The sequence below is a fragment of the Frankiales bacterium genome, assembly GCA_016125335.1.
In the GTDB taxonomy this organism is placed as follows: Bacteria; Actinomycetota; Actinomycetes; order S36-B12; family CAIYMF01; genus Longivirga.
This window is the reverse complement of the sequence record WGLY01000006.1, coordinates 1-57,671: the sequence shown is the minus strand read 5'-3', so window position 1 is coordinate 57,671 and position 57,671 is coordinate 1. Positions and strand designations below refer to the sequence as shown.

Genomic DNA, 57,671 nt, shown 5'->3' with positions numbered 1-57,671 from the left:
CCAGGGCCAGGCCTACGTCACCTCGGTCATCAACGCCGCGATGAAGAGCCCGGACTGGCGCTCCACCGCGATCTTCCTCTCGTGGGACGACTGGGGCGGCTTCTACGACCACGTGGTGCCGCCGCAGGTCGACCGCGCCGGCTACGGCCTGCGTGTGCCGAGCATCGTGATCTCGCCGTACGCCCGCCGCGGCTACGTGGACCACCAGGTGCTCTCCAGCGACGCGTACCTCAAGTTCATCGAGGACGACTTCCTCGGCGGCCAGCGGCTCGACCCCGCCACGGACGGGCGGCCGGACCCGCGTCCGGACGTCCGTGAGAACCAGCCGCAGCTGGGCAACCTCGTGAACGACTTCGACTTCTCGCAGCAGCCGCTGCGCCCGCTCCTGCTGGCCACCAACCCGCCCACCGACTCGCCCACCCTCCCTCCGTGGTTCGCCGGGCGCCCGGCCTGCATCGGGTGCACGAGCCCGCCGCCCGCGCTGCGCCTCAACGCGTTCCGGGGCGGGAAGGCCGTGGTGCCGGCCGCGGGGGGCTGACCGCCGTACGGCCGGTCAGTCCCCTGGGGGCACTGGGTGGATCGACCGGCTCTCACGCCGGCGGTTGGCGCCGCGCTGGCCCGGCAGCCAGGTCGTGGGGTGCAGGCGGGGCAGGATCTTCGACACCGACAGCACCACGTACACCAGGGTGTTGACCGCGACGAACGCGGTGAGCGTCGCGTACCAGGTGCTGGTGAGCCACGACGCCGGCAGCACGGAGGCGAGCAGGCTCATGGCGTCACCGACTCACGGTCCGGGGCGGGCAGCGCGCGCTCGTGCCCCCAGCTGGCCCGGCGGGCGAGCGTGATCTGCACGAGTCCGTGCACGTACACCGCGTCGAGGAACAGGTCGTACACGAGCTCGGGCAACAGCAGCGCGGCGAGCAGGCGGCCGCGCGGGTCCGTGCGCCACGCCGTCACCACACGCTCGACGGCGAACACCAGCCCCACGCCGAGCCAGAACGGGAACCACACCCACTCGTCCGAGGCCAGCACGAGGACGGCCATGCACACGAGGTAGGCGAGCAGCGCGATCGTGCCGTAGCCGATGCCGAGCTGCTGGGTCCAGTAGCGCAGCGTCGAGAGGCTCAGGCCGTAGGCGCCGATGTTCTCGACCGCGCCGCGCTGCCAGCGCAGGCGCTGGCGCCACAGGTCGCGCCACGTGGGCATCAGCTCGGTCACCACCCGGCACTGCGACGGCGACACCATCAGCGCGCCGAGCCGCTTGAGCGCGATGGTGATCTCGTTGTCCTCGGTGAGCGCGAGGGTGTCGTAGACGTCGCCCGGCCGGCCGGGCAGCGCGTGCCCGCGGCTGGACGCCACCGTGCGCAGGGCCAGCGGCCGGAACAGGGTCGAGGTGCCGGTGAGGACGTCGACCAGCCCGCGACGGCGGCGCACCGTGCGGGCGTAGCGCGCGTACTCGTTGCGCTGGAACGCCCCGATCAGCCCGTGCCCGGGCTCGCCGGTGAAGACACCGCCGAGCGCCATGAGCGCACGGTCCTCGGTGAACCGGCGGTCCGCCTCCTCGAGGAACCCGTCGCCGAGCACGGTGTCGGCGTCCATCACCATGACGACGTCGTTGTGGCCGGCGCCGGGGAGCAGGTCGCGCAGCGCCTGGTTGAGCGCGCCCGCCTTCTTCTCGGTGTTCCCCGTCGTCGCCATCACCTCGGCGCCGGCGGCGCGGGCGATGCCGGCCGTGTCGTCGGTGCAGTTGTCGGCCACCACGACCACGCGGTCCGGTCGCCGGCTCTGCTGCTCGAGGCTGCTGAGCGTCGCGCCGATGCGGTCGGCCTCGTCGTGCGCCGGCACGAGCACCGTGATGGTGACCGGGCCGTCGTAGCGGCCGTGGGTGGCCCGCATGATCTTGTGCGGTGACAGGGGGTACGTGCTCGGGTCGAGCGAGCTGCGCGAGGTGCGCAGGAACCACAGCGTGAAGGCGGCCGTCGCCGCGACCGCCACGAGGCCGAGCCCGAGCGCCACGAGGACGACCCCGGCGGGCGGTCGGGTGGAGGAGTACAGCAGCGAGAACGGTCCCCAGGTCCACGTGATGTGCTCGCCGCCGACCGGCGCGGGCGCCGACTGCGCGACCGCGAGCCAGAGCAGGGCCGCGGCGCCGATCACCGTCATCGCGATGAGGGCGGCGACGCCGCGGCGCAGCCAGGCGGGGGTGGCGATGCGGTGCAGGCCCGGCTCGGACGCGGGCAGCGCGGCGCGGGGGTGGCGTCGTCCAGGGGCGCGGCCGTCGGTTCCGGGACGCCCGTGGAGTCCGCACTCGTGCGGGGGGTCACGGGGTGTGTATCGACCGCTACAGCCTCGCGCTTGACCGGCGACGACCGGTTCCGACCGACGGCCGCCCCTCGTCCTGACGGTCGGTCCGCGGATCGAGCAGGTCTGGAGAAGCAGCGGGCCCGCGCCCCCGCCTAGCGTGGGCGCGACGGCAGAGAAGCACGGAACACCCGGAGGCACCGATGCCCGCAGCGAGGAAGAGCAGCACGTCACCGTCCGCATCGGCCTCGGGCGGGTTCACCGCCGGCGAGCGCGCCGCGATGAAGGAGCGCGCGGCCGAGCTCAAGGCCGAGAAGCAGGCCCGGACCGCGGCCGAGCAGGAGGCCGAGGTGCTCGAGCGGATCGCCGAGATGGCCGACTCCGACCGTGTGCTCGCCGAGCGGCTGCACGCGCTCGTGCGGGAGGTGGCCCCGCACCTGCAGTCGCGCACCTGGTACGGGATGCCCGCCTACACCCGCGACGGCAAGGTCGTCTGCTTCTTCAAGCCTGCGGTGAAGTTCAAGAGCCGCTACGCCACCCTCGGCTTCGAGGACGCCGCCGCCCTCGACGACGGCGCGATGTGGCCCACCTCCTACGCGCTGCTCGAGATGGACGCCGCCACCGAGCGGACCGTGGCCGACCTGGTGCGCACCGCTGCCGGCTGATGCCCTCGCGTCCGGCGGTGCCGTCGGGTCGGTGGTTCCGGCGTCGATCCGGCCCGCCTGCGGCGAGAATGCCGTCATGGACCGCGAATCCATCCGGGCGCTCCAGGCCCCCGTCCGCGACCGCTACAAGGCCGACCCCGCCTCCGCGTGGACGCCGGTGGGCGCCCGGGCGGACTTCGCCGACGACGGCATCACGTGCACCGTCGCCACCGCCGCCGGGCCCGTGCGGGCCGGGCTCCATCCGGCCACCGGCGGCGACGGCAGCGACGTGTGCTCGGGCGACATGCTCATGGAGGCGCTGCTCGCGTGCGCCGGCGTGACGATGCGCAGCGTGGCCACGGCCATGCAGCTCGACCTCGGCGACGTGCAGCTCAGCGCGCAGAGCCACTTCGACGCGCGCGGCACGCTCGGGATGGACCGCTCGGTCGACGTCGGGGTCGGCCCCGTCACCGTCACGGCGACGGTCACCGGCGACGTGGACGACGTGGCGCTCGAGCGGCTGGCCCGATCCACCGAGCGCTACTGCGTGGTGGGCCAGAGCCTGCGCGAGCCGGCGACCGTGGTGGTCCGCCGCGCCGCCCGCTGAGCCGGGGCCGGGGCCGGGGCCGCGCGGTGCGCGGCCACCGACGGCCGGTCAGCCGCCGATGCGGCCCACGATGATGCTGGTGATCACCACGGAGGTGATGGTCACCGTGCTGAAGCCGGCCACGATCATCTTCGGCAGGATCTGGTGCTCGATCGCGGCGACCTCCTCGGGCGACTCCCCGGCACCGCGCGCGGCCTCCTGCGACAGGATCATCGTGCCCGGGAAGCCGTACAGCGACGTGAGCCCGATCGCGACGGACATGGGCACGCTGTAGCCGAGCAGCTTGCCCACCAGGCCGGCGAACAGGCCGATGCCGAGGATCCCGAACACGAACGCGAGCACGAGCGGCCCCGCGAGCGCCTTCACGTCGGAGGGCAGCACGGTCGCGAGCGGGCCGAACACCAGGATCATGATCGCGATCATCATGAGCCCGAGGGAGTCGATGCCCGCGAGCACCGACGGCTTGAAGATGCCGGTCGTGCGCAGCGCGATGCCGAGGATCAGCGCCACCACGAACGTGTTGAGGATCCCGTTGGTGAGGTTGTTGATGCCGAGGGCCACCAGCACGGCGATGCCGACGACGAACAGCGTCCCGGCGGTGCCGCGGAAGGCGTCCGGCAGGCGCGAGTCGTGCGTGGCCGCCTCGGCCTCGGCCTTCTCGGTGGCCTCGAGGTTGCCGGCGCGGTACTCGGACTTCAGCCGCGCGGCCTCGCGGCGCAGGATGATCGAGGTCAGTGGGAAGCCGATCAGGCCCTGAAGCGCGGCGATGAGCACGGGGAAGATCGCGATGCTCGTGAGTCCGACGCCGAGCGCCGCCTCCTGCACGAGGAGCACCGAGATGGTGCCGCCGCTGAGCGCACCGGTGCCGGCGACGACGAAGTCGAGGGCCGAGGCGTAGCCGTCCTCCGCCGCCCCGCTGATCGACTGGCCGAACACCAGGCTCGCGACGTAGAGCATGACGCCGATGCCCAGCACCGTGGCGACGCCGATGAGGAAGGTGCGCCACTGCTTGATGAAGTCGTCGAGGCTGATCATGGTGCCGAGGTGCACGATGATGAAGCCCACCACGACTCCGGCCAGCGCCAGCAGCGACGACGCGGCGAGCAGGTCGTGCGGGAAGACGTCGGTGAGGAACCCGACCAGGAAGATGATCGAGGCCACGAACAGCGAGGACAGCAGCGACTTCGTCTTCTTGGCGACGAAGTCGCTGACGGTCCAGACCGCCATGACGATCACGAACGCGACGATCGGGTTCATCGGGGCTCCGAGGGGTGTGGGCCGAAGCGGAACGTAGCAGGGTGCGGGGGCCGGTGGGCGCGCAAGCGGCGGGTCGCTGGGGCGGTCAGGTGCTCACAGCGGCCAGACCCGCGGCACGATGAGCAGCGCGAGCACCAGCCAGGCGAGCAGCAGGGGGAGCCCGAGGCGCCAGTAGTCGCCGAACCGGTAGCCGCCGGGGCCGAACACCATCATGTTGGCCGGCGTGGCGACCGGGGTGAGGAACGACGCCGAGCCCGCGACGGCGACGGCCATGAGGATCGGCAGGGGCGAGACGCCCGACTCGTGCGCGGCCGACACCGCGATCGGGATGACGATGAGCACGGTGGCCGTGTTCGAGATGAACTGGCCGAGGGTCGCGGTGAGCACGAACAGGGCCACCAGCACGAGCAGCGGGTGGCCGTCTCCCACCACGGCGAGCAGCTTCTCGGAGATGAGGTCCGCGGCCCCGCTCGTCTCGATGGCCGTCGACAGCGGGATCAGCCCGCCGATCAGCACGACGGTCTGCCACGACACCGCGCGGTAGGCCTGGCCGCTCGACACCACGCGCAGCAGCACCATCGCCACGGCCGCACCGAGCCCGGCGACGGCCGGCGGCACCAGGTCGGCGGCGAGCAGCACGATCATGGCGAGGAGCACCGCGATGGCCGCGCCGGCCTTGGCGCCGAGCGGTCCGGCCTGCCGCCGCACGAGGTCGGGGGAGTTCACCACGAGCACGTCGCGGTGCTCCACCAGCTGCTCGACGGTGGCCCACGACCCGTGCACGAGCAGCGAGTCGCCCTCGTCGATGACGGTCCGCTCCGCGCCCCGCTCGCGACCGCGCCGGCGGATCCCGAGCACGACGAGGTCGCCGCCGCGGACCATCCCGGGGAACATCGTCTCCCCGACGAGCGGCGAGCGCGGCGGCACCACGAGCTCCGCGACGCCGAGGTCGCGGGTCAGCAGCTCGCCGGTCTCGCTGGTGATCGGCCGCATCACGACCATGAGCACGGCGTCGACGACCAGCCGGCTCACCTGGTCGCCGGGGCCGGTCACGACCAGCACGTCGTCGGGCTCGAGCGCGACGCCGTCGTCGAGGGGCTCGAGCCCGCGCTGCACGGCGATGAGGCGCAGCCCGGGGTAGGGCGCGAGGTCCCAGGAGCCGTGCGGCGTGCCCACCATCGGGGAGCCGGCCCGCACGCGCAGCCGGTAGAAGCCGTCGACGAGCTCGTAGTGGTCCGCGAGCGTGGCCGCGTGGCCGCTGAGGTCGGGCGGCTGCTCCAGGGAGGCGCGCCCCGGCAGCAGCCTCGGCCCGAGCACGGACACCAGCGCGATGGTGGCGAGCACGAGCGGCACGCCCATGACCGTGAAGGAGAAGAAGGAGAAGCCGGACGTGCCGGCGTCGTCGGCGGCCCCGGCCACCAGCACGTTCACCGGCGAGGCGGTGAGGAACAGCAGGCCGCCGGCGCTGCCGGCGAAGGCCATGGGCATGAGCATGCGCCCCGGCAGCACGCCGAGCCGCATCGCGATCACCACCACCATGGGGATGAGCGCCGCGGCCGCACCGTTCAGCGTGATGAGCGCCGTCATCACCGACGCCATCGCCATGACCGACAGCAGCGCCACGCGCGGCCGGTCACCCACCACCGAGAGCAGCCACTGGCCGGCCCAGGTGGTGACCCCTGCGGAGTCGATCCCCTCGCTCACCACGAACAGCGCGGCGATGAACACGACCACCGGGTCGCCGAAGCCGGCGAGGGCCTGGTCCACCGGGAGCACGCCGGTCACGTAGAGGGAGAGCGAGGCCAGCACTGCGACGGCCCCGACGGGGAGCCGGTTCCAGACGAACAGCACGATGACCGACGCGAGGACGAGGAGGCTGATCGTGGCGTGGTCCACCGATCGGCCGCCCCTCGTGCTCCGCTGCCGGGCGGGAGGGCCCGACGTCCAGGGGAACCCTAGGGCAGACGCGCCCGCCCGCGAGTCGGACGACCCACGGGACCGCGCTCGCGGGCCCGGCTGCTCAGGGCTGGACGCGCAGCGCCCCGGCGACCTCGGCGCGCACGGACAGGCCGAGGCCGGGTCGGTCGGGGTCCGGGGCGACGACGCCCGCAGCGGGGCGCAGGGCGCCGTCGAACAGCTCGGACTCGAGGCGCACGTGGTCGTGGAACCACTCGAGGTGGCGGACCCCCACGGTCGCGCAGCCGACGTGCGCCGACACCTGGGGGGCGCAGTGCGTCGAGAGCTCGACGCCCCGCCAGTGCGCGAGCGCCGCTGCCTGGACCCAGCCCGTGATGCCGCCGCAGCGCGTGACGTCGAGCTGGAGGCAGTCCACGGCCGCGCCGTCGAGCAGCCTCGCGGCGTCCTGCAGACGCCAGGTGTACTCGCCCGCCGACACGTCGCAGCGCAGCGCGGCGCGCAGCAGCCGCAGGCCCTCGACGTCGTCGGAGCTGACCGGCTCCTCGAACCAGCGCACGTCGCGCTCCTCCAGGGCCCGTCCCACCTCGAGCGCCTGCTCGCGGTCGTAGCCGCCGTTCGCGTCGACGAACAGGGCGACGTCCGCCCCGATGGCCGCGCGCGCCGTGGTCACCCGCTCCAGGTCGCGGCCGACGGCGGACCCCCACGACTCGCCGATCTTCATCTTGACCGCACCGACGCCCAGGTCGGTCACCCAGCCGGTGAGCTGGTCCGCCAGGCCGTCGCCGTCCAGGGTGGTGAAGCCGCCGCTGCCGTAGACCGGCACCGACTCCCGCTGCCGCCCGACGAGGTCGGCGAGCGGCACCCCCTTCGCCCGGGCCTGCAGGTCCCACAGGGCGACGTCCACCGCGGAGAGCGCGGCGGCGCCGAGGCCGTGGTCGCCGATGTTGCGCAGGGCCCGGCGCATCGCGGCGTTGGTGGCCACGACGTCGTCGGCGTCGCCGGCCACGACCACGTCGGCGAGCTTGCGGTTCACCAGCGACGCCGCGGACGCGTCGGTGTAGGTGTAGCCGAGGCCCTCGTGGTCGTCGGTGCGCACGTGCACCACGACGATCGTGGTCGAGTCCCACGCCAGCGTGCCGTCGGCCTCGGGCGCCGACGTCGGCATGCGGTAGGCCTCGGCCCGCACCTGCCGGACGGGACCGCTCATCGCGGCCACCCGCCCGGCCCCGGTGCGGGGGTGTGCCGGTCGAGGTGCCGCACGATCTGGCCGCGCCCGTTGCGGGGGAGGTCCTCCGCGTCGCGACGGGCCAGCCCGGCGGCGAGGACCTCCGCGAGGTGGCGCGCGGTGCCGCCGCCGAGCTGCTCGATCTGCGTGCGGCAGCTGAAGCCGTCGGCCAGCACGAGCGATCCGGGGTCGGCGTCGCGCAGGGCGGGCATGAGCTCGTGCTCCGCGCACGCGACCGAGACGTCGAGGTGCCCCGGCTCGTAGCCGAAGCTGCCCGCGAGCCCGCAGCAGCCACCGACCGACGTCGTGCTCACCCCGGCACGACGCAGCACCTCCTCGTCCGGCCCGGTGCCGAGCACGGCGTGCTGGTGGCAGTGCGGCTGCACCACCGCGTCGCGGCCCACCTGCGGCGGCTCCCAGCCGTCGGTGTCCACGAGCACCTCGGCGAGCGTGCGCGTCTGGTCGGCCAGCCGCGAGAGGTCCTCGTCGTGGGGCATCAGCTCCTGCGCGTCGGAGCGGAACACGGCCGTGCAGCTCGGCTCGAGGCCCACCACCAGGCCACCGGCCCGCACGTGGTCGGCGAGCGCCGCGACCGTGCGGCCCAGCACGCGCCGGGCGATGCCCAGCTGACCGGTCGTGATCCAGGTGAGCCCGCAGCAGACGGTGCCGTCGGGGACCGTGACGCGGTAGCCGGCGTCCTCCAGCACCCGGACGGCGGCGCGGCCCACCTCCGGGTGGAAGTTGTTGGTGAAGGTGTCCGGCCAGAGCATCACCGTGCCGCGCCGTCCGTCGCCGCGGGAGCCGCGGCGGTGGAACGAGTCGACGAACCGGTGCTTCGCGAACCGCGGGACCGGCCGGTCCTTCTCGACGCCGGCGAGCCGCTGCGCCGTCCGGGTCAGGGGGCCGAGCCGGGTGGCGAGGTTGACCACCTCGGGCGCGAACGACGCGGCGCGGGCCCACACCGGCAGCCAGCCCATGGCGTAGTGCGCGCCCGGGCGGAGCCTCCCCGCGTAGTGGTGGGCCAGGAACTCGACCTTGTAGGTGGCCATGTCGACCTCGACCGGGCAGTCGTGCTTGCAGCCCTTGCAGGCCAGGCACAGGTCGAGCGCGTCGTGCACGTCCTGCGACGCCCAGCCGTCCTGCACCGGGCTGTCGCCGTGGCCGTCGAGCATCTCGAAGAGCAGGCGTGCCCGCCCGCGGGTCGAGTGCTCCTCGGCGCCGGTGGCCCGGTACGAGGGGCACATCACGGCACCGGTCTGGTTGCGGCACTTGCCCACGCCCACGCAGCGTTGCGCCGCGCGGGCGAAGCTGTTCTCGTCCTCGGTGTAGCGGAACCACGTCTGAACCGTCGCGGGCTCGAAGTCGGAACCGAGACGCAGGTTCTCGTCGGGCGCGTGCGGACGCACCACCTTGCCGGGGTTCATCAGGTTCGCCGGGTCGAGCAGGTCCTTGACCTCCTCGAAGACGTGCACCACCTCGTCGCCGAACATCAGCGGGAGCAGCGCGGCGCGGGCCTGGCCGTCGCCGTGCTCGCCGGAGAGCGAGCCGCCGAGGCCGGACACCAGCTCCGCCGCCTCCTGGATGAACGCACGGAAGTCGGCGACGCCGGAGGCGGTCGTGAGCTGGAACGGGATCCGGATGTGCAGGCAGCCCTGGCCGAAGTGGCCGTAGCGGGAGGCGGCCCCGTAGCCGTAGCGGTCGAGCAGCTCGCCGAAGGCGCGCAGGTACTCGCCGAGGCGCTCCGGAGGGACCGCGGAGTCCTCCCAGCCGGGCCACGTGTCCGGCATCTCCGGTGCCTGCGCGGTCGCGCCGAGCGCGGCCTCGCGCACCTCCCAGAGCTCCGTGCGCTGCCGCTCGTCGCGGAACACGCGGCTCGTCGCACCGCCGTCGCCGGCGAGGTCGTCCTCGACCGCGGCGATCCGGCGCTCGAGCTCGTCGTGGCTGTCCGCGCCCAGCCCGACGACCAGCCAGCCCTCGCCCTCGGGCAGCAGGCGCAGCGCCTCGCGGTTGCGGTCCTCCTCGCGCTGGTAGTGGATGAGGCGGTCGTCCATGCCCTCGAGCACCAGCGGGTGGTGCTCCGCGGCGCGGGGAGCGGCATACGCCGCCTCCTCGATGCTCGGGTAGCCGAGCACGACGAACGCCTGCTCGGGGACGCGCTCGGCGAGCTCCAGCTCGGCGTGCAGCACCGTGACGAGGGTCGACTCCGAGCCGACGAGGGCCTTCGCCAGGTCGAACCCGTTCTCCGGCAGCAGCGAGTCGAGGTTGTAGCCGGAGACCCGTCGCGGGATGTCGGGGAAGCGCTCGCGGATGGCGTCGGCGTGCCGGTCGACGAGCTCGCGCAGGCCGCGGTAGATCTCGGCGCGACGTCCGCCGGCGTCCTGGATCGCGGCGTGCTCCTCCTCGGAGGTGGGGCCGACCCACATACGGACGCCGTCGACCGTGAGCACCTCGAGCCGGCGCACGTGGTGCTTGGTGGTGCCGTACGCCATCGCCGTGGCGCCGCAGGAGTTGTTGCCGATCATCCCGCCGAGCGTGCAGTGGCCGTGCGTCGCCGGCTGGGGCTGGAACTCCAGCCCCGCGTCTGCCAGCTGACGGTTGAGGTCGTCCAGGACGATCCCCGGCTCGACGACGGCGGTGCGCGCGTCGCGGTCGAACGAGACCATGCGGTTGCAGTAGCGCGACCAGTCGACGACCACGGCGACGTTGCACGCCTGGCCCGCCAGGCTCGTCCCCCCGCCGCGGCTCACCACGGGGACTCCCAGCTCGTGGCAGACGCGGACGGCCCGCGCGCCGTCCTCGACCGTGGCCGGCACGACGACGCCGATCGGCACCTGGCGGTAGTTGGAGCCGTCGGTCGAGTAGGCGCCGCGGGCAGCCGGGTCGAAGCGCACGTCGCCCCCGACGAGCTCCTTCAGGCGCTCCTCGAGCACGCGGACGTCGATGGCCGCCAGCCGCCGCATCTCCGGCGGGGCGACGCGTTCCACGGCGGTCATCGGGCGCGGAGCTGGGAGATCTTGTCCTTGAACAGCGTCGTCGCTATCGACGCCTTGTGCGGCTGGCCCCGCAGCCACGCCGTCGCGAACTTGCGGGCCTGCTCGTAGGTGACCTTGCCGGGCAGCGGCGGCTCGTCGGCGTCGACGTCGACGTCGACCAGCGACGGCCCGTCGTGGCGCAGCGCCTCGGAGATCGCTCCCTTGAGGTCGGCCGGGTCGGTCACCTTGACGCCCAGGCCGCCGCACGAGCGCGCCCAGGCGGAGAAGTCGCTGCGGGGCTCGGCGAAGCGCACGCCGTGCTCCGGGTAGCCGAGCACCATCTGCTCCCAGAGGATCTGGCCGAGCGCGTGGTTGTTGTTGACCACGACGGTGATCGGCAGGCCGTGCTCGGCGGCGGTGAGGAACTCCGCCATCAGCATGGCGAAGCCTCCGTCGCCGACGTAGGCGATCACCTGGCGGTCCGGGAACGTGTGCTGGAGGCCGACGGCGTACGGCAGGCCGGGCGCCATCGTCGCGAGGTTGCCGGAGAGGTAGAACTCGCGCTCGCCGCGGATCGTCCAGTGGCGCGCGGCCCACGTCGCGATCGTGCCGGAGTCGCAGGTGAGGATCGCGTCGTCGTCGGCGAGGTCGTCGATGACACCCACCAGGAACTGGGGTGCGATCGGGGTGCGCTTCGCGTCCTCGAGCGCCTCCATGTCCGAGCGCCAGGAGTCCATCTTCTTCTGGTACGACGCGAGGTGGTCGTTGTTGCCCCGCGGCTTGAGCAGCGGGAGGAGCGCAGCGAGACCCTCCTTGGCGTCACCGATCATCGGCACCTCGGTGGGCAGCCGCGCGCCGGCGCGGGTGGGGTCCGCCTCGATCTGGACGACCTTCACCTTGCCCGGCTCCGGCAGGTGCTTGGTGTAGGGGAAGTTCGTGCCCACCATCAGCAGCACGTCGCAGTCCTCGACGAGCTCCTCGCCCGGCTTCGTGCCCAGCAGGCCGATGCCACCGACGGTGTAGGGCGAGTCGTCGGGCACGACGGCCTTTCCCTTGAGCGTCTTGATGACGGGCGCTCCCCACGCCTCGGCCACGGCCAGTACCTCGGCCCGGGCGTGGGCCGCGCCGACACCGACGAGCATCGCGGGCCGCTCCGCCTCGTTGAGCACGTCCGCCGCGGCCATGAGGTCCTCCTCGCGCGGGCGCCCCGGGGACGGCAGCCAGACGGGCGCGGTCGCCGGCGGGTTGGCCGGAGCCACGTGGGCGTAGGGGTCGGCGTCGGCGTCCGCCACCTGCACGTCGTTCGGGAAGCACAGGTGCGCGACCCCCATGCGCGACAGTGCCGTGCGCATGGCGAGGTCGACGACGCCGGGGAGCTGCGCCGGGTTGGTGACGACGAGGTTGTACTCGGCGACGTCGGCGTAGAGCTGGTCGAGGGCGACCTCCTGCTGGTAGCCGGTGCCGAGGACGCTGGTCTCCTGCATGCCGGTGATCGCGAGGACCGGGGCGTGGTCGAGCTTGGCGTCGTAGAGGCCGTTGAGCAGGTGGATGCCGCCGGGGCCGGAGGTCGCCAGGCAGACACCGACGCGCCGGGTCGCCTTAGCGTATGCGGAGGCCATGAACGCCGCGGCCTCCTCGTGGTGCACGAGGACGAACCGCACCTTGTCGGTGTGCCGCCGCAGGCCCTCCATGATCCCGTTGATCCCGTCGCCGGGTATTCCGAAGACGGTGTCGACCCCCCACTCCGCGAGCCGCTCGACCAGCGCTTCCGATGCGATCCGTCCCATGTCCAGGCCTCCTCGTCTCGTCCTCGTCCCGACGGACGCGCGACATCGCCGGCGTACCGCGGTGGTCGTGGCGCCGGAGCGGGGTCGCTCGCTCGTCGCCGTCGCTCGCCGTACCCCTCGTCGCTCCTCGGAAACGGCGATGTCCGCGTTCGTCGCCGCGCGCCGGAGGATCGCGCGCCGGGCTCCGTCTTCCGGACGGACGGGCGTGCGCATGAGTGGGCCCGGCGGGGCGTGGGCAGCACCGGGCGCGATGGAGCTCTCGACGAACGAACAGCCCTGGCCCCTCGTCGCCGTGTCGACGGTGATGGTCGTGCTCGGCGTGGCCTGCGCCGCCTTCGTCGCCGTCGACGTGGCGCGACGTCCTCAGCGCATGGGCGTGATGAGCCTCGTGTGGCCGCTGACCGCCCTGTTCGGCTCGCTGCTGTGGCTGGCCGCCTACCTGCGCTGGGGCCGCGCGACGCGGCGCGGCGAGCCGCGTCCCGATCAGGACGACGAGCCGCCGATGGCGGTCTCGGTGTTCACCGGAGCCTCGCACTGCGGCGCCGGATGCGCGCTCGGCGACCTGCTCGTGGAGTGGCTGGTGCTCCTGCTCCCCGCCGCCGCGGTGCTGGGCGGCTCGGGCTGGCTGTTCGAGGACCGGATCTACGCCACGTGGGTGCTCGACTTCGTGGCCGCCTTCGCCATCGGCATCGCGTTCCAGTACTTCGCGATCGCCCCCATGCGGGGCCTCGGGCTGCGCAAGGGGCTCAAGGCCGCTGTCACCGCCGACACCTTCTCCATCTCGTCGTGGCAGGTCGGCATGTACGGGACGATGGCCCTGGTGCAGCTCTGGATCCTCCCGGCGGCGATCGGCGGGCGCGCCGCCGTCTCGTCTCCCACGTTCTGGGCCGCTATGCAGATCGCCATGCTGGTCGGGTTCGCCACCGCCTACCCGGTCAACTGGCTGCTGATCCGCCGCGGCGTCAAGGAGCGCATGTAGACCGCGTCTCCCGTCCGCGGCCGGCACCGCGCGCGGACCGGCGTGACCCCCGCTACTGCGCGCCGTCCGGCGCCGGATCGACCGGCACGCGGAACGCCTTGCGCTTGGGCTTGACCGGGCGCATGAGGAACTCCGGGCGGCGCTGCCCGTCGGGCCCGAGCGCGGGGCGGGTCAGGGCGAGCCACTCGCGGTAGACCTCGCGGGAGCGCCGGGTGTCCACGACGACGTCGCCGTAGCGGTCGTCGGCGTGCGCGGGCTCGAGCCGCACCTTCTGCAGCCAGCAGTGCGCGCCGGACCACGGGTCCGGCTGCACGGGGAACGCGAGGTTCTGGTGCACACCGGGGTCGTCCCAGTGCACGCGGGCGCTGTCGGCGTCGGACGACTCGAACGGTGCGACCCCGGACGTGTAGCGCAGCATCCAGCGGCCCTCGCCGTCCGGCCGGGACAGGTCGACCTTGCCGCTGACCCAGCGGCTCCCCTCGCCCTCGTTCGCCCGCCACCTGCCCATGTGATGGGAGAGCGCGCAGACACCGGGGCGGATCGCCTCCGTGGACCACACGCGGGCCACGAAGTGGCCGATCGCGGTGGTGATGCGCACGAGGTCGCCGGTGCGCACCCCCGCGCGGGCGGCGTCGACCGAGTTGAGCCACAACGGGTGGGTGTTGCTGATCTCGTTGAGGTACTTGGCGTTTCCGGACCGCGTGTGGATCATCGTCGGCAGGCGGAAGGTAGGGATCAGCACCAGCTCGCCGGCCCCGACGTCGACCTTGCGCCGGCTCACGTGCGACTCGATGTAGCCGGGTGTCGCGTGCTCGGGCCAGCCCCAGTCGCGCAGCGACGTGGAGTAGATCTCGAGCCGGCGCGAGGGCGTGAGCCAGCCGGCCGTTCGGGTGCCGTCGTCGTGGACGAGCCCGACCGCGCCGGCCTCGCCGACGAGCGGGGGCGCCGAGTCGAGCGTGACGGGCTTGCGGAGCACCCCTCCCGGCTCCTCGACCGCTCCGTCGAGCTCGGCCTCGGTGAGCGGCCGCTCGTCGAGCCGGTACACGTCCTTCGCGACCTCGACGACGCCGAACTTCCTCATGTACGCCAGCGGTGTGAGCCCGAGGGCCTCCGCCTTCTCGGGCAGGCCGGGCACCTGGTTCTCGAAGATCCACCGGTAGTACTCGTCGACGGTGACCTTCTCACCGGGCCGGTACGGGGACTCGAAGTACTGCCGGATGCCCAGCGACCCGTCCGGGTCGATCCGCCACGACAGCTCGAACCAGAACTCGTTCTCCTCCCACACCTCGCCGGGATTGGCGTCGCGGGTGTCGGCGACGGGCATGCCGAGCCGCTCCATCGCCACCCGGCGCACCGGCTGCCGGAAGCCGAGCCACTTGGCCGCGTGCGTCTCGTACGAGTGCGTGTCGTGGCGCTCGGCGCCGTTGCCCATGGGCAGCACGTAGTCGGCGAACTCCGCCGTCTCCGACCAGGTGGGCGTGAGCGCGACGTGCAGGCCCACCTGCGACTCGTCGGTGAGCGCCTCGAGCCAGCTGAAGCCGTCCGGGTTGGTCCAGACCGGGTTGTAGACCCGGGAGAAGTACACCTCCACGTGGCCGCGGCCGTCCTTGAGGAAGTGCGGCAGGAGGATCGACAGCTCGTTGGTCGACAGCGGGTACTCGCGCGGCCAGAGCAGCTCGTTCCAGCTCTCGTGCGCCGGCGGCATGTTCGGCCCGTGGGGGATGAACTTGTCCCAGCCGTTGGGGCTCGTGCCGCCGACCGTGCCCACGCTCCCCGTGAGGACGACGAGGAGCATCAGCGCGCGCGACACGGTCCAGCCGCCGTAGTTGCCGGCGGCGGCGCTGCGCCACACGTGCGCCGCGAGGCGGTTGCCCGCGCCGGCGACGGTGCGCGCGAGCTCCTCGACCTGGGCGACCGGGATGTCGGCCTCCTGCGCGGCGAACTCGAACGTGTAGTGCGCGTAGTCGTCGGTGAGCCGGTCGAGGAACGTGGCGAAGTCCTGCGGGGCCTCGGGGTGCAGGTTGGCGAGGTACTCGCGCCAGTTGAGCCACCGCTCGAGGTACGCCTCGTCGATGCTGCGCGTGCGCAGCAGGTACGCCGCCACCGCGAGCAGGATCGCGGCCTCGCTGCCCGGCCAGGGCGACATCCACAGGTCCGCGTGCGAGGCGGTGTTGGACAGCCGCGGGTCGAGGACGACGAGACGCGCGCCGTTGCGCTTGGCGTCCATGATCCGCTGGGCGTGCGGGTTGAAGTAGTGGCCCGTCTCGAGGTGGCTGGAGAGCAGGAGGATCACGCGCGCGTTGGCGTGGTCCGGCGAGGGGCGGTCGAAGCCGCCCCACATCGTGTAGCCGAATCGGGCGCCGGCGGAGCAGATGTTGGTGTGGCTGTTGTGCCCGTCGACGCCCCACGCCATGAGGAACCGCTCGGCGAAGCCGTCCTCGCCGGGGCGACCGACGTGGTACATGATCTCGTCGCGCCGGCCCTCCGACATCGCGCGGCGCATCCGTGCGGCGATGTCGTCGAGCGCGTCGTCCCAGGTGACCTGCTCCCAGCCTCCGCCGCCCCGCGGGCCGACGCGGCGCAGCGGGTGCAGGATCCGCTCGGGGTCGGTCACCTGGTTGATCGTGGCGGGTCCCTTGGCGCAGTTGCGTCCGCGCGAGCCCGGGTGCGCGGGGTTGCCCTCGAACTTGCGCACCGAGAGGTCGGAGCGGTCGATGTAGGCGAGCAGCCCGCAGGCCGACTCGCAGTTGAAGCACGTGGTGGGGACCAGGGTGTACTCGGCGGACTCGCGCCGGGGGTGCGCCTTGGGGTCGTCGAGCAGGACGCAGTCCCACTGCTCGACGGGCGGGAAGTTGCGCAGCCCGAAGCGGGTGCGCATGCCCGGCAGCTCGGGGCCGGAGCCCTGCGTCATCGGCGTCGCCTCCGTGTGCTCGGTCATGACAGCGGCACGTCCTGCGCGGCCCGGACGAACACGCTCTCGTACGCGAGCAGGGCCCCCTGCACGAGGGCGCCGGCCACCGCGGCCAGCCACAGGCCAGGCCCCGACGTCGCGCTCCAGCCGGTGGCCGCGAGCACGAGGGCGAGGCAGGCGAGCCCGACCCCGCCCAGCCAGAACGTCCGCGCGTAGCGCCCTCTCACGATCATGTGGGCCGCGGCGGCGGCGTTGCGCGAGGCGTGCCGCCCGGAGTACTCGACCAGCAGCATGAGCAGGTGCACGGCCGTCGAGACGGCGAGCACCCGGATGGTCCACGGCCGCAGCGCGGTCTCGGTGGAGACCACCGTCTCCGTCAGGACCAGCACACCCGACCCGACCATGACCGCCTGCACGAGCAGGTGCCAGAACAGCAGCGGCGACTGCCACAGGTCGCGGCCCTCGGCCTGGCCGAAGAGGAACGCGCTGTAGCCCGCAAGCAGCACCGCGGCGACGGCGCTGAGCCCGATGATCCAGGCGCGCGGCGCCGTGGCGCCGAGGTAGGAGGCGCCGAGCCACAGCACGGTGAGCCCCGAGAAGGCGACCATGATCCAGCCGGCCCGCATGAGCCAGGAGGTGGGGTTGGGCTTGAGGAAGATGAACCAGAAGCGCTCGGGCCGCTTGAGCTCGCCCACCAGCAGCGCGCCGGTGACGGCCGTCCCCACGAGGCCCACGACCGGTGCCACCCAGTCGCCGACGGCTCCCGTCCCGAACCCCAGCGCCATGGCCAGGGCGGTGACCAGCACCACGCCCGCCGCCCAGCCCTTGGTCCAGAGGTAGGCCGTCACCTGCCAGCCCCACGGGCGCGGGTGCGCGGTGTTGAGCGTGGTGCGCGCGTCGGTGACGGGGTCGCGCGGGAGGTCGGCGGCCACCTCGCGGCGGTGCGCGTCCGGCGTGGCCCACAGGTAGGTGTCGTCGACGGGAGCGGCGAGGGGGTCGAGCACGGCGCGGTCGGCCCCCACGTAGAAGACGTTCGGACCGGTGTTCTGCTCCGGTGACCGCACCTGAGTCTCCGTGGTGCGGACCAGGCGCGAGAGCGAGCTGGTGAGGTCGTCGATGTCGCCCACCCAGATGGACTCCGTGGGGCAGACGACCACGCACGCGGGCTCGAGGCCCTGGTCGATGCGGTGGGCGCAGAAGTTGCACTTGGCCGCGGTGTTCGTGTCCTCGTCGATGTAGATCGCGTCGTAGGGGCAGGCCTGCATGCACGAGCGGCAGCCGATGCATCTGCTGTTGTCGAAGTCGACGATGCCGTCGTCGCGCTTGAACAGCGCCTGCGTCGGACAGATCTTCACGCACGGCGCGTCGGTGCAGTGGTTGCACCGCATGACGCCGAACTCGCGGGTGGTGTCCGGGAACTCGCCCTTGTCGATGTACTTCACCCACGTGCGGAACTGGCCCAGGGGCACCTGGTGCTCGGTCTTGCAGGCGACGGTGCAGGCGTGGCAGCCGATGCACGTCCGCTGGTCGATGGCGAACGCGTACTGCACCGGCGCCTCCCGCGGGCTCGCGAACTTCGTGCCTGGTCTCGGCCGCGTGGACGCCGGGTCTCCCGGGCGCGTGCGGCGACGCGCCTACGCTAGCCGCCGCCCGCGGGACGGTCGCCCCGAGTGGGGTGCCCCGCGTCCACCGATGGTCCTGCGACCCCGCGTGCGCGCCGGGCTCAGCCCTCGGCCGGCTGCGGGTCTCGCGCGGGGGCCGGGTCGTCGGTGCGCTCGAGGACGCGCAGGACGAGCACCGTCGTCGCGGTGGTGGCGGCGACGAGCAGCAGCCCGGCCGCGACGAACACCGCGGTGGCGCCGAACGTCGAGGAGCGGGCGCCCTCGTCGAGGACGATGCCGAGCGGGATGGCCAGGGCCACGGCCGCGAGCACCCCGGACCCCACCAGGAGCCGGCGCGCCGTGCGGCCCACCGGCGGCACGGGCGGCACCTGCCCCGACGGCGCGTCGTCCGCCGCCCCGGGCGGGGACTGCTCGAGCGGCTCGGGCGCCCGCGTCGTGGGCGGTGGCGCGCCGCGCCGGTCGGCGGGTGCCGCGTCCGGCGTCACGGCGGTGGCTCCGTCCGGATGCACCGCCGGCGTCGGCTCGGGCGCCGGGGCGTGGGCGTCGTCGTCGCGGGGCGCCCGCCGCAGGAGCAGCACCAGGCCGGCCACCGCGGTCCACGACGCGACCAGCAGCAGGGAGGCCAGGGAGTCGCCGGCCCGGTGCCAGCCCGAGGTCATGGTGGCGATCGCGGCGAGGGCTGAGAACCCGATGCCCACCAGGGCCACCGGCGTGCGCAGGCGGCGCGGCAGCACGACGAGCAGCGCCACGACGGCGGAGAACGCGGCGGTGGTGTGGCCGCTGGGCAGGCTGTTGAGCGTCACGGGCGCGCTCTCCGACAGCCCGAGGTCGGGTCGCGAGAGCAGGAAGCTCTTGAGCAGGCGCGAGCTGACGTTGGCCGCGACGAGCAGGCCGACCGCGACCAGGCCGTCGTCGCGGCGGTCGCGCGCCAGTGCGACGACGGCCACGAGCGCGACCGCCCCCGCGATCGAGGTCGCCGTCACGAGGTCGAGCACGGTGTTCATGCCCGAGAGGAACGCCGGCACCTGCACGTCGGCCCCGCGCAGCGCGACGTCGCCGACGATCCGCCCGGCGACGGTGCGCACGGTGAGCTCGTAGACCAGGACCAGCCCGGCCAGGCACCCGGCCCACACCGCGACCAGCCAGGCCGCCGTGCGCTCCCACGGCGCGGCGGAGGGCTCGGGCGACGTCACCCCTCCTTCGTACCAGCGACCCGCCGCGCGTGGGGCGAGAGCCGTGTCTCGGTCCTGTCGCCCGTCGTTCGCAGCGGACCGGGGAGCGAGCGACGTCGCCGAGCGCACGGACCGATGCCGGCAGGCGGCCCACGTCGCCCCGGGGCCGCCCTCGTTGACGCGCCGCCACGACGCGACAGGCGGTCGGGCCTACGCGCCGGTGACGGCCGGGACGGCGGAGACCGCGAGCGCCTCGACCCGGGCGTGGATCGCGTCGACCGCCGCCGCGGTCTCGGGCTTCATCACGACGCTGCGCAGGATGCGTCCGCTCGGCACGTCGGCGGCCACGTCGTGGCCGCGTGCGGCGAGGGCGTCGGCGCCGACGGCGTAGGTCGCGAGGAACACCGGATCGACCGGGTCGGCCATGCCGGCGTCGAGCACCGCGCCCGAGACGGCGTCCACCTGCGAGAGCAGGCGGCCGGGCACGCGGGGCAGGTAGGTCACGATGTCCAGCGCCGGCTGCTGGTACAGGTCGAGGACGTCGGAGGCCTCGAGCAGCCCGGCCCAGCGCAGCGCCGCCACCCGGCCGGGGCGCAGCACCGCGCCGAGCCCGTCCGGGGTGAGCGGGAACACCTGGAGGGTGAGCCACAGCGCGGCGGCGGCCGCCCCCGCGCGGCTGCACTCGAGCGAGATCTCGCCGAGGTGCAGCTCGTCGGAGGTGAAGTAGGTGTAGGGCGAGTCGTGGTCGTAGAAGCGGCCCACCGACGGGTCCCGGAACAGCACGGCGCCGCAGCCGTAGGGCTGGAGGCCGTGCTTGTGCGGGTCGACGACGAACGAGTCGGCGTCGGCCGCCGCGAGCCAGGGAGCCGGGTCGACCCCACCGGGGCTGTCGTCGGCGACGAGGCGGAAGAAGCCGCCGTACGCGGCGTCCACGTGCACCCGGGCCCCGTGGCTGCGGGCCAGCGGGAGGATCTCGTGGAGCGGGTCGACGGCGCCGAGCCCGGTGGTGCCGAGGCTGGCGACCACGGTGCCGACGTCGTGCGTGGCGAGCACCTCGGCGAGGGCGTCGAGGTCCATGCGTCCCGCCGCGTCGGTGGGCACCGTGATCCCGCGCACGCCGAGCACCCGGCACATCCGCGCGTGGGTGTAATGGGCGTCGGCGCTGAACGCGACGGCCCGGCCCGGGTGGGTCTCGCGGGCGACGTAGAGGGCCTCGAGGTTGGCGATCGTGCCGCTCGAGGTGAGGTGCCCGAGGTGGTCGGCGAGCCCGACCATCGCCGCCAGCGAGGCCACCACCTCCTTCTCCATGGCTGCGGTGGCGGGACCGCCGTCGAGCGCGTGGTTGTTGGGGTTGACCTGCATCGCGGCGAGGTAGCCGACCATCGCGACGGGGTGCGGCGGCTTGAGCATCTGCCCGGCGTAGGACGGGTGGCCGAAGGGGTAGTTGTTGCGCAGCCGCTCGGTGAGCTCGGCGAACGGACCGGCGAGCCGATCGTCGGTCACGTCGAGGACGGCCGCGGCCTCGTACGGCGGGTAGCCCGCCATCCAGGCGTCGTACGCCTCGTGAGCGGCGCGCAGCCAGCGGTCGAGGTCCACCGTGCCGTCTCCGTCCTGCGCGGGCGCTCGCCCGCGGCGCCGCCATCGTGCCACCGGCCCGGGGTCCTGCTCCGGCGGGGCGGGAGGCTGGCGAGGCCCGGGCGCGGGTCGGCGCCGGGCGCCGGGCTCAGCCCGTGGCCAGTGGGAAGCCCTCGTCGAGCCAGCCCGTGACGCCGCCCACCATCTTCTTGACCGGCCGGCCCAGCCGGGCCAGGCGCAGCGCCGCGCGGTCGGCGCCGTTGCAGTGCGGCCCCGCGCAGTAGACGACGAACAGCGTCTCGGACGGGTACTCGTCGAGCCGCTCGGCCGTGAGCTCGCGGTGCGGCAGGTGCGTCGCGCCCTCGACGTGGCCGGCGTCCCACCCGCCCCGACCGCGGACGTCGAGCAGCACGAAGCCCGCAGACCCGGCCGCGAGCGCCTCGTGCACGTCCCAGCAGTCGGTCTCGAGGGAGAGCAGGGCGGCGAAGTGCTCGGCCGCCCGCTCGGGGGCGGCCGCGGGGGTCTCGGTGACGGCGTTGGTGACGACGGTCATGTCTCTCTCCAGGTCCGGGGGCACGACCCTGCCCTGTCCGGCGCGTCCCATGCCACCGCGATCGGCCGGGTTCCGCGCCGCGCGGGCACCGGGTGGCTCGCGGCCCTCGGCGTGGGCCATGCTCGTGCCTGCCAGGCCCGTGCCTCCGACCCGGGCCGGACAGCTGCGAGGAGCCGCCCCGTGACCCGCTACGGCCCGATGTTCGGCCCGGACTTCACCTTCCTCGGCGTCGAGCGCTGCACCGTCGACGAGCCGGAGACCTACGCCGGGGCCGACGTCGTCATCGTGGGCGCGCCGTTCGACGGCGGCACGTCCTACCGCGCGGGGGCGCGCTTCGGCCCGCAGGCCATCCGCGCGGCCGACTACCTGCCCCACGACGGGTCGCGGCCCTCGCTGGCGCTGCGGGTGGACGCCCTGCGCGACCTCACGGTGCTCGACGCGGGCGACGTGGAGATGTTCAGCGGCGACGCCGAGCGCTCCTGCCGCGACCTCGAGGCCGCGATCGAGACGGTCGCGCGATCGGGTGCGGTGCCGGTGGTGCTCGGCGGCGACCACACGATCACGTGGCCGGACGCCACCGGCGTCGCGCGGGCGCGCGGGTGGGGGCGCATCAGCGTCATCCACTTCGACGCCCACGCCGACACCGGCGACATCACCTTCGGCTCGCTCATCGGTCATGGCCACCCCATGCGCCAGCTCATCGAGTCCGGCGCCGTGCGCGGCGACCGCTTCCTCCAGGTGGGCCTGCGCGGCTACTGGCCCGAGCCGGAGACGCTGGACTGGATGGCCGACCGGGGCATGCGCTCCTACGAGATGACCGAGATCGTGCACCGCGGCCTCGAGGTCTGCCTCGACGAGGCGTTCGAGATCGCGCTCGACGACTGCGACGGCGTCTTCCTCTCGGTCGACATCGACGTGTGCGACCCGGGCCACGCACCGGGCACGGGGACGCCGGAGTCCGGTGGCCTGTCCGCGCGCGAGCTGCTCGACTCGGTGCGCCGCATCGCGGTGTCGCTCCCGGTCGTCGGCATGGACGTCGTCGAGGTGGCACCGCCGTACGACCACGCCGACATCACCGCGTCGCTGGCCAACCGCGTGGTGCTCGAGGCGCTCTCGGGCATGGCGCGGCGACGCCACGACGCGGCCCACGGCACGTCGTGGGACCCTGCGCGGCCGCTGCTCGACGGCCGCGGCACCGCCGGCTGAGGCAGTGGCCCGTTCGGACCCTCGGAGCCGACCAGGGGTCCGAGTGCCCGCGGGGGCTCGGCGTACCACAATGACCGGCGTGCCCCTCCACGACTCCCTGCGGCTGCGCCAGGTCTTCGGCGCGTTCCCGTCCGGGGTGACGGCGGTCGCGGCGCTGGTGGGCGGCGAGCCGGTGGGGATGTCGGCGAGCAGCTTCACCTCGGTGTCGCTGGAGCCGCCGCTGGTGTCGGTGTGCATCGCGCACACCTCCACCACGTGGCCCCGGATCGCGCACGCGCCGCGCCTCGGCGTGAGCGTGCTGGCGCACGACCAGGAGTGGGTCGCCCGGCTCATGGCCGCGCGCGACACCGACCGCTTCGCCGGTGTGCGGTGGCGGGCGCTCCCCGGCGGCGCCGTGGTGCTCGACGGCGCGAGCGCCTGGCTCGACTGCACGGTGCAGGACCGCTTCCGCGCCGGCGACCACGACATCGTGGTGCTGCGGGTGGAGGAGCTCGACGCCGATCCGCTCAACCCGCCGCTGGTCTTCCACGCCAGCGGGTTCCGCCGCCTGGAGGTCTGACCCCTCAGGGTCGGCTCAGGGGCGGCTGGGGGACTCTCCCCGACGCGGCACGGCCCGCGTGGCGCCTAGCGTCGCGGCGTGCTGACCTGGACCGTGGTGTGCGCGGGCGCGTGGGCCGACCTGGAGCTCGCGACGGCGCGCGCCGTCGCCGCCCTAGAGGCCGTGCGCGTCGACGGCCGAGGCGATGAGGTCGGTGTAGGCCTTGCGTCCGGCGGTGTCCGGGTGGACGTCGTCGGCCCCGAACCACGACCGATGGCCCGCGGCCAGCTTGTGCCAGTCGACGAGCACGACGTGACCGGCGGTGAAGGAGGCGGCGCACCGCGCGAGGACGTCGTTGTCCCGCGCCTCCCAGCTGCGCGGGACGCGGACGTTGACCAGGAACACGCGCCGGTCGGGCCCGGCCGCGCGCACCACGGCGCGGCAGTCGTGCATGGTGACGACGCCGTTGGTGCCGAGGTGCACGATCACGTTGCGGGGCAGCCCGCCCTTGGCGTCCTTGCGCAGGATCGTGTTCACCGCCGCGCCGAACTGCCGGCTCACCTTCGCGTCGACGTCGAACCCGCGGGCCCTCAGCAGGGGCTTGGAGCCGAGCATCACCGAGTCGCCGATGGCGAAACGGCCCTCGCGGATCGTCGGGGACGGCGAGGCGCTCGGTGACGCCGGGGCGGTGCCGCTCGGGCCCGGCGCCGGGGGCGCCGCTGCGGGCGAGGACGCCGTGGGGGACCCGGCAGAGGTCGTCGCCGAGGTCGCCGGGCCGGCGGCCGAGGAGGCGGTCGCGCAGCCCGCGAGCAGCAGTGCGCAGGCGCTGATCGCGAGCGGGAGCACGGGACGGCGCACCCGTCGAGGCTACCTGCCGCCCCGAGCCGGCCCGGACGGCGAGCGGCTCAGCGGACGGCCGCCGCGACGCGTCAGCGCACGAGGACCGAGGCGGTGGTGTAGGTGCGCGGGAGGTAGCCGATCGCCCCGACCCGCAGCTGGAGCGAGATCCGGTGCCCGCGCCAGCTCGGCCCGGGCCGGAACCGGCTGCGGGTCGCGACGGGCGCGTTGAGCACCCGCCCGTCCTTGAGCCAGTGGAAGCTGCCGGCCGTGGGGCGCGGGTCCCAGCGCCCGCCCCACCCGTAGAGGAACGACCCCACCGCCGCGGTGCCGCGGAACGCCGGCGCCGCCAGCATCTGCAGGGGGACGCGCGGCACCGCCACGCGCACGCTGTAGGCGTAGGAGCTCGCGTAGCCGGCGCGCTGCGCGCTCACCCGCACCTGGAGGTCATGCCCCGCGTCGGCGGCCACGACGTGGTAGTGGCTCGAGGTCGCGCCGGGGATCCAGTGCCCGTCGCGCAGCCAGTGGTAGGAGTACGTCGTCGTGCCGGTGTCCGGGGTGGCCGTCCACGTGCCGGTGGAGGCGACGAGGCCGTGCCCCACGAGCGGCCGGCCGGAGACCCGCGGCCGGGTCGCGTTGGCGAGCCGGCCCTGCCCGGTGCCGCTCATGGTCACCTGGAGCACTCCCTGGCCCGTGGTGGGCGTGAGGGTCCACGCGTCGTTCTGCGCGCCCACGCTCTGCGGGGAGAAGGTGACGGTGCGGGTGATGGTCTCGCCCGGCGCGAGCGTCGTCCCCTCGGGGATCGGCTTGTCGCCGTGGAAGTCCGCGCGCGCGGGCGCCTTGGCCACCGCGAACGCGAACGGCGTGCCGCCGTCGTTCTTCAGCGTGAACGAGATCTGCCGGCTCGACCCGACCGGCACGGTGCCGAAGGGCAGCGAGGTGCGGCTGAGCGCGAGGTGCCCCGGGGGAGCGGCCGCGCCGCTGACGTGCAGCGTGACGTTGCCCGCATCGGAGTGGAAGGTGATCGAGTCCGCGAACGTGCCGGGGTCCTTCGGGGGTGCGAACGACACGGTGACCGACACCGACTGCCCACCTGCCAGGGTCGATCCGTTGGGCGGTGCTCCGGTGACGGAGAACGGCGGGTTGGGACCGCTCACCGAGCCGAACGTGAGCGAGGTCTGGCCGGCATTGGTGAGCGTGACCGTGTTGGCGGCCGGGGCGGACTTCACCGCCAGGGTGCCGAGGTCGAGGGTGCCCGGCGTGATCGTGAGGCGCGCCGCGGACTCCACGCCCGTGCCCGAGAGGTCAGCGCCGATCCTGTACGCCGGCGAGCTGGTGCTCGCGGTGAGGATGCCGGCGGCGGCCCCCGTGGTCGTGGGATGGAAGGTTACCGGGACGGTGACCGTGTCGCCGTCATGGAGCTGGAGCGGCAGCGCCTTCGCCGTGCCGTTCACCGACGGCGTGCCGCTCGTGAACGGCCCCTTGGCAACGTCGAGCGCCGTGATCGTCGAGCTGCCGTGCGCGGTGAAGGTGGCCGTCCCCGACGAGGAGCCGTTGACCACGGTCGCGGGGAACGAGACGGTCGACGCGGTGAGCGGCGAGGTGGCCAGCGGGCCGTAGCCGAGCACGTGGCCGTCGTAGGTGCCCACGTACACGTGGCCGTTGGGCCCGATGCCGGGCGGCGTGAACTTGGTCGCCGTGCCCACCGCGAAGCTGCGCACCTCGGCGAAGTCGCCGCCGGAGGTCGGCACGGCCTTGAGCGCGACGAGCCGCGCGTTGGGCACGCCGCCGCCGTCGCCGGGGGTCGAGGACATCACGGCCCACAGCAGCGCCGAGCCGTCGGCGGTGCCGTTGGAGGTGACCACGACGTTGGAGGAGCCGAAGCCCCACGCGGTGCTCGACGTCGCCACCTTCGAGAGCGTGGGCGTGCCGCTGGCGTCGACGCCGTACTTGTAGGCGTAGAGGTTGCCAGCCCGGCCCTGGCCCCACGACACGGCCTGCGAGCCCGGGCCGGCCGTGGGGATGTAGACGTAGCCGCCGTCGCCGCCCCACACCGACGGCTGCGACCACACGCCGCCGTTGGGCCCGACGACGCCGACGACGGCGCTGCTGTCCGGGCAGGACGCGCGCTGGCCGCCGAGGTTGTCGCGGTCGAGCAGGTAGACGTAGCCCTCCTTGCCCGCGGCCACCACCAGGCGAGGGTGGCTCGAGGTGCCGAACTGCGCCTCGGGCAGCAGGGCGATGCCGCCGGACCCGAGGTCGAGGTCGTTCTGGTCGAGGAAGCCCTCCGTGCACGGCCGGAAGAAGTCGTTGACGGTGATGTTGTTGACCGAGCTTGCGCCGGTGTCGACGTGCAGGCGCACCACCGCGTTGGACCACTCGGTTGGCTGGTTCGTGCGGTCGTAGTTGTTGACGTCGGGCTGGAACGCGTTGCCGATGGCCGCGAGGATGTTGCCGCTGCCGTCGCTGGCCAGCCCGCCGCCGGACATCCAGATGCCGCCGCCCGGGTTCGTGGTGTTCTGTGTGTGGTCGGACCACACCGTGGTGATGGCCCCGCTGCCGGCGTCGACGCCGAAGATCCAGCCCGACCACGGCGGCACCTGGCAGTGCGCGCTGAACGCGGCGTACACGTGCCCGTCGAGCAGCAGCAGCCCGGGGCGCTGCGACTGCTGCGTGGCGTTGAAGTCGTTGCCCCGGCTCGTACCGATGAGCTCGCGGGGCGGGAAGGCGTCCGTGCCGTCGTTCAGGTTCAGCGCCCGCAGGTAGAACGTGTCCGGGCCCGAGGTGCCGCTCTTGTACTCGTTGTCGACGACGTACACGCGCCCGGTGGTGGTGTCCACCACCGGGGTGCTCGTGATGCCGATGTGGGGCTTGAGGTCCAGGCACGACTGGTTGGTCGACAGCGTGGTCGGGTCGAACGGCGCACCGAACTGGCGGTGCCAGATCTCGGCGCCGGTGTCCGCGTCGAGCCCGTAGACCCGGTTCTCCTCGGTGGCGACGATGAGTATCTGACGCGGCTGCCCCGCAACGGAGCCGAGGGCGACGACGGGCTGGGCGTAGATCTGTCCTGTGACCTGCGTGCTGAAGAGCTGCCCGAACTGGGTGGGGTCGTGCACGAGGTTGGGCGTGAGCAGCGGCTGGTCGCGGTACCAGTTGGTGCGGTTGGTGTCCGCGCCGCGGGTGACCTGCCCGGAGACCGGCGAGGCTGCCTGCGCGTCCGGGGCGGACCGGGTCTGCACGAGCATCGTCGCGACGAGGGCGAGCAGGGCCAGCAGGGCCGCCGGGCGCACGACGCGACGCTGCCGCCGCGTGCCACCGCTGGGAGTCCCGGCCACGTGCTCTCTCCTTCCGCCGGGCCACCGGTCGGGGCGCCGTGCAGGACGAACTCCACCACGGATTCCGCCCTGACACATCAGCACGACGGCCGATCACCCGGTTCACGGACGGCATGACGACGCCCCGTGCCCGGACGGGCACGGGGCGTCGTGATCAGCGGCCGTACGGGCTATCCGATGGCCTTCGCCTTGGCGGTCTGGAACTCCTCCTCCGAGATGACTCCCTTGTCGCGCAGGTCGGCGAGGCGGGCGATCTCCTCCGAGGCGCTCGGGCCGGAGCCGGCCACCGAGCGGATGTAGGCCTCCTGGGCCTGCTGGGCGTTGGTCATCGCCGCCACGTTGCGCTCGGCCATCGAGTTGCCGCGCGCGATGAGGTACACGAACACCCCGAGGTAGGGCAGCACGATGACGAAGATGATCCACAGCGTCTTGGCGACGCCGCCGAGGTCCTTGCTGCGGAAGATGTCCGTGAACACCACGATGAGCAGCCAGAACCAGATGATGAACATGAAGAGCCAGAGGATGTCCCAGAGGATCTCCCCCGAGCCCAGTTCGGCAAGCAGACGCATGACGTGCCCTTCCGTCCCGCGCTCGCGCGGGCGAGTCCGCCGGCCCGCGGTGGTCCGGTCGGCGTCATCCTGGCAGCGGTGACGCCCCCTTCGCGCCCGGACGGCGCGACGGGCCGGCCCCGGGCGGCGCAGCGCTGCGCGCCACCCGCGCGCGATCGTGGTTCACTTCCGGTGTCCGAGCGGTGCACCGTGCGTGCGACGAGGGAGGCCCGGAATGTCGCGACCGTCCGAGGACCCGTCCTCGACCCTGCCGTCGTTCCCGGCGCGCCTGCGCCGGCTGCGCGAGGATGCCGGCCTGTCGCAGACCGCGCTGGCCGGGTCGGACCTGCACCCCAGCTACATCAGCCTGCTCGAGTCGGGGCGCCGCGTGCCCACGGCCGAGGTCGTGGCCCTGCTCGCCGCGCGCCTCGGGGTCACCAGCGAGGTGCTCACCGGCGAGATCGTCGTCGAGCTCGAGGGCCCGCTCGCGCTGGCCGAGGCCGCCCTGGGCCTCGGCAGCCCGCAGGACGCCGTCGCCCAGCTCGAGCCCCTGCGCGACGGGATCACCGCGGCGCGCGCCCAGCGCGACCCGCTCGTCTTCCGCGCCGGGCTGGCGCTGGCCACCGGGCTCGAGCGCGTGGGCCGGCTCACCGAGGCCACCGAGGTGCTCGAGGACATGCGCACGGCCGCGGACGCCGCCCGCGGGCGGCTGCCCGGGCTGCACGTCGCCGTGGCCCTGGTGCGCTGCTACCGCGACGGCGGCGACCTCGCCCGCGCCGTCGACGTCGGCGAGACGACGCTGGCGCGCTGCCACGGGCTCGCCTCGGCGCAGCTCTCCGGCCACGCCCAGCTCGTCTCCACGCTGGCCAGCGCGTACGTCGAGCGCGGCGACCTGCTGCGGGCGCAGCTGCTGCTCGACGAGCTCGTGGAGAGCACGGCGCGCAACGGCACGCTCGACGAGCAGGCCGCGGCCTGCTGGAACGCGGCCATCACGGCCGCCGAGCGGGGCGACCCTGTGGCCGCCCTCGAGCTGTGCGAGCAGGCGGCCACCCTCGTGGCGGTCGGCGACGACCTGCGGGCCGCCGCGCGGCTCCAGGTCACGCGCGCCTGGATCCTGCTGGCCCAGCAGCCCGCGCGGGCCGAGGAGGCGCAGGCGCTCGTGCTCGACGCCCTCCCGCACCTGCGCCAGTACGCCGGCACCGTGACGCTCTCCAGCGCCGAGACCGAGCTGGCCCGCTGCGCGATGCTCCTCGGCGACCCGGGCTCGGCCGTGGCGCACGCCGCCAGCGCCGCCGCGGCCGTCACGGACGAGCACCCGATCGAGCGCGCCCGGGCCCTCGCGGTGCTCGGCGCGGCCTACGTGGCCGTCGGCGACCGCGCGCTCGGACTGGCCAGCCTCGAGGAGGCGGCCGGACTGCTCGAGGGCGCCGGCTCGCCGCGCAACGCGGCCGCCGTGTGGCGCTCGATCGCCGACGTGCTGCGCAGCCTCGGCGACCTCGAGCGGGCCTGGGATGCCGCCCAGCGGGCGCTGGACTCGGCCGGGCTGCGCACCGACCCGGCCGCGCTCCCGGCCGCGGCCCCGGCCGGCGCCGCGCCGTCGCCGCGGCCCGAGCGGACCACCAGCGCCGCCTCCGCCTGACCTGCCCGACGACGCGCCGCCCGACCGGTGGCACGGGGCGGCCCGGCCGTGGCATGCTGACCGCGAGTCATCGGGACTCTGACGACGGGGTCGAGGCTGTCCGCGCGACGGGGGCGGACAGCCCCGGCCCCGTACCCGTGACGGCCCCCGGCCGGGTGCCCTCCACCCGGCACGGCCGCGCTCAGCCGTGCAGCGCGGCGTCGGCGGCCCCGGTGCGCCACCCCGTGAACCGCACGACGAGCCCGGCGCGCGTGGGTGCGCAGGCGGCCGGCCCGGCCTGCCAGGGCAGCGCCGGGTCGATCGGCGCGACCCGCACCAGCCGCCACGGCTCGTCGCCTGCCCGGGCCCGCACGGTGAGCGCGTCGCCCGAGCGGCTGGCCCGCACCGTGACCTCGAGGCCCCGCCACTGCGGCACCGGCGCGGTCGACCAGTCCGAGACGCCGCGGGTCACCACGGCGCCGAGCAGCGGCACGCCGTCGGACAGCTCCACCCCGGCCTTGACCCAGTGCTCCGCGTCGGCGCGCACCAGCAGCCCGGCCTGGTCGAACTGCTCGGAGAGCTCCGCGCGGAACGACACCTCCACCGCCGAGCCGTCGGGCAGGTCGGCCAGCAGGCCGTGCCCGTCGTCGTGGACGAAGCCGTACGCCGTGGTGCGCCACAGGTCGCTGCCGGCCCGGCACGTGACGAGGAGGTCGTCGCCGTCGGGGACGGCCCGCTCCGGCGGGGTGGACCAGCGTCCCTGCGACCAGTCGAGGCTGCGCACGGCGTCAGCCTCCCACCCCGCGACGGCGGCCGGCCTCAGACGGCGAGCTGCGTGATCTCGACGGTGACGCCGAGGGACTCGCTCGCACCGCCCGCGTAGATGCCCTTGAGCGGCGGCACGTCGGAGTAGTCGCGGCCGCGCGCCACCACGACGTGCGCCGAGCCCACGCTGCGGTCGTTGGTGGGGTCGAAGGCCTCCCAGCCGCCGTTCCACGACTCGATCCAGGCGTGGCTCTCCCCGACGACGGTGCGCCCGGGCGCCTCCTCCTCGTCGTGCAGGTAGCCGCTGACGTAGCGGGCCGGGATGCCCAGCGCCCGCAGCAGCGACAGCAGCGTGTGGGAGTAGTCCTGGCAGACGCCGCCCCCGATCTCCCACGCCTGCCCGGCAGTGGTGGTGACGCCCGTGGCGGAGTCGTCGTAGCGGATCCGTTCGCGCGTGGCCTCGATCGCCCCGCGGATCGCCAGCGCCGGCGTGGGGAGGTCGCGCAGCTGCTCCACGACGCGCGCCCGCGACTCGTCCTTGAGCGCGTCGTCGACGAGCGGGGTCGGCACCAGGAACTCGCCCCAGCGGTCGAGCACCGACGGCGCGGTGATCTCGCGCCAGCCCACGCCCGGTGCGCTCGGGTGGCCGTGGGGGACGTCGACCAGCGACGTCGCCACGATCTCGAGCACGTCGTGCTCCTCGTGGACGTCGAAGGACTGCACCAGCGCGCCCCAGTAGTCGACGTAGGCCTGCACCGACGCGCGCGGCGAGACCTGGAGCTGGTGCGACAGCAGCATCTGGCCGTCGGCGTCGCGCGGGGTCATCCGCACCTCGTTGAACGACGCCGCCACCGGCGCGGAGTAGCGGTAGCCGGTGCGGTGCGTGATGCGCAGGCGACGTCCGTCCATCAGTGGCTCCACACGATGGTGCCGGCCTGCCGGAAGTAGGAGTCGGCCACCGCCGCGGCGGTCGCGACGCCGGACACCTGCGTGTCGTGGCAGAGCTGGTCGATGACCGACGGGTCGTGCGTGCCGCCGGCGAACTCGAGCCGCGCACGCATGAGGCCGACCTCGCGCACGAGCGCGGCGTCGTCGACCCCGCCCTGCACCTGGAGGCCGCGCACCGCCTCCTCGGCGGCGCGGGCGCTGTGCAGCAGGGTGCGCGGGAACGTGGGGTCGAGCACGAGGAACTCGCGCACCGTGTCGCCGGTGAGGGTCTCGCCGGTGCGCAGGAACGCCGAGAGCGCGGCGGCCGAGCGCAGGGTGGCCACCGGGCCGGTGTCCGGCCACACGAGGTCGTGCCGGACGTCGAGCAGCCGCGCGGTCATGTCGACGCGCTCGAGCGCCCGCCCGAGCGAGAGGAAGTAGTGGCCCTCGTCGCGGGTCATGGTCCACTCGATCGCGCCGTTGACGATCATCAGCCGCTCGAGCACCCGGAACATCGAGGCGCCGGGGCTGGCCGCCGCCGTGAGGCCGCGGGTGAGCGTGAGGTGCGCGCCGTTGAGCGCCTCGAACACGTCGCCGGGCAGCGCATCGCGCACCGACCGGGCGTTCTCGCGCGCCGCGCCCACCGCCCCGATCACCGTGGACGGGTTGGCGACGTCGCCGAGCAGCGCGCGCACGAGCTCGGTGGGGGAGGAGATGACGTCGTGCGGCAGCGAGAGCGCGTCGAGCACCACGGCGGCGGCGACGTCCTCGGGCACGGACCGGTCCTCGACCGTGAGGTGGTAGTGCTCCGCGAGCAGCCGCGCGGTCGCCTCGGCCCGCTCGAGGTAGCGGCCGATCCAGTAGAACGCCTCCGCGAGCCGGCTCAGCACGACGGGCCTCCCCGGGCCGGGTCGGGACCGGACTGCTGCTGCTGACCCTCCTGCTGGCGCAGCCGGTCGTCGGCCGTGGCCGGTGCCGACTGCCGCGCCACCGCGCTGCGGCGCACCCGGGTCACCCGCGGGAGCCCGGGACGCCCCTCGGCTCCGGCGCCGCGGTCGCCCTCGTCGAGCACCCAGGTGTCCTTCGACCCGCCGCCCTGCGAGGAGTTGACGACGAGGCTGCCCTCGGGCAGCGCGACGCGGGTGAGCCCGCCCGGCAGCACGTAGACGTCGTCGCCGTCGTTGACCGCGAACGGCCGCAGGTCGACGTGGCGCGACTCGAGCGAGTGCTCGCCGATCACGGTGGGGCAGGTGGACAGCGTGACGATCGGCTGCGCGATCCAGTCGCGCGGGTCCGCCCGGATGTTGTCGGCGACGACGGCGAGCTGCGCGTCGGTGGCCGTCGTGCCGATGGTGAGCCCGTAGCCGCCGGAGCCGTCGACGGGCTTGACCACCATCCGGTCCAGGCGCTCGAGGACGAAGCTGCGCTGGTCCGGGTCGCCGAGGTCGTAGGTCTCCACGTTGGGCAGCAGCGGCCGCTCGCCGAGGTAGTACTCGATCATGTCCGGCACGTAGGTGTAGACGGCCTTGTCGTCGGCGACGCCGTTGCCCACGGCGTTGGCGATGGCCACGTTGCCCGCCCGCGCCGCGTTGAGCAGCCCCGGCACGCCGAGCAGCGACTCGGGGTGGAAGTGCACCGGGTCGAGGTACTCGTCGTCGATGCGCCGGTAGACGACGTGGATCGGCCGGGCGCCGCGCACCGTGCGCATCCAGAGCCGGTCGTCGCGGCAGAAGAGGTCGCGTCCCTCGACCAGCTCGGCGCCCATGCTGCGGGCGAGGAACGCGTGCTCGAAGTGGGCGGAGTTGTGCACTCCGGGGGTGAGCACCGCGACCGTGGGGTCCGACACGTCCGACGGCGCGGCCGCCCGCAGCGCGTCCAGGAGCCGCTCGGGGTACTCCGCGACGGACCGCACCTGCTGGCCGGCGAACACCTCGGGCAGCACGTGCGCCAGGGTCCTGCGGTTCTCCAGCACGTACGAGACGCCGCTCGGGCTGCGCAGGTTGTCCTCGAGCACGCGGAACTCGCCCTGCTCGTCGCGGATGAGGTCGATCCCGGCGACCGCGATGCGCACGCCGTTGGGCGGCACCAGGCCGAACGCGGCGCGGTGGTAGTGGCTCGACGACGTGACCAGCCGGCGCGGCACGATGCCGTCGCGCAGCACCTCGCCCGGGCCGTAGACGTCGGTGAGGAACAGCTCGAGCGCCTTGATGCGCTGGCGGATCCCGGCGTCAACCCGGTCCCACTCCTCCGCGCCGACGACGCGGGGCACGAGGTCGAGCGGCAGCGGCCGCTCGCGGCCGGAGAGGGAGAACGTGATGCCCTGGCGGTCGAGGTAGGCGTCGCGCAGGCGGGCCCGCTCCGCGAGCCCCTCGGGGCCGAGCGACTCGAGCACCTCGACGACGGTCCGCAGGCCGGGCCGCGGACGGCCCTCGCCGTCGAGCATCTCGTCGTACGCCGGCCGGCTGCCCGGCTCGGCCTGCGCTCGCATGCGGGCAGTCTGGCCCACGGGTGTTTCCGGCGCAGGCGGTCCGGGTTTCGCGGGCGTTGCGCCCGGAGGGCCGGCCCCCTGCCCCGCGGGGACCGGATGGCCCACAATGGCGCCCGTGACAGCGCTTACAGGACGGCCCGGGGTGGAGGACCTCGTGCGGGCGGCGCTCGGCCGCGCGCCCGGACCCGCGGCCGAGGACCTGCTGGCCCGGGCGCGTCGCTGGGGGCCGGACCTCGAGGCCGGGGTGCGTGCCGTGTTCACCCCCGACGTCGCCGACGACCTGCTCGCCCGCCTGGCCGCGATCGCGGTGGAGGGCTGGCGCGCCCGGCCCGAGCGGCTGCGCGCGCGCGATCGCGAGCGCCTGCTGCGCCCCGACTGGTTCCAGCAGCCCGACGCGGTGGGCTACGTGGCCTACGCCGACCGCTTCGCCGGCACGCTGGCCGGGGTCGCCGAGCACGTCGACTACCTGCGCGAGCTGGGCACCACCTACCTGCACCTCATGCCGCTGCTGCGCCCGCGCGCGGGCGCCAACGACGGCGGCTACGCCGTGGCCGACTACCGCGAGGTGCGCGACGACCTCGGCACCATGGCCGACCTCGAGTCGCTGGCCGCGACGCTGCACGAGCACGGCATCGCGCTCACCATCGACCTGGTGCTCAACCACGTCGCCCGCGAGCACCCGTGGGCCGTCGCCGCCCGCGCCGGCGAGCAGCGCTACCGCGACTACTTCCTCGTGTTCCCCGACCGCGAGACGCCGGACCGCTACGAGCGCACGCTGCCCGAGGTGTTCCCGGACTTCGCCCCCGGCAACTTCACGTGGGACGCCGAGCTCGACGGCTGGGTCTGGACGACGTTCAACGACTACCAGTGGGACCTCAACTGGGCGAACCCCGACGTCGTGTGCGAGTTCGCCGACCTCGCCCTGTTCCTCGCCAACCGCGGCGTCGACTGCCTGCGGCTCGACGCGATCGCGTTCGTGTGGAAGCGCATGGGCACCGACTGCCAGAACCAGCCGGAGGTGCACGGCCTCACCCGCGCGCTGCGCGCGGTGGCGCGGATCGCCGCGCCCGCGCTGGTGTTCAAGGCCGAGGCGATCGTGGGCCCGGCGCAGCTCGTGCACTACCTCGGCGTCGGCGAGTACGCCGGCCACGTCTCGGACCTCGCCTACCACAACAGCCTCATGGTGCAGATCTGGTCGGCGCTGGCCACGCGCGACGCCCGGCTGCTGGTCACCGCGCTGGAGAAGTTCCCGCCCAAGCCCACCACCACCGCGTGGGCCACGTACCTGCGCTGCCACGACGACATCGGGTGGGCGATCGACGACGCCGACGCGCGCGAGGTCGGCTGGGACGGCTTCTCGCACAGGCGGTTCCTGTCCCGCTGGTACCTCGGCGACTTCCCGGGCTCGTTCGCGCGGGGCGCGGCGTTCCAGGTGAACGAGGCCACCGGCGACGCGCGCACGAGCGGCACGGCCGCGAGCCTGGCCGGCGTCGAACAGGCCCTGGCCGAGGGCGACGTCCCGATGCTCGAACGCGCGGTGCTGCGGCTGCGCTGCGCCTACGCCCTCGTCTACGGCTTCGGCGGGATCCCGTTGCTGTACATGGGCGACGAGCTCGGCCTGCTCAACGACGAGGCGTACCTCGACGAGCCGGAGCACGCGGACGACAACCGCTGGATGCACCGGCCGCGGATGCCGTGGGCGGTCGCGCGCGACCGCGAGGACGTGACCACCGTGGCCGGGCGGATGTTCGGCGTCCTGCGCCACCTCGCCCAGGTGCGCGCGGCACTGCCCGCGCTGCACGCCGCGGTGGAGTCCGTGCCGGTGCACACGTCCAACCCCGCGGTGCTCGCCGTCGTCCGGCGGCACGCGGCCGGCGACCTCGTGCAGCTCTACAACGTCTCCGAGGACTGGCAGCGCTGCGACGCCGGCGTGCTCGGCACGCTGCGCCACCGCGCGCTCGTCGACCACCTCGGCGGAGAGGTGCCGAGCACCGAGGACGGCCAGCTCGTGCTGCCGCCCTACGCCGCGGCCTGGCTCGGCGCCGAGGCAGCTCGAGCCTGAGGAGGACGCCCGCCGGATCCTGCTGCGCCGCACGGGATTCCGGGCGCTGCTTCCGGAGCTGTCCGGCTCGTGGGACGACCGGTGTCCGGCTCCCGGAATGCCGCGCGGGGCGCTCCGGGGTGTGGCTAGGTTCCCCATCCTGATCGAGGAGGCGGGGGACATGAGCACCACACCCGTGGGGCTGACCGGTGTCGTCAGCGGCGCCGTCGGCGCCGGGCTGACCGGCGAGGTCGTGCTGCCCGTCCGCGGGGGGACCGAGGCCTTCACCGCCTACCCCGCAGTGCCGGGCGACGCGCTGGCCGTGGGCTCGCTCGCCGTCGTCGTCGAGTTCGCGCCGCCGCGCACGGTGTACGTCTCGCCGGCGTACGCGCCCTAGCAGCCCCGTAGTCCCGCTCGCCGTCGTCGGTCCCGGACCGCGCGGCTCCTCACGGCGCCCGGCGCCGTCCACCCGTGCCACGCCCGTCGTGCGCACGACCTCGTCACCCGTGCCACGGCTCTCGTGCGCACGGCGCTCTCCACCCGTGCCACGGCTGTCGTGCGCACGGCCCGTCCCTGCCCGCACCCGCGGGCGCGAAGGAGTGATCCGTCATGCCGTTCGTCGCTGTCGTCGGCGTCGCTGCCGTCGTCGCGCTGCTCGTCGTCGTCGTGCTGTTCAAGATGACGTGGCGCGTCGCCGAGCCCAACCAGGCGCTCATCGTCACCGGGCTCGGCGCCCGCGGCGAGAGCGAGGCGGGCGCCGACTTCAAGATCGTGGTCGGGAAGGGCGCCGCCGTCGTCCCCGGCTTCCAGGTGGCCCGGCGGCTCTCGCTCGACTCGCGCTCGACGCGGCTCGAGGTCGACTGCGTGACCCAGCAGGGAATCGCCCTGACCGTCCGCGGGGTCGTCATCTACAAGGTGGGCGACGACCCGAGGTCGATCTCGAACGCGGCCCGCCGCTGGCTCGACCAGCAGCAGGTGATGAACGCGACGATCCACGACGTGTTCTCCGGCCACCTGCGCTCGATCGTGGGCGGCCTGACCGTGGAGGAGATGATCCGCCAGCGGGAGCGGCTGACCAACGAGGTGCGGGCGTCGTCGTCCGACGAGATGGCCAAGCTGGGGCTCCAGGTCGACTCGCTCCAGATCCAGGAGATCGACGACGCCACGGGCTACATCGTCAACCTCGGCGCGCCGCACGCGGCCGCCGTGGCGGCGGCGGCCCGGATCGCGCAGGCGCAGCGCGACCAGGAGGCGACGCAGGCCGAGCAGGAGGCGAGCGCGCTCAAGGCCGCGGCCGTGCGCGAGGCGTCGATCAAGCAGGCCGGCTTCCAGGCCGAGGTCGACCGGGCCCGCGCCGCGGCGCAGCAGGCCGGCCCGCTCTCGGAGGCGATGGCCCGGCAGGACGTCGTCGTCGCCGAGACGAGGGCGGCCCAGCTCTCGGCCGACCTGGCCGAGAAGCGCCTCGAGTCCGACGTCCGCAAGCCGGCGGACGCCGAGGCCTACCGCCAGCGCACGCTGGCCGAGGCCGACCGCGACGCACGGGTGTTCGCGGCGGAGGCGGCCAAGCGCGAGACGGAGCTGACCGCGGTGGCGCAGGCCACGCGCGTGACCACCGAGGCCGAGGCGCGGGCCGCCGCCACGCGCGCCACCGGCGAGGCGGAGGCCGCGGCCACCCAGGCCACGGGTCTCGCGGCCGCGCGGGCGACCGAGGCGGCGGGGCTCGCGACCGCCGCGGCCACCGAGGCGCAGGGCCTGGCCGAGGCGCGTGCCATCCAGGCACGTGCCGACGCGCTGGCGCACAACCAGGAGGCGGTGATCGCCCAGCAGATCGCGCAGGACTACGCGGCGATCGTGGCCGCCGGGGCCTCGGCGTTCCAGGGCATCGACTCGTTCGTGGTGCTCAACGGGGCCGAGGGCGTGCAGGACGCGCTCGCGCAGCTGGTGGCGAGCGGGGGCAGCGCGCTCTCGGTGGCCAAGCAGTTCCTGGCCGGTGTCCCGGCGCGCCCGGCGGCGCCGGTCCCGGACGGCGCGCACGCCCGGGCCGCGACGCCCACCGCGCCGTCGCCCGCGAACGCGGTCGCCGCGCCGGCCGCGCAGGTCTGAGCCGCCCCAGGGGTGGCCGGGAGCACGCGCTCCCGGCCACCTCCGGGCGGTCCGGCGGGGCACGGCGGGGTCACGATCGCTGTGACGGGTGGTGTCCGTGTGACTGGTGGGACTACCGTCGGTCGGGCCGCCGCGTCCCTCCGGCGGTCCGCCAGCCGCCCGGGAGGCCAGCGTGGCCCGCGTCCGAGGAAGCGCCCGACCGCGTCGTGCGGTCGCGTCCGTCCTCGGCGGCCTGCTGGCCCTCGGGCTGCTCGGTCCCGCGCCCGCCGGCGCCACGCCGCACGGGCCGCCCGGCTCGCCGCCGAGCGCCGCCTCGGTCCGGCGCGCCCACGACGCCGCGGTCGCCGCGGCCGCGCGGCTGACCCGGGCCCGTGCCCTCGTCGCCGCCGCGCAGCGCCGCCTCGACGCCCTCGACACCCGGGTGGAGCAGGCCGTCGAGCGGTGGGACGCCGCCCGGGCCGAGGCGGACGCCGCGGCGGGCCGGCTCGCGACGGCGCAGGCGGCCGCCCGGGCCGCGCAGGACACCGCCGCCGGCGCGCAGGCCGACGTCGACCGCCTCGCCGCGGCCAGCTACCAGGTGGGCGCCGACCTCAGCGGCGGCCTGGGCCAGTGGGCCGCCGTCGTCGACAGCGTGTTCCGCCCGGGCGGCATCTCGTCCCTGGCCGACCGCGTCGCCGCGGTGGGCGCGGTGACCGCGAGCCGCCGCCACGACCTCGACTCCGCCGTCACGCTGCGCCTCCAGGCGGCGCAGGCGCTCGCGGCCGCGGCCCGCTCGAGCGCGGACCTGGCCGCCACCCGCGACCGCGTGGCCGCCGCGGCCACCGCGGTGCAGGACCTCGAGGCGTCCCAGCGCGACGAGGTCGCCCGGCTCACCGCGCAGCGCGACACCGCCGCCCGCCTGCTCGCCGGCGCCCAGACGCGGGAGTCACGGCTGGCCGCGGCCCGGGCCGAGGCGCTGCGCCAGGCGCGCGCCCGGCGCCTCGCGGCCGCGCGTGCGGCCGCCGCCGCGGAGGCCGCCCGGCTCGCGCGCGAGCACGCCGGATCCGGCGGACGCCCGCCCGCCGACAGCGGGGGAGCGCCGCGGGCCTGGCCGCAGGGCCGCTCGGTCACCACGCAGGCGCAGCGGCTCGGCGCCCTGGCCTTCGCGAAGACCCAGCTCGGCAAGCCGTACGTCGCCGGGGAGCACGGCCCCGACGGCTACGACTGCAGCGGGCTCACCTCGGCGTCGTACGCCCACGTCGGGGTGTCGATGATCCAGTACTCCCAGGCGCAGTTCGCCGCGGGCGAGAAGATCCCGGTCTCCCGGCTGCGCCCCGGCGACCTGGTCTTCTTCGCCACCGACCCCAACGACTGGGGCACCATCCACCACGTGGGCATGTACGCCGGCAACGGCCTCATGGTGGAGGCGCCGCACACCGGCGACCACGTCAAGTTCCAGACGATCTGGCAGTCCGAGCTCGTGCCCGTGGGCGCCCGCCCCTGACCCCCTCGTCGTTACTGCCGGAAAGCGCGGAGACCGGCGCGGGTTTCCGGTCGTTGCGGCAGTAACGACGGCTCAGTGGGAGGCGTCCTCGATCTCGGACTCGGCCTGGGCCTCGTGCTCCTGGTGACGGCGCAGCGACTCGTGGATCTCGGCCTCGGCCTCGGCGCGCCCGGTCCACGAGGCGCCCTCGACCGACTTGCCGGGCTCGAGGTCCTTGTAGACCTCGAAGAAGTGCTGGATCTCCAGCCGGTCGAACTCGGGCACGTGGTGGATGTCGCGGATGTGCTCGAGGCGGGGGTCGCCCGCCGGGACGCAGAGCACCTTGTCGTCGCCGCCGGCCTCGTCGGTCATGCGGAACATGCCGATGGCCCGGCACCGGATGAGGCAGCCCGGGAAGGTCGGCTCGTCGACGAGCACCATGGCGTCGAGCGGGTCGCCGTCGAGGCCCAGGGTGCCGTCGACGAACCCGTAGTCGTGCGGGTAGCGCGTGGAGGTGAACAGCATCCGGTCGAGCCGGATGCGACCGCTCTCGTGGTCGACCTCGTACTTGTTGCGGCTGCCTGCGGGGATCTCGATGGTGACGTCGAACTCCACGGCGGTGTCACTCCTGGCGTCGGACGGGCCGCGGCCGCACGGGTCCGTCGGGACGTCGGCGTCGCGTGGTGGGCGGTCCGGCGGAGGCCGGGCCGTCGCCTAGTGTTCCGCACACGGCAGCCTTCGCGGGCCGCTCCGGGACGATGACGTGACCGGAGTCACGCGGGCGACACGAGGACGGGGGACGACGGTGGGCGCAGGGGTCCGGGCGGCGCGACCGCGCCGGCTCGTCGCGGTCGCCGCGGCGCTGGTCGCGGCGGCGGTCGCCGCGGGCCCGGCGGCCTCGGCGTCCCCGGCGCTGCTCGCCGCACCCGCCGTGCCGCCCGTGCCCGCGACGGTGCTCCCGGCCACCACCGGAGCGCTCACCGGCCCCGCCCCGGTCGACACCGCGCTGGTGGCGCAGGTGCGCGCCGCGCTCGGCACCCGCGCGCTCGGCCCGGACGTGGCCGCCGACGTCATCGACGTCGCGACGGGCACGCGCATCGTGGGGCTCGCGCCGACGCGGCCGCAGAAGCCGGCCAGCACGCTCAAGCTGCTCACGGCCGTCACGGTGCTGCGCGCCCTGGGCGACGACGCGCGGCTCTCGACCCGGGTGGTGCAGGGCGCGACCCCGCGCGACGTCGTGCTGGTGGGCGGGGGCGACGCGACGCTCACCCGCGCGCCTGCCCCGAGCCCCGTAGCCGGCCAGGCCGCGCGGCCGGCGAGCCTGAGCGCCCTGGTGGCCGCGACGGTGAAGGCGCTGCACGCCTCCGGCCGCGGCTCGGTCACCGTCCACGTCGACGACTCGCTGTTCACCGGCCCGCGCACGGCGGCCGGCTGGCCCTCGGGGTACGTCTCCTCCGGCGTCATCGGGCCGGTGTCCGCGCTCTCGGTCGACCAGGGCCAGCGGTCCGCGAGCAGCCGGTCGCGCGACGCCGACCCCGCGCTGGCCGCCGGCGACGCCTTCGTCGCCGGCCTGCGCGCCGCGGGGATCACGGTGCTCGGCGCGGTGACGCGGGTGCGCGCGGCCAGCGGGGCGCAGCAGCTCGCCGAGGTGCAGAGCCCCACGGTCGCCCAGCTCGTCGAGCGGATGCTCACCGAGTCCGACGACACGCTCGCCGAGGCGCTGGCCCACCTCGCCGGCGGTGCGCTCGGCGGCGCGGCCAGCTTCGCCGGCGGCGCCGCGGCCACAACCGCCACGCTCACCTCGCTCGGCGTCCCCGTGGCCGGCGTCCACCTCGAGGACGGCAGCGGGCTGTCGCTCCAGGACGTCGTGCCGCCCGCCACCCTGGTGCGCACCCTCGCCGCGATCGCCGCGGACGCACCCCCCGCGGGCGCGACGGCGGGCGTGCTGTGGCCGGCGTCGTCGGGCCTGCCCGTGGCCGGCGCGACCGGCACGCTCGCGCTGCGCTTCGGGGCGTCGGGCACCACGCAGGGCCGCGGCGTGGTGCGGGCCAAGACCGGCACGCTCACCGGCGTCGACTGCCTGGCGGGCCTGGTCCGCGACCCGCACGGGCGCCTGCTCGCGTTCGCCTACCTCGCCGACCGCACCGTCGGCCCGCAGCTCGACTCGCGCACGGCGCTCGACCGGGCCGCCGCGGCCCTCGCGGGCTGACCGGTCGGGCGGGTCCCGCGCCCGCGCCGCTGACGTAGGGTCGCCGGGTGGAGGTCATCGACTGGGGGCTCGCCCGCTCCACCGGGCGCCGGGTCGCGGCGTCCGGCCCCTCCTCGACGCCGGAGGCCGCCCGCTCCGCAGTCGCCGAGCTGCGCGCCCTCGCCCGCTACGCCGAGGGCCCGGTCCGCGAGCGCACCGGCCTGTCCGCGGGCGCGGCCGGCGAGGCGGTCGTGGTCGACCGCACGAGCTGGATCGACAGCAACGTCGACGGCTTCCGCGTGGTGCTCGCGCCCCTGCTCGAGCGCATGGCCACCGAGCAGCCCTCGGTCGTCACCGCGGTCGGGTCGCGGGTGACCGCGCTCCAGATGGGCGGCGTCCTGGGCTACCTGTCGAGCAAGGTGCTGGGCCAGTTCGAGGCGTTCACCGCCTCCGGCGACGGCCGGCTGCTGCTGGTGGCGCCCAACATCGTCGCGGCCGAGCGGCAGCTCGGCGTCGACCCGCGCGACTTCCGGCTGTGGGTGTGCCTGCACGAGGAGACCCACCGCGTGCAGTTCGGCGCCGTGCCGTGGCTCGGCCCGCACCTCGTCGGCGAGATCCACGACTACCTCATGCTGAGCGAGGTCTCCGCCGGCGACGCCGCGCGCCGCTTCGCCAAGGCCCTCACCGCGGTGCTGGCAGCGGTGCGGGGCGAGGAGAACGCATCGATCGTGGACGCCGTGCAGTCGCCCGAGCAGCGCGTCGTGCTCGACCGCATCACCGCGCTCATGAGCCTGCTCGAGGGCCACGCGGACCACGTCATGGACGACGTGGGCCCGGAGATCGTCCCGACGGTGGCCACGATCCGGGCCCGGTTCGAGCGACGCCGCTCCGAGCCGGGCGCCGTCGACGGCCTCGCCCGCCGCGTGCTCGGCCTCGACGCGAAGCTGCGCCAGTACACCGAGGGCCGTGCCTTCGTGACCGGCGCCGTGGGTCTCGTGGGCCGCGACGGCTTCAACCGGGTCTGGGAGCGCGCGGAGAACCTGCCCACCCGCGACGAGGTGCTCGACCCGTCCGCGTGGTGCGCGAGGGTCGCGCCGGACCTCCTCGCATGAGCGACCCGCGCCTGCTGGTGCGGCGCGCGGTCCGCGAGGACCTCGCCGGCCCGTCCGGTGCGGACGCCGTCCCCGCCGACGCCCTGGTGCTCGTGGCGTGCAGCGGCGGGGCGGACTCCCTGGCCCTGGCCCTTGCGGCGCGGGCCGAGCGCTCGCGGGTGGGTGCCGTCGTCGTCGACCACGGACTGCGCGCCGGGTCGGCCGACGAGGCTTCCGCCACGGCCGAGCAGCTGCGAGCGGCCGGCCTCGACCCGGTGGAGGTCGTCGCCGTCACCGTGCCGGAGGACTCCGCCGACGGGCCGGAGGCCGCGGCCCGCGAGGTGCGCCACCGGGCCCTGCACGCCACCGCCCTGCGGCTCGGCGCCGCGGCCGTGCTCCTCGGGCACACCCTCGACGACCAGGCCGAGACGGTGCTGCTGGGCCTGGCGCGGGGCTCGGGCCTGCGCAGCCTCGCCGGCATGCCGCGGGCCCGCGGGCTGATCCGGCGTCCGCTGCTCGACCTGCGCCGCGACGTCGTCCGCGCCTCCCTCCCCGCCGACGCGGTGGTGGTGGACGACCCCCACAACGCCGACGACCGCTACACCCGGGCCCGGGTGCGCCACCGCGTGCTGCCCGTGCTCGAGCGCGAGCTCGGGCCCGGCGTCGCCGAGGCCCTGGCCCGCACGGCGGCCCTCGCCCGCGACGACGCCGACGCCCTGGCCGAGCTCGCCGACGAGGTGGTGTGGGACCTGCTGCACGGCGCGCGCGACGAGGGCACGCTCGACGTCGACTCCCTCGCCGGGCTGCACCGGGCGGTGCTCTCCCGGGTGGTGCGCACGTGGCTGGTGGACGCCGGCTGCCCGCCCGGGTCGCTGTCGGCCGCGCACGTGCGCCGCGTCACCGCGCTGGTCACCGCCTGGAAGGGGCAGGGCGGCGTCGCGCTGCCGGGCGGTGTCGAGGCCTACCGCGCCTATGGGAGGCTCTGCACGCGGCCGACCGCACCGCCCCTCGCGGGCGGCGTCCGTCCCGGGCAAGCGGGCGCCGGCGCGCGCAGCGGCGTCCTCCCTGACTGACCGACTCCCACCGAACCGCCAGGAGACCCGATGGATGCCGCCAGCCTCGGAGCCGACCTCGAGAAGGTCCTCGTCGACGAGGACGCGCTCGGCGCCAAGGTGCGCGAGCTGGCCGCCCAGATCGACGCCGACTACGCCGGCAAGGACCTCCTGCTCGTCGGCGTGCTCAAGGGCGCGGTGATGCTCATGGCGGACCTGTCCCGGGCGCTCGAGGCGCCGGTGGAGATGGACTGGATGGCCGTCTCGTCCTACGGGTCGGGCACGAAGTCCTCCGGCGTGGTGCGCATCCTCAAGGACCTCGACCGCGACATCACCGGGCGGCACGTGCTCGTGGTCGAGGACATCCTCGACTCCGGGCTCACGCTGTCGTGGCTGCTGCGCAACCTGCGCTCGCGCGGGCCGGCGTCGGTCGAGGTGCTCACCATGCTGCGCAAGCCGGACGCCGTGAAGGTGGCCGTCGACGTCCGCTACGTCGGGTTCGACATCCCCAACGAGTTCGTGGTCGGCTACGGCCTCGACTACGCCGAGAAGTACCGCAACCTGCGGGTGGTCGGCACCCTGGCCCCGCACGTCTACAGCTGAGCCGCCGCGTTCGCCCGGGGTGAACCCGGGAACCCGGGCCCGCCGGGGCGCGTCGTCCCTGCTGAACAGCGGGCCGCTCGGCCCACCGCGGGACGGCAGCGCGTCGTCCTCCGGTGTACCGTCGAGGGACTCGTGAGGCCCGGCCGGACCCCCCGGCCGCCCCAGGGCCAGCACCGGTGAACGGCAGGAGGGACGGGGCCACGGGCCCCGCGTCATGGACATCAGACGTTTGCTGCGCGGGCCGATCGTGTGGATCGGGATCGCCGTCCTGCTCGTGATCCTGGCCAGCAGCCTGCTCACCAACGTGGGCGGCCCCAAGGACGTGAGCAGCTCGGTGGTGGTCTCCGCCATCCAGAACGGCGAGGTCTCCTCCGCCACGCTCACCGACCGCGACCAGCTCATCCAGGTCACCCTCGACAAGGCGATCACGCTGCCCGACGGCAGCACGGTCGGGGTCGGGGACAAGATCCGCGCCCAGTACGTCGACGGCCAGGGCGTGCAGCTCCAGCAGGAGCTCCAGAAGCAGGTCGACGCCGGCACCATGAAGGACGGCTACACGATCGAGGTCCCGAAGGACAGCGTCCTGCTCGGGCTGCTCTACACGCTGCTGCCGGTGGCGCTCATCGTCCTGCTGCTCTTCTTCTTCATGGGGCAGATGCAGGGCGGCGGCAACCGCATCATGAACTTCGGCAAGTCCAAGGCGAAGCTCGTCAACAAGGACATGCCCAAGACGACGTTCGCCGACGTCGCCGGCGCCGACGAGGCGGTCGAGGAGCTCCAGGAGATCAAGGAGTTCCTCCAGGAGCCCGCGAAGTTCCAGGCGGTCGGCGCCAAGATCCCCAAGGGCGTGCTGCTCTACGGCCAGCCCGGCACCGGCAAGACGCTGCTCGCGCGCGCCGTCGCCGGCGAGGCCGGCGTCCCGTTCTTCTCCATCTCCGGCTCGGACTTCGTCGAGATGTTCGTCGGCGTCGGCGCCAGCCGGGTGCGCGACCTGTTCGAGCAGGCCAAGGCCAACGCCCCGGCGATCGTCTTCGTCGACGAGATCGACGCCGTCGGCCGCCACCGCGGCGCGGGCCTCGGCGGCGGGCACGACGAGCGCGAGCAGACCCTCAACCAGCTGCTCGTCGAGATGGACGGCTTCGACGTCACCGGCGGCGTGATCCTCATCGCGGCCACCAACCGCCCCGACATCCTCGACCCGGCGCTGCTGCGCCCGGGCCGCTTCGACCGGCAGATCGCCGTCTCCGCCCCGGACATGGCCGGGCGCGCCCAGATCCTGGGCGTGCACGCCAAGGGCAAGCCGCTCGCTCCTGGCGTCGACCTCGAGGCCGTGGCCCGGCGCACCCCCGGCTTCACCGGTGCGGACCTGGCCAACGTCCTCAACGAGGCGGCCCTGCTCACGGCCCGCAGCGGCCTCAAGCTCATCGACAACAGCCAGCTCGACGAGGCGATCGACCGCGTCATCGCCGGCCCGCAGCGGCGCACCCGCCTGATGAGCGAGCACGAGAAGAAGATCACCGCCTACCACGAGGGCGGCCACGCCCTGGTGGCGGCGGCGCTGCCGGGCACCGACCCGGTCCACAAGATCACGATCCTGCCGCGGGGCCGCGCGCTCGGCTACACGATGGTGCTGCCGGACCAGGACAAGTTCTCCACCACCCGCGCCGAGATGCTCGACCAGCTCGCCTACATGCTCGGCGGCCGCGCCGCCGAGGAGCTCGTCTTCCACGACCCCACCACGGGCGCCTCCAACGACATCGAGAAGGCGACCGCGGTCGCGCGGGCCATGGTCACGCAGTACGGCATGACCGAGCGGCTCGGCGCGATCCGCTACGGGCAGGAGCAGGGCGAGGTGTTCATGGGCCGCGACTTCGGCCACACCCGCGACTACTCCGAGGACGTCGCCGCCGCCATCGACCAGGAGGTGCGGGCGTTCATCGACACCGCGCACCACGAGGCGTTCGAGATCCTCGTCGACAACCGCGACGTCCTCGACGCGCTCGTCGTCGAGCTGCTCGAGAAGGAGACGCTCGACAAGGCCGACGTCGCGCGGATCTTCGAGCCGCTGCGCCGCCGCCCCGAGCGGCCGGCGTGGACCGGCTCGGCCCGCCGCAGCCCGAGCGAGCGCGGCCCGGTCATGACGCCGAAGGAGATCGAGGCCCTGGCCAACGGCTCGGCCAACGGCTCCAGCAACGGCAGCGTCCACGTCGCGCCCACGAACGGCAGCGGGCTCGCGGGCGCCGACGTGCCCGGCGACGCCGGCTCGCCCGACGCGGGGGCGTGACCCGGCGGTGACCGGCGAGGCGCACGCGGGGGTCGATCCTGTCCACGTGCCGGACGTCGTGCCCGGCGCGTTCGACGCCCCACGCGTCGAGGCCGCCGTCCGCGAGCTGCTCATCGGCATCGGCGAGGACCCGGACCGCGACGGCCTGCGCGACACCCCGGCCCGCGTGGCCCGGTCCTACGCGGAGATGTTCGCCGGCCTGCGGCAGCGGCCCGACGACGTCCTGACCACGACGTTCGACCTCGGCCACGACGAGATGGTCCTCGTGCAGGACATCGAGGTGTACTCCACCTGCGAGCACCACCTCGTGCCCTTCCACGGCGTGGCGCACGTGGGCTACATCCCCGGGGCGGACGGGCGCATCACCGGGCTGTCCAAGCTGGCCCGGCTGGTGGAGGTCTTCGCGCGCCGCCCGCAGGTGCAGGAGCGGCTCACCACCCAGATCGCCGACGCGCTGGTGCGCCTGCTCGAGCCGCGCGGGGTCATCGTCGTCATCCAGTGCGAGCACCTGTGCATGTCGATGCGCGGCATCCGCAAGCCGGGGGCGCGCACGACCACCAGCGCCGTGCGCGGACAGCTGCGCGACCCGGCCACGCGCGCCGAGGCGATGAGCCTCATCGTCGGCTGAGCGCGGCATGCGCGACGACCGTCACCCCCTCGGCCTGCCGTCCCGACTGGCGGCGCTGGACCGCTGCCTGGTGATGGGCGTGCTCAACGTGACGCCGGACTCGTTCTCCGACGGCGGCCGCTGGCTCGACCGCGACGACGCGGTGGCGCACGGGCTGGCGATGGTGCGCGACGGCGCGGACCTCGTGGACGTCGGCGGCGAGTCCACCCGTCCCGGCGCGGTGCGCACCGACCCCGGCACCGAGCTCGACCGCGTGCTGCCGGTGGTGCGCGACCTCGTCGGCGCGGGCGTCGTCGTCAGCATCGACACCATGAGGGCCGAGGTGGCGCGCGCCTGCGTCGAGGCGGGCGCCGCGGTGGTCAACGACGTCAGCGGCGGGCTGTCCGACCCGGGCATCCTGCCCACGGTCGCCTCGCTCGGCGTCCCCTACGTCGCCATGCACTGGCGCGGCTACGGCGACCGCATGCACGAGCTCGCGGTCTACGACGACGTCGTCGACGACGTGGTCGGCGAGCTGGCGGCCCGCGACGCGGACGCGGTGGCGGCCGGCGTCGACCCGCGGTCGGTGGTGCTGGACCCGGGCCTCGGCTTCGCCAAGGAGGCCGCGCACAACTGGGCGCTGCTGCACCACCTCGACCGGCTCCTGGCGCTGGGGCGCCCGGTGCTGCTCGGCGCCTCGCGCAAGCGGTTCCTGGGCACGCTCCTCGCGGCCGACGGCGAGCCCCGCCCCCTGGACGCGCGCGACGACGCCACCGACGCCGTGAGCGCCATCGCCGCGCTCGCCGGCGCCTGGTGCGTGCGCGTGCACGACGTGCGCGGCAGCCGCGACGCCGTCGAGGTGGCCGCGGCCTGGGCGCGCGGATGATCCGGTGGGTGCGCGCCGCACGGCGCGGAGCGGGCTGCGGGCACGGCGAGAGGTGGGTGGCGTGAGGTTCCCCGACGGGCTCGACCGCGTGGCGGTGCACGGCATCCGCGGCACCGGCCACCACGGCGTGCTCGAGTCCGAGCGCCGCGACGGCCAGACCTTCGTGGTCGACGTCGTGCTCGGCGTCGACACGCGTCCCGCGGCGGCCTCCGACGACCTCGCCGACACCGTGGACTACTCCGCGGTCGCGGCGCGGGTGCTCGAGGTCGTGGAGGGTCCGCCGTGCGACCTGGTGGAGACCGTCGCGCAGCGCGTGGCCGACGTGTGCCTGTCGTTCGCGGGGGTGGAGGCGGTCGAGGTCGTGCTGCACAAGCCCGAGGCGCCCGTCGGGGTCCCGTTCCACGACGTCGCCGTCACGATCGTGCGGTCGCGGTGAGGCGGGTGGCCCTCGGTCTCGGCGCCAACCTCGGCGACCGGGTGGCGGCGCTGCAGCGCGCGGTGGACCTCCTCGCCCCGCGGCTGGCCGGCGCGGTGGTGTCCTCGGTCTACGAGACCGCGCCGGTGGGCGGCCCGGCCCAGCCCGACTACGCCAACGCCGTGCTCGTGGGCGACAGCGACGCCGAGCCCCGCGAGGTGCTCGCGTGGGCGCAGGAGGCGGAGCGGGCGGCCCACCGCACCCGTGAGGTGCGGTGGGGGCCGCGCACCCTCGACGTCGACGTCCTCGCGGTGGGCGACGTCGTGAGCGAGAACCCCGGGCTGACCCTGCCGCACCCGCGGGCGCACGAGCGCGCCTTCGTGCTCGTGCCGTGGGCCGAGGCCGATCCCGGCGCGGTGCTGCCCGACGGCCGCTCGGTGGCGGCGCTCGCCGCCGCGCTGGACCCCGGGCCGGACGGCGTCCGCCGCCGCGACGACGTGCACCTGGAGGTGAGCCCGTGACCCCCACCCGGCTGCGACTGCTCGTGGCGGTCGCCGTCGTGTCGGCCGCCGTGGGCTGGGCCGTGGCACGGCTCGTCGACGCGTGGGGCTCGACCTCGCTCGCGGTGCCGTGGACCGCCCCGGCGGTGCTCGTGGTGCTCGCGCTGGCCATCGGGCTGTGGGCGCGCGGCACGCGCGACCGGCTGGCCCACAAGACCGGCACCCGGCCGATGGAGCCGATCGTGGCGGCGCGCTCGGCGGCCCTCGCGATGGCCGCGTCGCGCGCCGGGGCGGTCGTGGCCGGCTTCTACGTGGGGGTCGGGGTGTCGTTCATCCCGATGTGGAGCGTGGCCTACGCGCGGGAGCGGATCCTCATCTCGGGCATCGCCGCGGCGTCCGCCGTGCTCGTGGTGCTGGCGGCGCTGTGGCTCGAGCGGGTGTGCCGGCTGCCACCCGACGACTCCGACGAGCCGACCCCCTAGGGTGCGGGCATGAGCGACGACACGGTGCTCGAGGACCTGCCCTACGACGAGCTGCGCGACCGCGCGTTCGAGATCGCCGAGCAGCGGCGCGACGTCGGGTTCTTCGTCGACCTGTTCAACCACACGCCCGCGATGCTCGACGCCTCGGACGAGGGCGGCTCGCTCGGCGACATCAGCGGGAGCCTGGTCGAGACCGTTCGTGCCGCGCGCCAGGTGTTCGCCGGGGAGTCGGTGGGCGACCTCGAGCCGCTGTTCCGGGCCCGGTTCGCCACCTACATCCGCGAGCACGGGGGCTGACCCGGCTAGAAGTGCCGGCCGCGCACCGCCTCGCCCCTGCGCCGTACGCCGTTGCGCTCCACCGGCGCCCCCGAGCGCAGCCGGGCCGCCGCGCGCAGGCCGCCGAGCGGTGACTCCGCGAGCCACACCGAGCCGCCGCCGGCCTGGGCGAGCGAGGCGACCACGGCCAGCCCCAGCCCGCTGCCCTGGCCGTCCTGCGTGCCGCGCCAGAACCGGTCGAAGGCGCGCTCGCGGTCCTCGGGCGGCAGGCCCGGCCCCTCGTCGTCGACGAAGATCAGCACGCCGCCCGGCTCGCTGCGGACCGACACGATGATGCGGCTGCCCTCCGGCACGACGCCGAGGGCGTTGTCGACGTAGTTGTCGATGATCTGCTCGGCCGCGCTGGGCACGACCTGCGCCACCGCCATGCCGGGGGCGTCGAGCTCGATGCGCACGGACCGCTCGTCGGCCAGCGCCTGCCAGGCCTCGACGCGGTCCGCGGCCACGGCCGTGATGTCGACCGGCACGGTCTGCTGGTCGCGGTTGTCCGCGCGCGCGAGCACGAGCAGGCCGTCGATGAGTCGCTGGAGCCGGTCGATCTCGTCGCGCGCGGCGTCGAGCTGCACGGTGGCCGCGGCGTCCGGGGGGATCTGCTCGGCGGCGCTCTCCAGCCGCAGGCGCAGCGCGGTGAGCGGGGTGCGCAGCTGGTGCGAGGCGTCGCCGGCGAACCCGCGCTGGGAGTCGACGACGCCCTGCACGCGTTCGGCCATCGTGTTGAACGACGTGGCCAGCTCCTCGAGCTCGCCGCCGCCCGCGACCGCGGCCCGGGCGGTGAGGTCGCCCTCGGCGATGAGCTCCGCGGCGTCGCGCAGCCGCCGGATGCGGTCGGTGGCGTAGGAGGCGACGAGCAGGGCGATGAGGCCGGCGCAGACCAGCGTGATGAGCGCCGCGAGCTCGATGCCGTGCACCGTCGAGCTGATGCTGTCCTCGACCTGGCTGGCCGGGTAGGACAGCCGCACCGCCCCGATCACCGTGCTGCCGTAACGCACCGGGACCGCGAAGTAGTACAGCGTCTGACCGAGGGTCTCCGACGACCTCTCGCCGCCCGACTTCGGGTCCTGGCCCGCCAGGGCCATGGCGATCTCGGGCCGGTTGGTCACGAAGTCCTCGCCGATGCGCGAGGGGTCCGTGTGGGCGACGACCGTCCCGTCCTGGTCCACCACCACGAGGACGGAGGACGTCGCCACGCTCATCTCCGACACCCGGTCCTGGAGCTCCTGGCGGAGCTTGGTCTGGTCGGCCGGTGTTGGGGCGCCGGGGCTCCCGGGAGGGAGCAGCGACGGGATCGCGTACCCCGCCAGCGCGAACGCCGAGCTCTGGTAGGTGCTCAGGAACTTCGACTGCGCCACCGTGGTGATGTAGTTCGCCAGCGGCACCATCTGGATCCCGAGGACCAGGGCGGTGAACACGACGAGCACCGCCACGAGCCGCCACCTCATGCGCGCACCGTCCCGGGGCCAGGGCTCACGGGGAGCCGAGACGGAAGCCGACCCCGCGGACCGCCTCGACCCAGGCGGGGTCGCCGAGCTTCTTGCGGATCGCCGCCACGTGGGCGTCGACGGTCTTGGTGGCGCCGTACCAGTGCCCGTCCCACACGTGCTCGAGGATCTCCGTGCGCCGGCGCACGGCCCCGGGGTCGTCGGCGAGGAACGCGAGGACGTCGAACTCCTTGGCGGTGAGCGAGACCTCCTCGCCGTCCACGTGCACCCGCTGGGTGCGCCGGTCGACGGTGAGCCGGCCGATCTCCTGGACGCCGACGGCCGCGGTGGCCGGTGCCGCCTGGGTGCGCCGCATGACGGCCTTGATGCGGGCGGCGAGCTCGCGCAGCCCGAACGGCTTGACGAGGTAGTCGTCCGCGCCGAGCTCGAGCGCGATGACGCGGTCGGCCTCGTGGCCGCGCGCGCTCACCACGATGATCGGGACCTCCGAGGTGGCCCGCATGCGCCGGCACACGTCCTGGCCGTCCATGTCCGGCAGGCCGAGGTCGAGCAGCACGACGTCGGGGGCGGAGGCGGAGCCCACGGTCTCGAGGGCCGCGGTGCCCGTGGTGACCAGGTCCACCTCGAAGCCGAGGGCCTCGAGGCCGTCGCGGGAGGACGCGGCGAGGGCCGCGTCGTCCTCCACCATCAGGATGCGCACGGGGCCATTGTGTACGGCCGGTCGGGCCGGGACCTCCAGGAGAGGTCACGGTTCGCGATCTTCGACGTTCCTTGGACGTCCGGACGGTTCTTGCGGGGTCGGCCGCCCCTACCGTGGGACCGTGCGAGGACTGTCATGAGGCGGGTGAGCGGCGTCACGCTGCTCACCGTGGCCGGCGTCCTCGGGGCGTCGGTGGTCGCCTACGGCATCAACACCGAGCTCCTCGCCCCCCCGTCCTACTTCTCCACCCAGTCCTCGGCGCAGGTGCTGCCCGCCGACCGGCCGGGCAGCCCGTCGTCCGCCGACCCTGCGGGGACGGGTGCCGACGGCGCCGGCCCCGAGGCCGGCGAGGCCTCGGGCCTCGCGGTCGGCCCCACCCCGAGCCCGGCCGGGCCGGGCGCCCAGGGCGGCTCGTCCGGCGACGGGTCCTCCGCGGGCTCCGGGAACCGTCCGGCCGGCGTCGTCGGGCCGCGGGCCACGCAGGCGCTGCGTCCCCAGGCCGTGCGCGGCGGCGGGTCGAGCACGCGGCCCCGCACCTCGACCCACGCGCCGGAGTCGGGCTACCCGTGGTACGGCCACCACCGCTCGGGGAGCGCGTCGCCGAGCCCCACGGAGACCCACGACCACGAGTCGTCGAGCCCCTCGCCGAGCAGCACGGGCGAGCACAGCGGCGGCGGCGGGGGCTGGTCGGACGACTGACCGCGGCGGCGCGCCCTGCGGCGCGATCCACCCGTGGCGCCCGGCCTCGACGTACCCTCGACCCCATGGCACGGCGATCCCAGGCACGCCATGCCCGGCCCACGGGCCGGCGCGCGGTGGAGTCCGCCTACGCCGCCCTCCAGCACGACGTGGTCGACCTGCGGGCCGACGCCTACCGCGACCGGCTCGAGCTGGTGCGGCTGACCACCCTCGTGGAGGGTCTGCTCGGCCACGTGCAGCAGCTGACCCAGGAGCTCGTCGCCCTGCGCCACGAGCTGCACGCCGCGCGGTCGCAGCCGCCGCAGCGCGACCCCGCGCTCGAGCTGCTCGCCGCCGAGGTGGCCTCGCTGCGCGCGACCGTCGCCGAGCAGGAGCGCCGGCTGGCCCTGGCCGCCGACCAGCTGCTCGCCGTCCGCACCGAGTCCGAATCGGCAGCCCCGGTGCCGCAGGCGGTCGACGTGGAGCCGGCCCCGCCCGTGGTCGCGCCGGCCGCCGCAGCCCCGCCCGCCCCGCTCGCCCCGGCTCCGGCGCCTGCGTCTCCCGCCCCCCTCGCGCCGCCCGCCGCGCTCCCTGCCGCCGCTGCCCCGCCCGCACCTGTGCCGACGTCCGTGCCTGCGGCCCCCGCGGCAGAGCCGGAGCGCCCGCTGGCCCCGGCCGCCACCGCGTCCGTCGCTTCGCCGGCACCGGCACCGACCGCCGGCCCGGAGCCGGCCGAGCCCGCCGTCGTCAGCCTCACCGGGATCCCGGCGAGCGTCTCGGCCGCGGCGGCGGAGATGGGCCGACGCGAGCCGATGCTCGCCGAGATGGCCGGCGGCGGCAGCGTGCGCACCCTCGCCCCGCCTGCGCCGTTCGAGCCGGAGCCGGCCCGCCCGGACGACGCGCGGCCCCTCGACGACGAGACGGTGGCCCGGCTGCGCATGATCCGCGAGTCGTTCGGCCGCTGAGCCCGGGCCCGGACCTCAGGACACCGGCGTCCCGCTGACGTAGGACACGGCGGCCAGCACGTCCGACGACGTCCAGTTGGGCTCGGGCGCCGCGCTCTCGTTCTGGAGGCCCTGCGGCGACAGGAAGCCCTGCAGCGTCGAGGGCACGTCGCTCGGGGTGCCGATCGACGGGGTGCCGTTGACCAGCCAGCGCTCGTGGCCGTCGGGGCCGATGACGATCACGACGTCCTGGTGGTCGACGTCGTAGGTGAGCGGCTTTCCGGTGAGCCAGTCCTTGGGCAGGGGCTTCTCGGTGATCGGCACCGGCTCGAGCGACACCCCGAACTGCTTCCAGAGCGCCTCGATGTCGCTCTGGGTGCCGGTGAGGAAGCTCCAGCGCGGGGTGGCGCCGAACAGCTTCTGGTAGGCCTTGAGGTGGGCGACGTCGTCGCGATTCGGGTCGACCGTGGTCTCGAGGATCACGACGTCGGAGCGGTTCGCCTTGGCCAGCGCGCCCGACACCTGGCTCATGGCGGCGCTGGTGAGCGGGCAGATCTCCTGGCACTGGGTGAGGAAGTCGGCGAGCACCACGGTCTTGCCGGCGTAGGCCCCGAGCGTGACGGTCGTGCCGTCCTGGTCCACCAAGGGGATCGACGCCGTCGCTGCGGGCACGGCGAGGTCGAGCACGGTGCCGTTGGGCAGGCTCGGGCCGCTCGAGGACGGCACGACGACGTCGGCCGGGCCGGCGGTGCCCCCGGTGGCGCATCCGGCCAGCAGCGCGGCCAGCGCCGCCGCCGCGAGCCCGAGGCGGGCCGCCCGTCGTCGCCGTGCCGCCGCAGGTGCGGGCGTGGCGGACGGGGCGGCGGCGGTGGGCGGGGGGAGGGGCACCGGACGACAGTACGTCGCGACGTAGGCTGCCCGGGTGCACAGGGGGGTCCTTCCGCGTCTGGCCGCGGTCGCCGCGTGCGTGCTCGCGCTGGCGGCCTGCTCCTCCGCGGGCGACGCCGGCACCCGTGTGACGGACGGGTCGTCCACGGGGCAGGCGGCGCTCGGCGTCGGCGTCACCGAGTACGCCGCCGGCCAGCGCCCCACCATCCCGGACCTCACCGGCCCCACCCTCGACGGGTCCACGCTCACGCTGTCGTCGCTGCACGGTCATGTCGTGGTGCTCAACGTGTGGGCGTCGTGGTGCGGCCCGTGCCGGGAGGAGGCGCCGCTGCTGGCGAAGGTCGCCGGCGCGACGCGCTCCGCGGGGGTGCGCTTCGTGGGCATCGACGAGCAGGACCGCCCCGAGGCGGCGAAGGCCTTCAGCACCAGCGCGGGGACGACGTACCCGCACATCCTCGACCCGGACGGCACGCTGCTCACCAGCCTGCGCATCGTGCCGAGCACCGGCGTCCCGAGCACGCTGGTGCTCGACACCACGGGTGCGGTGGCCGCGCGCGTGATCGGCCCGGTCGACGAGGCCACGTTCCAGTCCCTCGTGCTGTCGGTCGCCGGGGGTGCGAGCGGGGCCGCCTCGGCGTCCGCGAGCTCGTCGGCGTCGGCGTCCGGCGCGGGCTGACGTACAGCCGGGTCTCATTTGTGTCGCAATCCGTGACCTGATCACCCGGACGGCCCTACTGTTCGGCGTCACCTGCGAGCCCGCGGACCTGGGGGGAACCTGACCGTGGCCACGACCCTCGCGACCGTCCCCCAGCACGCCGGGGCGGTCGCCACCGCGCGCGCGTACGTGGCGCTCACCAAGCCGCGCATCATCGAGCTGCTGCTCGTCACCACCCTGCCCGCCATGTTCCTCGCGGCGCAGGGCCTGCCGTCGCTGCGGCTCACGATCGAGACGCTCGTGGGCGGCACGCTCGCGGCCGGCAGCGCCAACGCGCTCAACTGCTACCTCGACCGCGACATCGACGCCGTGATGCGACGCACCTCCATGCGCCCGCTCGCGGTGGGCGGCGAGACGCCGTCGGTGTCGCCGCGTGCGGCACTGGTGTTCGGCCTCGTGCTGGGGGCCGTGTCGCTCGCGCTGCTGTGGGAGACCACCAACCCGCTGGCCACCTGGCTCACCCTCGCGGCGATCGTGCTCTACGTGCTCGGCTACACCGTCGGGCTCAAGCGGCGCACGTCGCAGAACATCGTGTGGGGCGGCACCGCCGGCTGCATGCCGGTGCTCATCGGCTACGCGGCCGTCACCGGCACGCTGTCGTGGTCCGCGGTCCTGCTGTTCCTCGTGGTGTTCTTCTGGACGCCGCCGCACTTCTGGGCGCTGGCGATGAAGTTCCGCGACGACTACGCCGCGGCCGGGGTGCCGATGCTCCCCGTCGTCGCCTCGCCGCGCCGGGTGTCGGTGCACATGGTCGCCCACTCGTGGGCGATGGTGGCCTGCTCGCTCCTGCTCGTGCCGGTGTCCGGCGCGGGCTGGGTCTACACCGTGTCGGCCGCCGTGCTCGGCGCGGCGTTCCTGCGCGAGGTGCACCTGCTGCGCCGCCGCGTCGTGCGCGGCGAGGACCCCCGGTCGATGCGCCTGTTCCACCTGTCGATCAGCTACCTGAGCCTGCTCTCGCTCGCCGTGGTGGTCGACGTCGTGCTGCACCTGCCCCTGTGAGGCACCTGCCCCTGTGAGTCGCCGGCCGCGCGTGACGCCGCCACGTCGCTGACGCGCGGCCACCCCGACCCGGTCGTGGGCATGGCGAGGACCGGATCGGATCAGAACGGCGGCCGCTCCGGCGGATCGGTGGTGCGCGGCGCGGAACTGGTCGCGCCGCCTTCCTCCCCGTCGGTACCGGGTCGTGCGTCCACGACGCCGGGCGGGGCGGGCGCGTCGACCGTGGGCGGTGGGTCGGGTCGTCGTGGTTCCAGGGCCGGCTGGGCCGGGATCCGGATGCGTTGCCGCCATCGGGTGACCCACGTTCCGGATCCGTCCGGGGCGCTGTCCTCGATCGTCGCGTGGCCGGCGGTCTTGACCTGGTGGCAGCGGGAGCACAGGCCGCCGCAGTTGGCCGTGTCGCTGGACCCTTCGGGGAACGGGAGTGCGTGGTCCATCTCCTGAGCGCGTCGGGTGCAGCCGGGTCGCCGGCAGATCGGGTCGCGGTGCAGCACGTGCTCACGCAGGGCGGCCGGGAGGTACTGGCGGGTGCCGTAGTCGAGCAGGTGCCCGTCCACCGGATCCACGACCAGGCGTCGCCAGTGCTCGGCCACCCCGGCGACCTCACGGGCGATCTGCGCCGGGATAGGAGTCCCGTTGAGCAGTGCGAGTCCGTCGCGCTCGCCGCGCAGGGTGTCGAGGTCCATCACCACGTGCACCTCGGTCTGCGTCCGTGAGGCGTCGTAGACCACCGCGCCCTCCTCGTCGCGGGTCCCGAGCACGAGGGCGGCGAGCGCGTCCGCGCGGCAGGCTCCCGAGGCGGCGTCCTCGTTCCCGGCCCGGAGAGCGTCGGCACCACCTCGCTGAGCGCGCAACGCCTTGCCCGCCGCCTCGATCGCGTCGAACACGGCGTCGATCACCGGCGCCTGGTGCGTGACACCCAGGAACGCCATCCCGTCGCCGATCGGCTGCCGGTACACGTCCCGCGTCGCGGCGGCCTTGTGGGCCCGGACCGTGGCGTCGGGGTCGTGGCGCGCGATGAGCTTGTCGAGGTGCTTGCGCAGCTCCGAGGCGGTCAGCGTGCGCGCCTTCTGCAACGCCGCCGCCTCGATGGTCGCGAGGACCTCGGGGTCGGTCATGTACCGGGTCGCATCGACCAGCGCGGCGCAGTGCCGCTCGGTGATCTCGCCGGCGGCCAGCGCGGCACGGAACGCGGGGAAGATCTCCTTGAGCGCGAGTGCGCGGCCGATCTCCTTCGACGCGCCGCAGGCGCTGTTGCGGGTGGCGTAGGCGACCTCCTGCTCGGCCGCGGCCTCCGCGTACGAGCTGCTGACCCTCGGGTCCGGGCACGCCGTGTTCGCGAACGCGGCCTCGGCCGCCAGACGCAGCGACGCGAGGCGGGCTTCGAGCCGGGTCGCCACGGAGAGGTAGTCGATCAGCTCGGCCGGCTCGGTGATCGCCTCGACGTCGACCTGCTCGAGCAGGATCAGGTCGG

At 74.6% G+C, this 57,671-nt stretch carries 48 protein-coding genes and 1 pseudogene (1 of these 49 running past the window's edge); 24 read left to right on the top strand and 25 right to left on the bottom strand.

Going from position 1 to position 57,671, the window contains the following annotated elements; translation table 11 throughout:
* Positions 1–538, top strand: the end of a protein-coding gene (locus GC157_03785; protein ID MBI1376590.1) for a phospholipase. 860 nt of this gene lie to the left of the window's left edge; the window shows 538 of its 1,398 coding nt (coding positions 861–1,398); the start codon falls outside the window, past its left edge; its stop codon occupies positions 536–538.
* A gap of 15 nt (positions 539–553) precedes the next feature.
* On the opposite strand, the gene GC157_03780 is transcribed toward GC157_03785, so the two are convergent.
* Positions 554–772, bottom strand: coding sequence for a hypothetical protein (locus tag GC157_03780; protein MBI1376589.1), 219 nt, complete (start codon positions 770–772; stop codon positions 554–556).
* Positions 769–2,163: a glycosyltransferase gene (locus GC157_03775; GenBank protein ID MBI1376588.1), complete on the bottom strand. Its 1,395-nt coding sequence runs from the start codon at positions 2,161–2,163 to the stop codon at positions 769–771. Before GC157_03775 ends, GC157_03780 begins: the two co-directional genes overlap by 4 nt.
* A 341-nt stretch (positions 2,164–2,504) precedes the next feature.
* Here GC157_03775 and GC157_03770 point away from each other — a divergent pair, with 341 nt between their 5' ends.
* On the top strand, positions 2,505–2,966 hold the full coding sequence (locus GC157_03770) for a hypothetical protein (GenBank protein ID MBI1376587.1): 462 nt from the start codon (positions 2,505–2,507) through the stop codon (positions 2,964–2,966).
* 76 nt (positions 2,967–3,042) lie between these two features.
* The gene (locus tag GC157_03765; GenBank protein ID MBI1376586.1) at positions 3,043–3,552 is read left to right on the top strand and encodes an OsmC family peroxiredoxin; all 510 of its coding nucleotides are present in this window, start codon (positions 3,043–3,045) and stop codon (positions 3,550–3,552) included.
* Between the two features lie 48 nt (positions 3,553–3,600).
* Here the strand turns inward: GC157_03765 and GC157_03760 are convergent, their stop codons facing one another.
* The 5 genes from GC157_03760 to GC157_03740 all read right to left on the bottom strand — a co-directional run bounded on the left by GC157_03760 (position 3,601) and on the right by GC157_03740 (position 12,710).
* Positions 3,601–4,809: a hypothetical protein gene (locus GC157_03760; protein MBI1376585.1), complete on the bottom strand. Its 1,209-nt coding sequence runs from the start codon at positions 4,807–4,809 to the stop codon at positions 3,601–3,603.
* 93 nt (positions 4,810–4,902) lie between these two features.
* On the bottom strand, positions 4,903–6,705 hold the full coding sequence (locus GC157_03755) for a TRAP transporter large permease subunit (GenBank protein MBI1376584.1): 1,803 nt from the start codon (positions 6,703–6,705) through the stop codon (positions 4,903–4,905).
* A gap of 124 nt (positions 6,706–6,829) precedes the next feature.
* Positions 6,830–7,933, bottom strand: a complete 1,104-nt coding sequence (locus GC157_03750) for a mandelate racemase (GenBank protein MBI1376583.1) — start codon at positions 7,931–7,933, stop codon at positions 6,830–6,832.
* Complete coding sequence (locus GC157_03745) at positions 7,930–10,944, bottom strand: FAD-binding protein (protein ID MBI1376582.1); 3,015 nt, start codon at positions 10,942–10,944, stop codon at positions 7,930–7,932. The genes GC157_03750 and GC157_03745 overlap by 4 nt, the downstream gene beginning before the upstream one ends.
* Positions 10,941–12,710, bottom strand: a complete 1,770-nt coding sequence (locus GC157_03740) for a pyruvate oxidase (protein MBI1376581.1) — start codon at positions 12,708–12,710, stop codon at positions 10,941–10,943. The genes GC157_03745 and GC157_03740 overlap by 4 nt, the downstream gene beginning before the upstream one ends.
* A gap of 250 nt (positions 12,711–12,960) precedes the next feature.
* On the opposite strand from GC157_03740, the gene GC157_03735 reads away from it, so the two are divergent.
* Positions 12,961–13,689: a DUF4396 domain-containing protein gene (locus tag GC157_03735; GenBank protein MBI1376580.1), complete on the top strand. Its 729-nt coding sequence runs from the start codon at positions 12,961–12,963 to the stop codon at positions 13,687–13,689.
* A gap of 52 nt (positions 13,690–13,741) precedes the next feature.
* On the opposite strand, the gene GC157_03730 is transcribed toward GC157_03735, so the two are convergent.
* From GC157_03730 to GC157_03710, 5 genes are all read right to left on the bottom strand, one after another.
* Complete coding sequence (locus GC157_03730; protein MBI1376579.1) at positions 13,742–16,627, bottom strand: molybdopterin-dependent oxidoreductase; 2,886 nt, start codon at positions 16,625–16,627, stop codon at positions 13,742–13,744.
* Positions 16,624–18,150: a 4Fe-4S dicluster domain-containing protein gene (locus GC157_03725; GenBank protein MBI1376578.1), complete on the bottom strand. Its 1,527-nt coding sequence runs from the start codon at positions 18,148–18,150 to the stop codon at positions 16,624–16,626. Before GC157_03725 ends, GC157_03730 begins: the two co-directional genes overlap by 4 nt.
* 173 nt (positions 18,151–18,323) lie before the next feature.
* The gene (locus GC157_03720; protein MBI1376577.1) at positions 18,324–19,415 is read right to left on the bottom strand and encodes a phosphatase PAP2 family protein; all 1,092 of its coding nucleotides are present in this window, start codon (positions 19,413–19,415) and stop codon (positions 18,324–18,326) included.
* A gap of 189 nt (positions 19,416–19,604) precedes the next feature.
* Positions 19,605–20,939, bottom strand: a complete 1,335-nt coding sequence (locus GC157_03715) for an aminotransferase class V-fold PLP-dependent enzyme (protein ID MBI1376576.1) — start codon at positions 20,937–20,939, stop codon at positions 19,605–19,607.
* Between the two features lie 178 nt (positions 20,940–21,117).
* Positions 21,118–21,522 carry a rhodanese-like domain-containing protein gene (locus GC157_03710; protein ID MBI1376575.1) on the bottom strand — a complete coding sequence of 135 codons (405 nt, stop codon included), beginning with the start codon at positions 21,520–21,522 and terminating at the stop codon, positions 21,118–21,120.
* Positions 21,523–21,702: 180 nt separating this feature from the next.
* On the opposite strand from GC157_03710, the gene speB reads away from it, so the two are divergent.
* Both speB and GC157_03700 read left to right on the top strand, forming a co-directional pair.
* Positions 21,703–22,728: an agmatinase gene (speB, locus tag GC157_03705; GenBank protein MBI1376574.1), complete on the top strand. Its 1,026-nt coding sequence runs from the start codon at positions 21,703–21,705 to the stop codon at positions 22,726–22,728.
* Positions 22,729–22,798: 70 nt separating this feature from the next.
* Positions 22,799–23,287: an oxidoreductase gene (locus GC157_03700; protein ID MBI1376573.1), complete on the top strand. Its 489-nt coding sequence runs from the start codon at positions 22,799–22,801 to the stop codon at positions 23,285–23,287.
* Between the two features lie 153 nt (positions 23,288–23,440).
* On the opposite strand, the gene GC157_03695 is transcribed toward GC157_03700, so the two are convergent.
* The 3 genes from GC157_03695 to GC157_03685 form a co-directional block, all read right to left on the bottom strand.
* Positions 23,441–24,124 (bottom strand): hypothetical protein, encoded by a 684-nt coding sequence (locus tag GC157_03695; GenBank protein ID MBI1376572.1) that lies wholly within the window; start codon positions 24,122–24,124, stop codon positions 23,441–23,443.
* Between the two features lie 71 nt (positions 24,125–24,195).
* On the bottom strand, positions 24,196–27,393 hold the full coding sequence (locus GC157_03690) for a choice-of-anchor D domain-containing protein (GenBank protein MBI1376571.1): 3,198 nt from the start codon (positions 27,391–27,393) through the stop codon (positions 24,196–24,198).
* 215 nt (positions 27,394–27,608) lie between these two features.
* Positions 27,609–28,007, bottom strand: a complete 399-nt coding sequence (locus GC157_03685; GenBank protein MBI1376570.1) for an SHOCT domain-containing protein — start codon at positions 28,005–28,007, stop codon at positions 27,609–27,611.
* Positions 28,008–28,221: 214 nt separating this feature from the next.
* Between GC157_03685 and GC157_03680 the strand changes: the two genes are divergently transcribed.
* Complete coding sequence (locus GC157_03680; GenBank protein MBI1376569.1) at positions 28,222–29,625, top strand: helix-turn-helix domain-containing protein; 1,404 nt, start codon at positions 28,222–28,224, stop codon at positions 29,623–29,625.
* A 181-nt stretch (positions 29,626–29,806) separates the two neighbouring features.
* On the opposite strand, the gene GC157_03675 is transcribed toward GC157_03680, so the two are convergent.
* From GC157_03675 to GC157_03660, 4 genes are read right to left on the bottom strand one after another with little or no spacing between them, the layout of a single operon-like run.
* Positions 29,807–30,388, bottom strand: a complete 582-nt coding sequence (locus tag GC157_03675; GenBank protein MBI1376568.1) for a DUF1349 domain-containing protein — start codon at positions 30,386–30,388, stop codon at positions 29,807–29,809.
* A gap of 35 nt (positions 30,389–30,423) precedes the next feature.
* Entirely contained in the window at positions 30,424–31,278 is an 855-nt protein-coding gene (locus tag GC157_03670; protein ID MBI1376567.1) for a transglutaminase family protein, read from the bottom strand.
* Positions 31,278–32,186: a hypothetical protein gene (locus tag GC157_03665; protein ID MBI1376566.1), complete on the bottom strand. Its 909-nt coding sequence runs from the start codon at positions 32,184–32,186 to the stop codon at positions 31,278–31,280. The genes GC157_03670 and GC157_03665 overlap by 1 nt, the downstream gene beginning before the upstream one ends.
* The gene (locus tag GC157_03660; GenBank protein ID MBI1376565.1) at positions 32,180–33,784 is read right to left on the bottom strand and encodes a circularly permuted type 2 ATP-grasp protein; all 1,605 of its coding nucleotides are present in this window, start codon (positions 33,782–33,784) and stop codon (positions 32,180–32,182) included. Before GC157_03660 ends, GC157_03665 begins: the two co-directional genes overlap by 7 nt.
* Positions 33,785–33,890: 106 nt before the next feature.
* Here GC157_03660 and GC157_03655 point away from each other — a divergent pair, with 106 nt between their 5' ends.
* The 4 genes from GC157_03655 to GC157_03640 all read left to right on the top strand — a co-directional run bounded on the left by GC157_03655 (position 33,891) and on the right by GC157_03640 (position 39,411).
* On the top strand, positions 33,891–35,846 hold the full coding sequence (locus GC157_03655) for an alpha-amylase (protein ID MBI1376564.1): 1,956 nt from the start codon (positions 33,891–33,893) through the stop codon (positions 35,844–35,846).
* A gap of 160 nt (positions 35,847–36,006) precedes the next feature.
* A complete protein-coding gene (locus GC157_03650) occupies positions 36,007–36,222 on the top strand; it encodes a hypothetical protein (protein ID MBI1376563.1) in 216 nt (71 codons plus the stop codon).
* Positions 36,223–36,434: 212 nt separating this feature from the next.
* Complete coding sequence (locus GC157_03645) at positions 36,435–37,928, top strand: flotillin family protein (GenBank protein MBI1376562.1); 1,494 nt, start codon at positions 36,435–36,437, stop codon at positions 37,926–37,928.
* A 172-nt stretch (positions 37,929–38,100) separates the two neighbouring features.
* Positions 38,101–39,411, top strand: a complete 1,311-nt coding sequence (locus GC157_03640) for a hypothetical protein (GenBank protein ID MBI1376561.1) — start codon at positions 38,101–38,103, stop codon at positions 39,409–39,411.
* Positions 39,412–39,483: 72 nt separating this feature from the next.
* Here GC157_03640 and GC157_03635 read toward each other — a convergent pair whose 3' ends face one another.
* Positions 39,484–40,005, bottom strand: coding sequence for an inorganic pyrophosphatase (locus GC157_03635; GenBank protein MBI1376560.1), 522 nt, complete (start codon positions 40,003–40,005; stop codon positions 39,484–39,486).
* Positions 40,006–40,153: 148 nt separating this feature from the next.
* Between GC157_03635 and dacB the strand changes: the two genes are divergently transcribed.
* The 10 genes and pseudogenes from dacB (at position 40,154) to GC157_03585 (ending at position 49,795) form a co-directional block, all read left to right on the top strand.
* Positions 40,154–41,599, top strand: a complete 1,446-nt coding sequence (gene dacB, locus GC157_03630; GenBank protein ID MBI1376559.1) for a D-alanyl-D-alanine carboxypeptidase/D-alanyl-D-alanine-endopeptidase — start codon at positions 40,154–40,156, stop codon at positions 41,597–41,599.
* A gap of 47 nt (positions 41,600–41,646) precedes the next feature.
* Complete coding sequence (locus tag GC157_03625) at positions 41,647–42,690, top strand: coenzyme F420 biosynthesis-associated protein (protein MBI1376558.1); 1,044 nt, start codon at positions 41,647–41,649, stop codon at positions 42,688–42,690.
* Entirely contained in the window at positions 42,687–43,742 is a 1,056-nt protein-coding gene (gene tilS / locus GC157_03620; GenBank protein MBI1376557.1) for a tRNA lysidine(34) synthetase TilS, read from the top strand. Before GC157_03625 ends, tilS begins: the two co-directional genes overlap by 4 nt.
* Positions 43,743–43,772: 30 nt before the next feature.
* Positions 43,773–44,324 carry a hypoxanthine phosphoribosyltransferase gene (gene hpt / locus GC157_03615; protein MBI1376556.1) on the top strand — a complete coding sequence of 184 codons (552 nt, stop codon included), beginning with the start codon at positions 43,773–43,775 and terminating at the stop codon, positions 44,322–44,324.
* Positions 44,325–44,538: 214 nt separating this feature from the next.
* Positions 44,539–46,608, top strand: coding sequence for an ATP-dependent zinc metalloprotease FtsH (hflB, locus tag GC157_03610; GenBank protein MBI1376555.1), 2,070 nt, complete (start codon positions 44,539–44,541; stop codon positions 46,606–46,608).
* A 7-nt stretch (positions 46,609–46,615) separates the two neighbouring features.
* Positions 46,616–47,236, top strand: a complete 621-nt coding sequence (gene folE, locus GC157_03605) for a GTP cyclohydrolase I FolE (protein ID MBI1376554.1) — start codon at positions 46,616–46,618, stop codon at positions 47,234–47,236.
* A 73-nt stretch (positions 47,237–47,309) separates the two neighbouring features.
* The gene (gene folP / locus GC157_03600; protein MBI1376553.1) at positions 47,310–48,101 is read left to right on the top strand and encodes a dihydropteroate synthase; all 792 of its coding nucleotides are present in this window, start codon (positions 47,310–47,312) and stop codon (positions 48,099–48,101) included.
* A 61-nt stretch (positions 48,102–48,162) separates the two neighbouring features.
* Positions 48,163–49,037, top strand: a pseudogene (gene folK / locus GC157_03595) (2-amino-4-hydroxy-6-hydroxymethyldihydropteridine diphosphokinase).
* On the top strand, positions 48,908–49,498 hold the full coding sequence (locus GC157_03590) for a DUF3180 family protein (protein MBI1376552.1): 591 nt from the start codon (positions 48,908–48,910) through the stop codon (positions 49,496–49,498). The pseudogene folK and the gene GC157_03590 overlap by 130 nt, the downstream one beginning before the upstream one ends.
* Positions 49,499–49,507: 9 nt before the next feature.
* Positions 49,508–49,795, top strand: a complete 288-nt coding sequence (locus GC157_03585; protein ID MBI1376551.1) for a hypothetical protein — start codon at positions 49,508–49,510, stop codon at positions 49,793–49,795.
* Positions 49,796–49,800: 5 nt separating this feature from the next.
* Here the strand turns inward: GC157_03585 and GC157_03580 are convergent, their stop codons facing one another.
* On the bottom strand, positions 49,801–51,273 hold the full coding sequence (locus GC157_03580; GenBank protein ID MBI1376550.1) for a HAMP domain-containing protein: 1,473 nt from the start codon (positions 51,271–51,273) through the stop codon (positions 49,801–49,803).
* A gap of 25 nt (positions 51,274–51,298) precedes the next feature.
* Positions 51,299–51,961, bottom strand: a complete 663-nt coding sequence (locus GC157_03575) for a response regulator (GenBank protein ID MBI1376549.1) — start codon at positions 51,959–51,961, stop codon at positions 51,299–51,301.
* A gap of 156 nt (positions 51,962–52,117) precedes the next feature.
* On the opposite strand from GC157_03575, the gene GC157_03570 reads away from it, so the two are divergent.
* Positions 52,118–52,672: a hypothetical protein gene (locus GC157_03570; GenBank protein MBI1376548.1), complete on the top strand. Its 555-nt coding sequence runs from the start codon at positions 52,118–52,120 to the stop codon at positions 52,670–52,672.
* A gap of 172 nt (positions 52,673–52,844) precedes the next feature.
* Here the strand turns inward: GC157_03570 and GC157_03565 are convergent, their stop codons facing one another.
* Complete coding sequence (locus GC157_03565; GenBank protein ID MBI1376547.1) at positions 52,845–53,408, bottom strand: hypothetical protein; 564 nt, start codon at positions 53,406–53,408, stop codon at positions 52,845–52,847.
* A gap of 223 nt (positions 53,409–53,631) precedes the next feature.
* Positions 53,632–54,483 carry a hypothetical protein gene (locus GC157_03560; protein ID MBI1376546.1) on the bottom strand — a complete coding sequence of 284 codons (852 nt, stop codon included), beginning with the start codon at positions 54,481–54,483 and terminating at the stop codon, positions 53,632–53,634.
* A 34-nt stretch (positions 54,484–54,517) separates the two neighbouring features.
* On the opposite strand from GC157_03560, the gene GC157_03555 reads away from it, so the two are divergent.
* Entirely contained in the window at positions 54,518–55,159 is a 642-nt protein-coding gene (locus tag GC157_03555; GenBank protein MBI1376545.1) for a redoxin domain-containing protein, read from the top strand.
* Positions 55,160–55,264: 105 nt separating this feature from the next.
* On the top strand, positions 55,265–56,197 hold the full coding sequence (locus GC157_03550; GenBank protein MBI1376544.1) for a protoheme IX farnesyltransferase: 933 nt from the start codon (positions 55,265–55,267) through the stop codon (positions 56,195–56,197).
* A 101-nt stretch (positions 56,198–56,298) separates the two neighbouring features.
* Here GC157_03550 and GC157_03545 read toward each other — a convergent pair.
* Positions 56,299–57,671 (bottom strand): DUF222 domain-containing protein (locus tag GC157_03545; GenBank protein ID MBI1376543.1); only part of this gene is annotated, 1,373 nt, incomplete at its 5' end.

What these genes read in the sequence shown, in the direction of transcription:
- GC157_03780 (MBI1376589.1), bottom strand. Translation starts at nt 772, where the DNA reads ATGAGCCTGCTCGCCTCCGTGCTGCCGGCGTCGTGGCTCACCAGCACC.
- GC157_03775 (MBI1376588.1), bottom strand. Translation starts at nt 2,163, where the DNA reads ATGACGGTGATCGGCGCCGCGGCCCTGCTCTGGCTCGCGGTCGCGCAG.
- GC157_03770 (MBI1376587.1), top strand. Translation starts at nt 2,505, where the DNA reads ATGCCCGCAGCGAGGAAGAGCAGCACGTCACCGTCCGCATCGGCCTCG.
- GC157_03765 (MBI1376586.1), top strand. Translation starts at nt 3,043, where the DNA reads ATGGACCGCGAATCCATCCGGGCGCTCCAGGCCCCCGTCCGCGACCGC.
- GC157_03760 (MBI1376585.1), bottom strand. Translation starts at nt 4,809, where the DNA reads ATGAACCCGATCGTCGCGTTCGTGATCGTCATGGCGGTCTGGACCGTC.
- GC157_03750 (MBI1376583.1), bottom strand. Translation starts at nt 7,933, where the DNA reads ATGAGCGGTCCCGTCCGGCAGGTGCGGGCCGAGGCCTACCGCATGCCG.
- GC157_03745 (MBI1376582.1), bottom strand. Translation starts at nt 10,944, where the DNA reads ATGACCGCCGTGGAACGCGTCGCCCCGCCGGAGATGCGGCGGCTGGCG.
- GC157_03740 (MBI1376581.1), bottom strand. Translation starts at nt 12,710, where the DNA reads ATGGGACGGATCGCATCGGAAGCGCTGGTCGAGCGGCTCGCGGAGTGG.
- GC157_03735 (MBI1376580.1), top strand. Translation starts at nt 12,961, where the DNA reads ATGGAGCTCTCGACGAACGAACAGCCCTGGCCCCTCGTCGCCGTGTCG.
- GC157_03730 (MBI1376579.1), bottom strand. Translation starts at nt 16,627, where the DNA reads ATGACCGAGCACACGGAGGCGACGCCGATGACGCAGGGCTCCGGCCCC.
- GC157_03715 (MBI1376576.1), bottom strand. Translation starts at nt 20,939, where the DNA reads ATGGCGGGCTACCCGCCGTACGAGGCCGCGGCCGTCCTCGACGTGACC.
- GC157_03710 (MBI1376575.1), bottom strand. Translation starts at nt 21,522, where the DNA reads ATGACCGTCGTCACCAACGCCGTCACCGAGACCCCCGCGGCCGCCCCC.
- GC157_03700 (MBI1376573.1), top strand. Translation starts at nt 22,799, where the DNA reads ATGACCGGCGTGCCCCTCCACGACTCCCTGCGGCTGCGCCAGGTCTTC.
- GC157_03685 (MBI1376570.1), bottom strand. Translation starts at nt 28,007, where the DNA reads ATGCGTCTGCTTGCCGAACTGGGCTCGGGGGAGATCCTCTGGGACATC.
- GC157_03680 (MBI1376569.1), top strand. Translation starts at nt 28,222, where the DNA reads ATGTCGCGACCGTCCGAGGACCCGTCCTCGACCCTGCCGTCGTTCCCG.
- GC157_03670 (MBI1376567.1), bottom strand. Translation starts at nt 31,278, where the DNA reads ATGGACGGACGTCGCCTGCGCATCACGCACCGCACCGGCTACCGCTAC.
- GC157_03660 (MBI1376565.1), bottom strand. Translation starts at nt 33,784, where the DNA reads ATGCGAGCGCAGGCCGAGCCGGGCAGCCGGCCGGCGTACGACGAGATG.
- GC157_03655 (MBI1376564.1), top strand. Translation starts at nt 33,891, where the DNA reads ATGGCGCCCGTGACAGCGCTTACAGGACGGCCCGGGGTGGAGGACCTC.
- GC157_03650 (MBI1376563.1), top strand. Translation starts at nt 36,007, where the DNA reads ATGAGCACCACACCCGTGGGGCTGACCGGTGTCGTCAGCGGCGCCGTC.
- GC157_03645 (MBI1376562.1), top strand. Translation starts at nt 36,435, where the DNA reads ATGCCGTTCGTCGCTGTCGTCGGCGTCGCTGCCGTCGTCGCGCTGCTC.
- tilS (MBI1376557.1), top strand. Translation starts at nt 42,687, where the DNA reads ATGAGCGACCCGCGCCTGCTGGTGCGGCGCGCGGTCCGCGAGGACCTC.
- hpt (MBI1376556.1), top strand. Translation starts at nt 43,773, where the DNA reads ATGGATGCCGCCAGCCTCGGAGCCGACCTCGAGAAGGTCCTCGTCGAC.
- hflB (MBI1376555.1), top strand. Translation starts at nt 44,539, where the DNA reads ATGGACATCAGACGTTTGCTGCGCGGGCCGATCGTGTGGATCGGGATC.
- folP (MBI1376553.1), top strand. Translation starts at nt 47,310, where the DNA reads ATGGGCGTGCTCAACGTGACGCCGGACTCGTTCTCCGACGGCGGCCGC.
- GC157_03585 (MBI1376551.1), top strand. Translation starts at nt 49,508, where the DNA reads ATGAGCGACGACACGGTGCTCGAGGACCTGCCCTACGACGAGCTGCGC.
- GC157_03580 (MBI1376550.1), bottom strand. Translation starts at nt 51,273, where the DNA reads ATGAGGTGGCGGCTCGTGGCGGTGCTCGTCGTGTTCACCGCCCTGGTC.
- GC157_03575 (MBI1376549.1), bottom strand. Translation starts at nt 51,961, where the DNA reads ATGGTGGAGGACGACGCGGCCCTCGCCGCGTCCTCCCGCGACGGCCTC.